Genomic DNA, 57,380 nt, shown 5'->3' on the forward strand with positions numbered 1-57,380 from the left:
CTTGCGTCTTTCACTTCATAGAAAGCCAGACTTGCCGTTGCACCAATCACATTTTTCGCTTGTGCTGGGTCTTGAACACCAGGTAGCTCAATACGAATGCTCTCTTTACCCTGACGCTGAACAAGTGCTTCCGTAATACCCAGCTCTTCAATTCGACCACGCATGATCTTCAGGTTCTGCTGTAACGTCGTGGACTGGAATTCCTGGATATTTTGCTCACTAGGCTCCAGCACGAATCCTCTTACTGAGCTTTTTGCTACCCAGCCTGGGTAATTTTGCTGCAAGAACTGGTTTACATCAGCGAGTGCCTTTTCACTCTCACTGTTGACGGCAATACGATTACCACTTTCAGCGCGAACCTGAACGCCACGTGTTCGATTGTCACGCAGGTCAGCTTTGATCTCATCGATCAGTGCGTCTCTTTGCTCTTCGAACGCTTTATTTACATCAACATTCAACAGGAACTGCACACCACCACGAAGATCAAGGCCTAGCTTAATCGGGTTAAAGCCCATCTCGCTCAACCATTCTGGCGCAACAGAGACATACGAGAAGGTGATACTGTCCTCTTTATCCAACTGTTTATTGAGTAGAGCACGAGCTTTACTTTGTGCGTCTTCACTGCCAAAAACGATGGTTGTTTTGCCATCCTTTTCGATGATTCTGTCGGTAGAAATATGGTTCGTTTTGAACAATTGATTGAGTTGTACCAGTGACATTTCACTCTGGTTTGGGTCAGCGAAGGTCACTTGGATCGATGGCTGCTCGCCAAACCAGGTCGGAATGGCACTCAGCGTTAGAATAATGATTGTCGCAATAAGCACGACATATTTCCAAGCAGAATAGTGGTTTAGTAATTTTCTACTTTTGGCTGGTTTTGGTGTTTTCTTCATATAAACATCATCCCCTCACCCTTAGGTGAAGATTTACTTTGATAGAGTCAAGACACGACAACCTACGCCCAGAAAATAATCCAGGATAAAGAATGCTCAGAACACAGATCTGTTCTGATGAATACCGTCGTCGTGTTGAGATTGCACAGAATGTGCAAAGTGATGGTGTTTAGGCAGAAAACTGACTATTGAGAGCAACATACATCGCGTTGGTTTCTTTCCAACCAGAAAGGCGATAGTCGCTTGTGAAATGATGAAAAATGGACTGGTTTTGACGCCAGTTAATATTGATCAGGCTGTAACTATAGCCAACATCCGCATAGAAAGGCGCATTGAGGTCGCCGACAAAATCGACATCTTCTTCATCAAGCCCTTCTCGGACATGAGAGAGCCAACGTTGCGAATTAAATATCGCCGACGAATCTGAATTTGCATGACCTTCAGATACCGGCGCGCGCGTGGACTCTTCTGACGCCTCAGAAAAATCATCGTCTGAAATTGGGGATGTGCTTGCTGCAACAAAAGGCTGCAGTTTACTGAAATGCGGTAAGTGAGCTTTCTGATCTGCTTGGGCAGCCGAAACATGCACTGGCAGTAATACCATTGCAAGCAGCAGAAAAAATAGCTTTCTAAGATAAATCAGAGGCATGAAATCTCACTAAAACAAAACACGGCCGAGTTTACTCACCCGGCCCGATGATAGTATGCCTATTGATCAAGCTGAACAACTAAAAAGATCTAAATCTCTGATTCCATCTTTGCCATTACGTAAACGCCTTGCATCTAACGATAGAATATTTCGCCACTATTGACGTCCAGATAGATTTTGTTTTCCTGCTCTAAACCACCACAGTATATGAAGTACACATTTCGCTGCTTGTAAGTCACAGAACGAACCCACCCGCCAAGTTCTGTGAAATCTTCTGGCTCACACGTATTGTCGTCCAACAGCAGTTGTGTCTTGTTGCGAAATATTTCTAGATTGTCTTTTAAATCGTCTGACTTCTGTAAATACCCATCGAGTATCTCTAAGCGCTCTTGCTCTTTAATCACTGGTTCAGCATCCGACAGCCCTTTTGCATCTAACCATTCCGCCGTTTCTTCACCGCCGTCCTCATAAACGAGATAATCGGAGATGCGATACCAACCGTTAGACTTTTCCAAAACGACGACCTTTTCCCCTTTGTAGATCGTATCAACAACTAACGCGTTATGGTCTGGTTTGTTGTACGCGCTAACCTGACGTTCAATCACGTAATACTCGGTCGTTTCAGGCGGTACAGATTCCAAATCCATGACAGGTTTTGACGCTTCTTCTTTTACTTTAGCTTCAGGAGAAGAGGCTTCTGTTGTCGGTTCTGGCTGATCCTTTTGCATAAAGAAGAAATAATAACCAAAACCAGCGCCTCCAAGCAGTAATACAGCCATCATCACGATAAGCGCTTTCTTCATATCTTTTCCCTTCTATTTTGGGCAAATATCCCAAAAGATACTTGATTATACTTCGCCAGCAATAAACTATAGTTAAAAGAGTCGCTTAACTAACGTGAATAATAATGATAAACAAGCTTAAATGGATACTTTTGCTTTTCGTCTTCCCATCGGTATGCTATTCAAATGTGCCATGCACCCCGTCTTCATGGAATGATAATCTGAATGAATTCAACAGGCTAGAGTCTAAGTACAATCAGCATGTCAAAGTCTTCAACGCACTTCTGATTGAACATAAACAACGACCACTCTTATCCAAGGAGTTTTCTCCCAACGAGCTAGTGATGCTTTGGCGCGTAAAGTCTCGTCGAGATATGCTCCAAACTCAGCTGGACGCATCTATACAATACCGTAAAGAATTAACTCAAAAAGCCAGTGAAATAACCAAACTCAGTACACAATCTCAGTGGTCCGCCAACGGTTGGGAGAAATTAGCTCAAAGTTGTAAGTTATCAGAAAAGATGTCAAACCAGATTACCGCGGAGTGGTATCAGACGAATGCGAATCAACTTGCTGAAGACTATACTAAATTATCCTCACTTTATCTTGGTTTAGCCTCAGTCTACGAGAGAGAAGCAAGCGCTTTAACATCTGCGAAACATCAAAGAAACATAAATTCGGCCACACCATAATCTGCCGCACCAATTTGAATCATTTGCATTCAATCTGGATAATTTTAAGAGACATAGGTCACAATAATGCTTTACTTGTGGCTAATAATTGGTTACTTTAGCCGTTAATAAAGTTTAACAAATAGTCACAACTGGCTGGGATGATGCTACAAAAATGGTTATCAATCGACTAAGTAACAGGCAAGACCCTAATACTACTAAAGCCAAGTTTTTGTCAGTAGTTAGGCACGTAAAACAATTCGGTTCAATCAGTGATCTGGACCTTTGTAAAATCTTCGGAGAAACAATTTGGAGCGATGGGAGGGAATACCATTCAGCTGCTTTCTCATTTAAAGTAGATAGACGGACCGGCAATTGTGAAATATCACAATACAAAAATAGCCAATAAATCGTAAAGAATTCGAAAGCGAAGTCAGTAAACGGACTTCGCTTTTTTGATCAAGCATAAACCGGAAGGCTCCCATTCCCCTTTACTTCTCGTATGGCTAAATGGGTATGAATGTCTTTGACGTTCTCCAACCTCTGTAGTTTTCTGGTGAAGTTTTCATAGCCTTCAAGATCCTTACTGACCACTTCCAACAAATAATCGTACGCGCCCGACACCACATGACATGAGATGACCTCGTCCATTTCAACGATCGAATATTCAAATTCATCAATCGAAGAGGCTTGGTGGTTATTCAAACTGACTTCGACAAATACCGTCATCGCGATGCCAACCTTACCGCGGGATAATATAGCCCGGTATCCATTCACAACCCCTTCTTGCTCAAGACGCTTTATTCGCCTTGCGCATGGAGAAGGTGAAAGCCCCACTTGATCAGCGAGATCAGCCGTCGTCAGAGTGGCATCTTTTTGAATCAGGTTAAGCAACTGCCTGTCTATTTTGTCCATTTCTCATTGTCTGCCAAATATCATCAACATTTATACGTTATACGCGTTTTTTCACTAACATTAAAATAAATCACGTCATAACTTGCCACCACTGAGCGTCCTTTTTGTTCGACAATGAACAAATCGATAACAAATTGGATATGTTAAGCATGATTCTGGGATACGCAGCAATATTAGTGACCTTACTTCTCTGGTCCGGTTTTTTCATTTCTCTCAAAGCAGGCGCAATCTCAGCACTTCAACCAGCCGATATCGCATTAGTCAGATTCTTGATTCCCAGCTTGGTTTTGCTCCCTTTTGTCCTAAAGAACAGAAAAACCATTAGCGTTATTCCCAATAAATATTTAACAGGCATTGTAGTGGGGAGTGGGCTGCCTTACTTACTGCTCGTTGGTAGCGCGATGCACCTCGCCCCAGTGTCTCATGCCAGTGCTCTGATACCCGGCACATTACCGTTATTTGTCTCCGCCATCGCTGTTCTCTTTTATCAACAAGCATTAAGTAAACACCGTTTATTTGGCCTAACGACGGTACTGTTGGGTATCTTTGTCTTCTTGTTTTCCAATACGGGCACTGATTACAACTGGTCACAATTACAAGGACATCTACTATTTCTTACTGGCAGTTTGATGTGGGCGGTCTTTACCATCAGCGCGCGTGTCGCCAACCTGAATGCTCATGTCTGTGCTGGCTTTGTAGCGATAATCTCGTTAGCACTGCTTATCATCGCGGTCGGTTTCGGCTGGATAGACAGCCATTTAGCCGTCACACCAATGAAGTACTGGCCATGGAAAGAACTGTTCGGGCACACCATGCTTCAAGGGGTAGGCGCTGGCTTAATCGCTTCCTATACTTTTATATACGCGATCCGAATCATTGGTGCGGAAGCCAGTGCAGCGTTTGGCTCTTTAACTCCAGTCATTGCTACGTTGCTGGCGATCCCAATCTTTGGTGAGCAACCCGATACACTCACATGGCTTGCCCTAACGCTAGTAACGTGTGGCAGTATAATCGCGAGCCAGATATTTATGAGAAATGACCTTAGCCAACCTTATCGCCCGCCAGTACATCGTTAGCATAAGTTAGCCTTTTAAACAGGTTGTTGTGACCACAAGTTTAATTTTTGCGAACATGGAATTATTAGACAAGTGGTCACTTTGCAATCACTTTTGGATTAAAACGAGGATAGCGTGGTGTTTGAAGAGATTAAAAAGCTATAATAGGCAGTTATTTACATAAAGTATGTTGCCTGAACAAATGGTGTTCTGATAGCCTCCCAAACAATAAGGGATTATATTATTTGACGACATGCCAGCAACGCACACGAAAGATGAACTGAGTCATTTCTTGAAACCAGGAACTAAGCTATCCATAGAGATGGAACTTGGTCCTCAAAAGAGCAGCTCATACGTTACAACTTATTTGGGCTTGAAAGAAAACGCCTATCTGATTATTGATATTCCAACAAAGCTGCTGGAAGATCATGCGATTAGAAGACTCAATAATGCAGACGTCGTTGTTCGTGGTGTATCAGACACGGAGCTCGGGCACGTAGTTGCATTCAAATCCAGTGTGTTAATGCACATTAGCCACCCATCCCCTCTTTTATTCGTCCGAATACCGACGACGTTTGCCACAAAACCCGTGCGCGAATTTGAACGTTACAAATTGAAAATGGACTGCACTATTGACCATGGCGGTCATGTCTACGACGGAAGCCTGATTGACTTTTCGATAGCTGGGATTGGCATCTCGACCTTATTTGAACCGGAATTCCAAGTGGGTGATAACGTCAGGGTTGATTCAGCACTTAGTGCTTATGTAGGCAGCGACAATCATTGCTTAATCGCAAACATCAAAAAGTTAGCCAAAGGCTGGATCATTGGCATTAAGTTTGAAAAGCCAATCGCAATGACTGACCAGCTGAAAGTAGCGTTGCTGGAACAGTATTTTCTGTCCAGCAACTAACGTTTAATGCTAAAAGCAACTTGAACGGCTATTGTTCGCCAAAGCGAGTTGCTTCGAAGCTGTTGAGGAATCGATGTATCAGATAGGTCACGAGTAGCGTTGCAACAATGGCAAACAGGATACTGCTCACCCGATACAACGCACTAAAGATCAAATCACCACCTGGGCTTAAGTATTGACCAAATAAAATGCCTAACGTGGTGAGTCCACCAAAGCCCGCTCCGGATCCACTGGATTCTTTAACGTGCATATAGCTGAAAATCATTGCGCCAATCCACAGCAGAGGTACGACAAATAACAAGGTATCTGACCAGTCATAAAGCACTAGCTGGCTGGTAATACCGAACGTCACCCCCAGTAACGTGCCCATCGCTCTTTTACGAGCATAACCTAGGGCACCATTCCAATGCATCGGAAACAACAGCAATATCGTCGTCGCCTGCGCCGACAGAGAGTCACTTAAGTCGAAAACCTGGAAAACCAGAAACGAAATGGTTACGATGCTTGCTCCCATCAAAGCTTCATGACGCATGCGGTGGCTTTTCTTCGGCCCCGAAGGTCTGGCTGGTGGCTGACGAGGCTCCGCATCTGGGATGAGAAACGTCACTAAATACGCAACAACAACTGAAAGAACATTCGCTTCCAGATTACTGAAGATAAGATCATTTAGGTCGGTACTGACATAACTGGAAAAGTGCAGCATGATGCTGAGGTTCAATACACTACTCGCACCAAATAGGAATAAGCTTCCCTTCGACATACAAGCAAATTTGTACAGAAATAATCCAAATGCAATCATCGTCATCATGAATGGATGACTGCCAAACAGTCCAGCAAGAATACCAACTTCCAGGCCACAAACTAAGGCGGCAAATATCATCTGCCTAGCCGCATGCAAACTCATCACAGGAACCATGCCGAGCAGCAGCATAGGCGTTACCGTGTAAAACACACCGTAGTTCCAGCCGAAAAGTTTACATACGGTAAAGCCTATCGTAGCGCCAGTGGCGATTCGAAGACACTGCCTGAGATCATTCTCAGACATGGGGTGGTCCCATAACTTCATACCACCTCCTGATTAATAGATGTAATGCAGAGCACTCAAGAAATGAATCTGTAGGTTACTAAACCACCCAGAGATCGTATTCTCAGGCAACAGTTGGACGGTTGCACGCGCTCCGGCAGGGAACGAGTGCTGCTCTTGATCGTCAATCGCTAAATGCAAACGCATGCGCTGTGCATCCCTAACCCAACGGTCCGTCTCTGTCGGTGTGGCAAGTCGTCCATCAGCATCGAACTGACCAGAACTTACGCCAGCATCAATACTTGTGATTCGAGCTTCAAAAACGTCACCCGGCAAGCTATCAAAAGCAACCAATGCTCGGCTGTCACGATTAAAGTGGCGCAGGCTCTTTTCTCGGAAATCCGCAATGATGTCAACGTCATCTGAAACTAATGCAACCAGAGGACTTGCCGCAGAGGCGTAAGCACCCACTTCCAACTGAAGGTTGGCAACGATACCATCATGCTCAGCAATAACTTTTGTGTAAGACAAATTGAGCTCAGCTTGCTTGAGTTGGTTCTGCGCAACACGCACGCTGACATTATCTTCACCTATTTCACCACGGCTTACTTCAAGCTCCTTCAGGCGCGCACGTGCTGCTAACAGGTTGGCTTTTTCAGCAGTAGCGCTACTCTGCGCATCATCTAGTTGCTGTTGAGAAGTACCGTTTCGGTGGAACAGCTTATTCAAACGCGCCGCTTCTCTCACCTTTTGCTCTGCAACAATCTTGCTCGCTTCCACATCCGCTTTAGCAGCGGCGATTGATGCATCCAGCTGGTCATTGTTTTGAATCACCTGATCCAGATTGAGCTGAGCACGTTCAACCGCCAGTTGGTAAGGCTGTGGATCGATCTGGAACAGTACTTCACCCTTATGGATTTCCTGATTGTTTGTGACGTAGATTTCTGTGATTTGCCCACTAACACGAGGCGCCACTTTGGTTACCACACGAGTTGCCATTGCTTGAGGCGTAAGAGGCATTGCCAGGTCGGCAATTAGAAAGTAAGCAAAGACAAGGACAAACGCTACGCATGAATATTTAATCCAGCGCGCGAACTTTTGGTCTGGAGTCATAGGATTCAACTTCTCTTTTTTAGGTTTTCTGACTTATTCGCTAAGTGTATCGAGTGCATTGCGAGCAATTTGCTCTAGGATTAATCCCATGGCCTTAAGCTCATCATCATTAATGTCCGACAGTAATTTTCTACGAACCTCATAGATTCGGCTCTCTAGTTGAGTAATAAGAGCTTTACCGTCATCAGTCAGGCTGACAATACGGGCGCGCTTGTCATATTCACAACAACGTCGTATTACCAGAGACTGCTCTTCGAGTAATTTTAAGGTTCGCATTAATGACGACAGTTCTATCTCTAGTGCTTCCGCGAGATGCTTCTGGCTGACGTTGTCCCCCATGCGATGTAACTTCCATAAGGCAGTCCAGCGCGGATACGTCAGGTTCAGTGGCTCAAGCTCTCGGTCTGCGACCATTTTCCATAAACGTGAGACGCGAGATAACTTTTCCGCAACGGAAAGCTCTCTCAAAATGTCGATGTCTTGAATCATTACAAACACCCAATTACTTAGCATGCTAAGTAATATAAATTAGTTAGCATGCTAAGTAAATAACTTTGTGACAAAAATCACATTAAGTTCAAGGAGAGAAGTTTGTTGCAGAGGGATCTTAGGTAATAAAAAAGGCACAACTTGCGTTGTGCCTGATAGGAGCTGATGTGTTTCTTATACCCAGTCGACTAAGAATCGCTGTTTGTAATCCAACAGCGCTTCATGGAATGCGTTTTCTTTAATCGGTTTGAGTAAGATGTAGTTCGCCCCCGCTTCCATAAACGCATCACCTGTTTCTTTTGCAGTATCTGCCGTACAAGCATAAATCGGCGTGCCTAGTTTGAGGTTTCGGCGAATCTCTTTTGTGGTTTCTATACCACCGAGATGCGGAAGTTGGTTATCCATTAAGATCAAGTCATAGCTATGGTGCTTTAACCGTTCGATGGCCTCGAGCCCGTCTTTTGCCCATTCAACCTGCATTTCATACTTATTACAAAAGGCTTTTAAAATAAACGCATTAGTATGATTGTCTTCAACAAGCAGGACTTTCAACGTTTGATTAAACATATCTTCAGGGTTGATATGTTGGTCGGGTTTATTTTCACTTGAAAGACGTTCACGGTCTCTAACTGGCAACGTTACAACAAATGTCGTTCCAACCCCTTTTTGACTGTAAACTTGGACATTACCGTCTAACATATCGACCAAACTTTTGACGATTGTCAGCCCTAAACCGCTACCACCGTATTCACGCGTTGTCGTTTCCTCTTCCTGCACAAACGGTTCAAACATTTGCTCGAGTTTGTTCGGGTCGATACCGATACCCGTATCGGACACTTCAACCACCAGCACACTGTTCTCAACCCCTTCAAACTGATCCAATACCGCGCTTAGCCGAACACTTCCTGATGGCGTAAATTTGACTGCATTACTGAGCAGGTTAAACATAATTTGGTTGAGGCGAACCTGATCGGTAAAGAGTGCGACTTGAGGATCCAACTGGTTTTCAATAACCAGTTCCACGCCTTTACTTTCACAAATCGGACGATAAATATTCTCTAAAGTGCGAACGGTATCGGTGAAGGAAAACGAGTGTTTTTGAATATTAAATTTCCCTTGCTCGATTTTCGAGAAATCTAGAATGTCATTCAAAACAGCAAGTAAGTGCTCACCACTATGACGAAGCACGTCTATCTGGTTACTCTGTTCTTGCGATTTAACGGCACCTTTCAATAACTGAGCGACACCTAAAATACCGTTAATTGGCGTTCGAATTTCGTGACTCATCTTAGCGAGGAAATCAGCGCGAGCTTGAGCGGATTTTTCTGCTTCTTTTCTGGCGACATTACTTTGCTTTTCAGCCTCGATAAGCGTTGTAATGTCTTGTCCTTGAACAATGATCCCACTGAGATCGCCATCCACCAGAATGGGAGACAAGTTCCAGCGATACACTTTTTCGCCAATTGGTACATTCACTCCGGTAAGAGTTGCGCCTTGCGATGCCATACGCAGGTGAGGAAGTAATTTTTCCTTAAAGCTCTTAAACACGGGAGGCATGGTTTTATTATCATTTTCGAGCACCAGCTCTTTTCTCGCCGCTGGGTTTATTTGTATCAGAACCCCAGCTTCAGACCACACCATGATCGGCGATAAAGCAAAGTTAAACAGGTCACGGAACGAGCGTTTTTGTGCTTCAAGTTCTTCAAAAGTGTTTTCTAGCGTCGTCCCGATATCATCAAACTCTTCGATATCTGACCCGCCAAATCGCTCAAACCCTTTTTCTTCGCGAGCTGAACGTGTGTACGACATTAAGGAGTCAAGCTGTTCTGCTACTTTATTCTCTATCCACTCTTTGGTCAGTAAGGCGATCAAGATCATCCCGATAACCGAAGCCATCATCGCCAAAAGATGCTGAACCTGCAGGGTAACGACACTTTGATTATCCTGAACCGTCAATAGAGATAAATCCGTATGAGCCGCATTCACCTCAATTGGTGTCTTAATAATCAATAGTTGGTCGAGCTTCTCTTGAGATTCTCTACGTTTCAGAACATCAAATATTTTGTAAGACTCATCACCAGCCAACGAGTTGGCTAGAGGTAAGTTATTGGAGATGAGTACAACATTATCGACGTTACCTTCGTTTTTCAGCCTTTCCATCAAGCCAAAGTTGTTGTCCAAAACGACAACATTGTAGGAGTAACCCATCACTTCGCCCGTTGTGGGTTCAAGTACGGGGACTCTTCTCACCAGCAAATGACGAGCGCCCATTGGCGTTAGTGACGTAATGTAGTACCAGTTATTGGTGAATGTGACGCTATTGGAAATAGTATCGAGTATCGAGTCATTAATACCATAAAAATGGGCGTTTCCGTCATCCCAGATAATGCCTTGATGGTTAGTGAGGAAGCGAATTTCAGGCGTGTGTGCAGGATCACTCTGGTCAATGCTCAGAAAAAAGAAATTTAAGGCTTCTTCATCCCGCTTAGTATAAAAATCAAGCACCACATCGCTTTTAGAATTGCTGTCGTGGTGGATCTGTATCGCAGCGAAATGACTGTCAAAAATATTCAGAATCAGGGCAGATGTTTGTTGCTTTGTCCTGTCGACTTCTTGCCAAATAATCTGTTTGGAGAAGTAATAACTCTGAACGAATATGCCTAAAATTATCGGAGCAAGAACGAGAATTATAATTTTAGTTATGAGCGTCGACAAAGAGCGACGCTTTCTGGTTGATGTGTTTGTCATCAATTATCTGAGTATCTAAATGCGCGCTTTCTTAAGGCTTCTATTCTTTCGGGAGAATCTGATGTGGTGACGACTTCATAGTCACCAGAATATACAGTTGGTACTGACTTCCCTTCCAGATCCCACTTTATGGCTTCTGCCATCGCAATACCAGTATCGTCGTTCATACGCATGACGGTTATATCCAACTCTCCATCTAAAATGGCGTCTAGCTCTGCAGAGCCTCCTCCCCAGCCATTAATCATAATATCATCGCGCCCGAGTTCTGCTAGCGCTTCAACGGCACCAAGAGCGACATCGGTTGAGCAAGCATAAATAAAGTCGACATCAGGGTACTTGTCCAGACTGGCTTTTGCCGCCTCATACCCAGACTGCTTTGTCGCCTTGGTGTAATATGCAGATTGTAGCTCAAAGTTGCTGTCACGGTTTACCTGGTTAATAAATGTGTTCCCTCTTACATCACTGATGTAGCCTTCTGAAAAGTAAAGCACACTGTAGTGAGTGTTTTGGGGGAAGCGTTGACTAAACTCTTTCGCCAGTTTTCTGCTGCCTTCAGCATGGTCAAAACCAACATAAAGAAACGGCTGATGTTTATCCCAATCTCTTACTGGTGTCGTAATGTTTTGTAAGATCAGTTTGGTTTTCTTCGAATCTAAGACATGCTCAATAAATTTGCGATGTCTGGTGGTATCGAGCGTAAAGATGAGATAGTCCGAGTTGCTTTTCAAAGCCTCCATTAAAGACAGACTTTGCTGTTTGATATCGGCGTTTGGACGGGTAAAAACCTGATTGAGCTGATAGTTAATATTTAGCTTATCTAACCGTTTTTCAAAAGCATCTATGTTTCTGATCCAGTAATCTGAGATTTGCTGCCCTGGGTAAACGACAGAAATCTTCAGTTCACGCTTTTTATCGCTAGTCACCGGAATCGGTTTTTCTCTGACAGCTTCAGCCAGTGCGTTGGTTAGTTGCTTTTGCTCCGGAAATTCTTTCAGAAACTCTTGATATTCCCAATATCCATTCAGGACTTGCGATGGATGTGCTGCTGGGGCAATACCAGCTACTAATACAAGGGAGAATATTAACTCTTTTTTCATCTGTTGCTCTATTAGTTTTATATCGAGTCTAATTCACTCTATTTATTATCTAGCCGAGTCATCCGTTACTTGGGCGCGTTGAACTATTGTAATCTACCTTCCACTAAGTACTGGTTTCAATAACATTTTCTTCGTTATGCATTATGCGTCAGATGAGTCTTACATAACAAACGAATATTGCATTATATTTCATAACATTATGAACGCATCTTTTAGATAAAAAGAAGCCGCCTTATAGGAATCGGCGGCTCTTCGTAAGTCGGTGTCATGCGTTTATTCGACCATTTATCGGCGTTTAACGACGAACGGTAAATATCAAGCTGTGGTGTTCATCTAGGCCAAGAGACGCTTTTGATTCAACTAATAGCTCTTTTTTCGTTTTAGCTAGCTGCTTAATAAAATACTCAGCTTTCATCGCCAGACTCTTGGAATCAAATTTCATGGTCCATTCCAGAACTAATGGCCCTTTACCTTTTAGTGCCTTAGCGCCTTTGCCATCTTGATGCTGTTTAAACCGGCGTTCAATATTGTTGGTTACACCACAATAGAGTGCATTCCGGTTATTTCGTATCAGATAAACACTCCAAACTTGTTCGACACAATCACTCATCAAAGCAGAGATTCTACCTGAGCTTTCAAAGCTTCGAGTTCTTCTCTAAGCATTGCCACTTCTTGTTCAAGCTGACTAACACGATCTGAGCTCGGTGACACAGTCGCTGTTGTCTCGATAGCAGAGACATCCACTTCACCGCAGAATAAATGCATGTAGCGAGATTCACGCTTACCAGCCTCTCGTGGCAGTTTTACGACTAATGGACCTTTTTCTTCGCTCGCTAAGTGTTCCAGAACGTTTTCCACCTCTTTAACATCGCGAAACGTCGTCAGGCGGTTAGTTCGGGTGCGAATCTCACCTGGCGTCTGAGCCCCGCGCAACAGCATGCAGCATACAATGCCTTTTTCTTGCTCAGTCAGTTTCAGGTCGCCAAACTCTGTATTGCAAAAACGGTGCTGATATTTGCTCACTCGGCTATTAAAAGCACTTTCGTCACTGACTAGTCGACGTTCAATCAGCGCATCTACCGCATCTAATACATCAGACTCGGACAACGACATTACTGGCTCACGATTGCTTTTTTGATTACATGCGTTGGTAAGTGCATTCAGACTAAGGGGATAAAGATCGGGAGTCGTCACTTCTTTCTCGATCAGGCAACCAATTACTCGTGCTTCTATTGCCGTTAGCTCAACTTTCATAATGCATTCCTTATTATTTTTTGCATTTGAATTTTATACTCAAGCCGCTCTAGAGGGTCAGGCTGAAACCTGAACAGGTTAGAAAGCGCTTGAATATAAGGTAGTCAGGCTAAAGCATAGACTAAGACCTGACCCCTTTTGTGAATCGGGATAGGACTTAGTGCTCGGAGAGAATAGGTACTTTTCTCAGATTACCATCTTCATCAATCATCATTATTTTCGAACGATTGAGTTCAACTTCTGTAAGTTCAAGTTGATCGCGTGCATTGATGTATGCTGTTTTTAACTTCTCAGCCAAAGAACTCGTGACTTGTTCACTATCTTGACTGTCGACTTGCTCCGCAGTGTTACGAGAGTCCATATCAAGTGTCATCATTTTGTATTTAATGATGCTGATAATATAGTGAAGGCTCAATCATGACAACGCATCGATTTACTCAAACCCCGTATCAAACACATATTTATCCAAACTAAGTCGCACAAAGACACGTTTTGTTTCGCGGTGGCTGCCAATTCAAACACGAGAATTGTAATGCATGAATCATTTCAAGCGTGAAATCACCATTGCTCTGAGGTGCGCCAAATCAGGCTCAACAGGCATAAAACTGAGATGGTTTCTTGTTGTAAGGCAAGTCACACAATGATTGGTCGAGAAGTGTTCAACTCATCGTCGTGATTGATCTAAAGACTGTTATGCTACGGGATGTTGTGCTTTAATCGAGAAAGATATTCACAAATTAGGAAAGGGAACTATGAGTAGCGTATTTGAAATCGTTAACCAAGCTCGTCGCAAGAATAAATTGAAACGAGAGCTTCTTGATAACGAGAAAAAAGTTCGTGATAACCGCAAACGTGTAGACCTGCTAGAAAACCTTCTAGACTACATCAAGCCAGAGATGACTCACGACGACATCTTAGCGATCATCAAAAACATGAAAGCAGATTACGAAGATCGTGTTGATGACCACATCATCAAGAGCGCAGAAATCTCTAAAGCACGTCGTGACATCAGCCGTCGCATTCGTGAACTGACGGAAGAAGACAAGCAAACTAGCGGCAAGAAATAAACACCAATAGTTCTGTTATAATTTGAACCCCGAGTAAGACAACTTGCTCGGGGTTTGTTTTTGTCACGGATTAAAGTGGTGTGTACAATTGCACCAACGTTATCCCAAACCTAATAACTGAATAAGCTTTCTATGTCCTCAACTACGATCAGTCCTCAACCTACATTAGCCAAGCAATTGTTCTCGATGACATGGCCCATGCTCTTTGGTGTTTTATCACTGATGAGTTTTCAGCTTGTGGACAGTGCTTTTATCGGCCAACTTGGCGTCTTACCTTTGGCGGTACAAGGATTCACACTGCCACTGCAAATGGTCGTGATCGGTATTCAGGTTGGCTTAGGCATCGCAACAACAGCGGTTATCTCTAAAGCACTAGGAGCCAATGAAACACGCTATGCTAAACAACTTGGCGGTTTAGTCCTGATGATAGGCTCGGTAGGAGTTGCGATAATCAGTGTGTTAATTTGGTTGCTTCGTTACCCGATATTATCCATGCTCAGCGCACCGGATACGGTTATGCCTATCATCGATAGTTACTGGCCATGGTGGTTACTGAGCTCCTGGACTGGTGCCCTCCTCTACTTTTACTACAGCATCTGTCGAGCCCACGGAAATACCATGTTGCCAGGCACCATGATGATGATCACCAGCGGTGTGAACCTAGTTCTCGATCCGATCTTCATATTTACCTTCGATCTCGGCATTAATGGCGCAGCGCTTGCGACAATTGTCGCGTTCAGTTTTGGTATTTTGGTCGTGGCTCCACGAGTCAAAAAGAGCCATTGGGCCACAACGCAATGGCAAGATCTAAACGTAGTGAAGAGTGTCCGTTCCATCGGCAATATCATGGGGCCTGCGATGATAAGCCAACTCTTACCTCCTTTGTCTTCCATGCTCGCAACTAAGCTACTGGCTGGATTTGGTACGGCTGCCGTCGCGGCATGGGCGCTGGGATCGCGTTTTGAGTTTTTCGCCATTGTCTCTGTACTCGCATTAACTATGTCTCTACCGCCAATGGTAGGGCGATTACTTGGCGCAAAAAACTATGATGATATTCAATCGCTGGTGAGTATTGCGGTTAAGTTTATTCTGATCTTCCAGCTCTTAATTGCCGTTATTACCTTTGCTGTCGCGAATCCTCTGGCATTATTAATGACCAGCGATATTCAGGTTGAGCAAGTGTTAGAAATGCATTTGATGATCGTCCCGATTAGCTTAGGCTCTCTGGGCGTATGTATGCTTATGGTTTCTATCTGTAATGCATTAGGTAAGTCATACACGGCGCTAACCGTTTCGGCGTTACGTCTGTTCGTCTTTTTCCTGCCGTGTTTATGGGTTGGTTCTCAGCTTGGGGGAATCAGAGGTCTTCTGCTTGGTGCTTGTCTGGGTAATATCTGCGCAGGCATCGCTGCTTATCTCACTTATCGTCGCACTATCGCATCGCTGTCCGAAAGGCATAACGCGTACTAAGTCTATAAACCAATAAGATCACATATCACAATAATGAAGCCCTCTATATTGAGGGCTTCATTCGTTGAGTTAAATACAGCCTTCTAATACATCAAGCTATTTTGTCCGCTGGAAAAACAACGCCAGTTTGTCTTCTGACTTCAGTCAGGACTTTTGCTACCGTCAATGAACGTTGTTTGGTGCTCTCATCAATCACACCTAACTTAAGTTGCTTGGCAAAAGCTTTAGCTTCATAAAACATGTGGTTTTCGGTTTGTGGCAGGGTCAGTACTTCTTTCTCTTTACCACGAAGAATGCGTTCGACGCCACGACCCGTGGAGATCATATCGACTAGGACACTACCTTGCTCACCCTGAAATTCACTTGGAATAAGCGAGTCGCTTACTTTTGAATGCAGAAGGTTGACGTTAAAATCGTCGTAGGCAAGGGTCACACTCCCGCATCCATCCACACCGGATGGCAAGACAACCGCACTGGCCTGAACCTGATTTGGCTCGCCAAACAACTCAATTGCCGACCCCAGACAGTAATAGCCGATGTCCATAATCGAACCATTGGAAAAATCCGGATTGAACGTATTCGGGTTCTCACCGTTTAAATACTTTTGATAGCGAGAGGAATACTGGCAATAACTGATCGTAGCGTGTCTTAACGGAGCTATGGTAGGCAGGCTTTCTTTCAACACAGTAAAGTTGGGAGTATAAGGCGACATAAATGCCTCAAAAAGCACGACTTCATTTTCTTCAGCGCACTTAAACATTTCTTGTACAAGGGCGTAATTTGAGGCCATCGGCTTTTCACAAATGACATGCTTACCCGCTTTTAGCATTTGCAGCGCTTGAGGTGCATGAAGCGAGTTTGGACTAGCAATGTAAACCGCATCAATATCCGGATCATTGCCCAAAGCGTCTAAACTGTCGTAGCAAGTCTCCGCATGGTATGGCGCACCAAATGAACGCGCCTTGTCAAACTCTCTCGAATATACGGCTTTGAGACGAAACTCCCCCGTTTGTATCGCTGCTTCAACAAAATGTTGAGATATCCAGTTCGTCCCAATAATCGCGAGATTAAACATGTCATTTCCTTCTAATTTTGATCGTAAACGCCAAGTGACTTCAGCTTATCTAATCGATTTAAACAAGGTTTATCTGAATAAACAACGCCAGATAGCGAAAGAATAGCTGCGCTACGTGTTCCACAATTTATGACTCATAATTGTGACAGCGTCACTTAAGGTATAGTATTTATCGCAGCTAATCGTCGATTTATTGATAAACCTCAACAACCTCTCCTCACAGGGCTGGTAATTTGAACCCGTTTTGTGGCTCCCTAGCTCGAATGATCATTATGATTTTGCTCTTCTCGCGAACAATAAACCTAATCTTTATATGGTTAATGGTATTTTTGGCGCTATAAATCCCAGTTCATATTGTGATTTGATGCAAATTTTTGATATTAAATCTGAACCTCAGAAGCACATTTCATCCCATCCATTAGTCTCAGTTGATAAAGAACATAATTAAGACTTTTATGTTTACCTCCAGAGTTGTGTTATCGATTCACATCACATATTTATGTAAATGAGATCTTATATTTCAATCAAAACCCATGATAGTAAGCATTATCATCGCAAAATAAGTTTGCATTTTTAAAAATGTCAACACCTTAAATACGACGCCTTAGTCACATTAATCCTCCACAGATAAGCCATAAAACAGTGATTTTCACTAGGTTTATTTTTCCTAGCAGAATAAGCCCTTCAGCCGTAGAATCCGCCCCATAATTATTACAACCCGATTACATTACCACCAGACTCCTACGCTCTACCGTAGAGGTACTAGCGGCGAGTATGGTTAGCCCCCAAAACGTGAAAGGTCCAATACAACAATGAGTCCAGAGAAATATCTCCAAGACTGGCAAACTAGCCAAACGATTGCTGAATCTATCTCCCCTCTAATCGGTAAGCTGTATCGTGAAAAAGGAATTGAAGTGGTTCTGTTCGGTAAGACGCTTATCAACGCCACAACTATCGACATTCTCAAAACTCACCGCGTAGCAAGACGATACACTGGAAGCCCTCTTTCTCTAGAGCAAACAATGCCTATCATTGAAGCACTATGTGAAATGAGCATTTCGTCTAGCCGCGTTGATATTGGTCATCTGGCAACTAAGTATTGGAATGAGCACGAAGACACTTCTTCACTAAATGATTTCCTACAAACAGCACTTCAAGGTGCTCGTGATGCAGATTCTTCTCTGAAAGCTCGCGATGTGGTTCTTTACGGTTTTGGTCGCATCGGGCGTCTACTAACTCGTCTTCTTATTGAAAAGAGCGGCCCTGGTTACCCACTAAGACTTCGTGCAATCGTTGTACGTGGTGGTAAAAAAGGCGACTTAGAGAAGCGTGCTAGCCTACTTCGTCGTGACTCAGTACACGGCCAATTCAATGGTAGCATCATCATTGATGAAGAGCGTAAAGCACTGATTGTGAACGGTAACTTCATTCAAATCATCTACGCAAACAACCCAAGCGAAGTTGACTACACCGCTTACGGCATTAACAACGCACTTGTTGTAGACAACACAGGCGTTTGGCGTGATGCAGAAGGTCTAAGCCAGCACCTAGCATGTAACGGCGCACAGAAAGTACTTCTGACTGCACCAGGTAAAGGCGATATCAAGAACGTTGTATTTGGTGTAAACGAATCTGTGATTCAAGAAGAAGACACCATCATCTCAGCAGCAAGCTGTACAACAAACGCGATTACACCAGTACTGAAAGCGTTGAACGATAAGTACGGTGTACTTTCAGGCCACATCGAAACGGTTCACTCTTACACTAACGACCAAAACCTGATCGATAACTTCCACTCAGGCGATCGCCGTGGACGTAGTGCATCTCTGAACATGGTTCTGACTTCAACTGGCGCAGCAAAAGCAGTAGCAAAAGCACTGCCAGAGCTAGCTGGTAAGCTAACAGGTAACGCGATTCGCGTACCTACGCCAAACGTTTCAATGGCAGTTGCAAACCTAAACCTAGGTGAAGACGTGGATCGTGATTCACTTAACGACTACCTACGTGAAATGGCTCTGAATTCTGAGCTATCAGCACAGATTGATTACACAGACTCAACTGAAATCGTTTCAACAGACTTAGTTGGTTCTCGTCACCCTGGCGTAGTTGATGGTCAAGCGACTATCGCACAAGACAAGCGTTGTGTACTGTACATCTGGTACGACAACGAATTCGGTTACAGCTGCCAAGTTGTGCACTGTATGGAACAAATGATGGGTGTTCGTTACCAAACATTCCCTCGATAGGTGAACATTGCTCCACAACGTTAACCACATGGTGTAGCGAACTATACCTCAACATTTGTTCTTTATAATAAGCGCGAAAGCGCACTACTAATCTTAACTCCCCATTTATACGCCTGAGCTTCCCCTCAGGCGTTTTTTATTCATACGATTTAACTTTCTTCAGTCTTTGACATTCCTCAGACATAGTGAGCCCGATTGTTCATGTTTCGTTCATATTCACAGGGGTAATCTGAACACATAGACGAATAGAGAGGTCAAGTTTATGAATCGGATCATCGTTACAGCACTAGCACTGATTACAGGCCTTTTTGCTTTAGTATTTAGCCTTATCATGGCGATCCCATTGACCATCGCGGCACTGATTACCGGAAAACGTATTGAGAAGCGCGTCAAGTACATGCAGAAAGAGATGCAGCAAGAATATGAATTTAATTCTGGAAAAGCAGACGCGATAGAAGGCGAATTTGAAGAAGTTCGCCGATAAGAGAATTAAAGTGTTTCTCAACCCCCTCGTCCCCAAAAGCTAACAAAGCTCCTGAGAAACTCCTTGCTTACACCCAGCCTTGAACAAGCTGGGTGCTTTTTTTATGTTCTGGAAATCAAATTTATATCGTTACAACCACACGCAGAGCCAACAACATAAGCACGACGCCAGACAAGCGATCGATCAACACCGCTTTTGAGCGAATACGATCAACCACTCGCGAGCTCGAGAGTACGATAGTAATGAACGTGTACCACAAACCGTCAACGATAAACGGCGTAGCAACAATGATCATTTGGTTGCTCAGATCATTACCCAGAGCAACGAACTGGCTAAATAAGGCGATAAAGAACAGTGCAATTTTAGGACTGAGAATAGAGATAAAAAAGCCTTCTCTTGCCGACTGTGCAACGGTGGTTTCCTGCCCAGATTCAAGCTTAGCCGCTACACCGCCTTTCGAACGCAGAGCATTAAACCCCAAATAGGCCAAGTACACTGCCCCCGCCAAGCTGATCGCTTTAAACAGTAGCGGGCTTTGCTGTAAAACCACAGCCAAACCGATCAGAGTAATAAATGCATATATCCCGATACCAAATGCGTGTGCCCACGCTGTCGCCAACCCATTAAGACGGCCACCAGCCAAAGCATGTTTAGCGACAATCGCCAAACTAGGCCCTGGAGACATAGCGCCCAACAAACATACGGTAAAAAGTGATAGCCAAACTGTTAGTGTCATAAAATCCTCTCCTCATTTGGTATCAATCTATCAAGTGAAGGGATATAAATAGAAATCAAAGTTTTTCATAAAGGTTATGACTTGAAATCATAACTTAATGAATAGAGTATTCCGATAGCTTCATCACTGTCCGAATTTGTTCTCTAACCCAACGATGGGCAGGATCGGTGTCGTATTTTGGATGCCACATCAACCAATATTCATGTGTCTGGGTTGCAAAAGGCAGTGGCTTATTGACTAAACGCCAATGCTTGGCAAGGTTCAGCGCAATATGTTCCGGCACGACCATAAGGTTGTCACTTGTTACCAGTCTGTTTACGGCTGCAGAGAAGAAAGGCACTTTAAATGCGATATGACGCTCCAGACCCATCTCTTTTAACGCCAGATCAGCACTGGAGTCCTTGTCACCACCTCCCGTCACCTTAATGTGCGAATAGCTGACGAGTTGCTTCGCGCTGATACTTCTACACTTAGCCAGCGGATGAGAATCTTTCATCAGACAAACCGAATTATCCGAGCCGATATTGATGCTCGATACGCCTTCTGGTTTGGAGGGGTACATAGAAGAAGCGATGTGAATGCCGAGCTCATGCAGTTTGTCCAGAAAGTCTGGCTGCCAAAGCCGATAAGCCATATCAAGTTGTGGCGCGAACTCACTGAGGTGCGACGCTATATCCGGTAGAACATATTGGGCAACGTAATCACTCGACGCAATCACGAGTTCTCCCTGCCAGTCTTTGGGCTCAAATGGCTTGTCATCCAAAAGATGGTCAAATTCCGCAAGTAACGCATCCAGTTTTTCTTTTAGCGCTATCGCTCTTGGTGTAGGAATCAGCTGATTACCCTGGCGAATAAGAAGTGGATCACCACACAGCTCGCGGAGTTGAGCCAACTGACGACTCACCGCAGACTGCGTGATGTTCAGTCGCTGGGCAGTGCGGCTTACATGACACTCTTCGAGCAAAACATGTAAGGATCTCAGCAAGTTTAAATTGATGTGGTTTAGCATTGTTTATCCGATTGAATGGTACTTACGTCTGGCTTTGCCGATCACTTAACGAACTTATTCCCAGTGGTATTAAAAAACTCGGTTAATACAGTATGAGTCATGAGATGGCGAAGCTCGGGAAAGCGTTGAATTTGGTCTCTGACCTCATTCAGTCGGTTCATGTTGGGAACCTCGACAAAGACCATCATATCGGTTTCTCCGCTAATGGCATGACACCATTTCACCCCATCAATTTTATATAACTCATTTGCGTAAGATTCGCAGTAGTACGTTGAGGTGGAAGTATCGAACTTCAGAGCAAAATAAGCGCAGATTGAATCCCCTTCATTAGAGGCGATTTCTGCATGATAACCCAAGATAACTTTGTCATTTTCGAGCTTACGAATTCGAGCCGTCACCGCCGAGCGAGAGAGGTTCACTTTTTCTGCGATTTCAGTGACTGACAGCCGAGCATTGTGCCGGAGAATATCAATGATCTTGTGATCAAACTTGTCCATAAACTTACCGCTTCTTCCTTATTTTCTTCATTTTATAACGATTTTAAATGCATAAGAAACCAACATTTTGTTGGAATTATTTGAAACAACCGTCATATTGGCGGTGCAGTAACGCATTTTGTATTTGAGAACTCATTTATTCTTAGACTTCCCTTAGTTCGACACCGTCAGAGACCAGCATGGAACAGCTCAAAAAAGACATCTCACTTATATCCGGCATCGCCCAACTTTCCACCACATTGATGGGCACAGGTCTATTTATGATACCGGCGATTGCGGCAGGTATTGCAGGGCATTTTTCACTCTGGGCATGGATATTACTGTTCGCGGCAATTTGCCCGATTGCTCTGACGTTTGCTCAATTAGGTAAGCGATATCCCAACGCTGGCGGCACCGCTTTCTTTGTCCGAAAAGCGTTTAATGCAAAATTAGAAAGTAGCGTTGCCTGGCTGTTTGTCAGTGTGATCCCGGTGGGGATCCCAGCAGCTATCGCACTTGCCGCTGGTTTTCTCAAACAACTTCTGCCTGAGCCACTAAACAATGACTTATTCGCTCAAGTACTCACCATCGCGCTGCTGATATTGGTTAACTTGCTAGGAACAAAGTCATCAGGGCGTTTGCAAACAGTGATCGCACTGAGTGTATTTGCGCTGGTTGGTGCATTTCTATGGAAAGGAGAAATCAGCAGTGTTGACCTAACCATGCCTGCCGTCACAACCGACTCGATTTGGCCTATTACTTCAGCGCTTGCTGTGATGTTTTGGTGTTTTGTCGGCATAGAAGCATTTGCACACATGGGCGAAGAGTTTAAGAACCCACAACGCGACTTTCCTATCGCGATTATTGTCGGATGTTTCGTTGCTGGCGCAACCTATTGGGCATGTTCGGTTGTGATATTAAAGTTTGGCGCTTATGGCACCCCTCAGTTTGATAATGCCTCCATACCTTGGCTAAGTGCGCAGCTACTGGGAGACAGTGCCAAATGGATCATCAGCGTGATCGGCTTTTCTGCTTGTTTTGCCAGTGTCAATTTATACACTCAAAGCTTGTCCCGAATGGTCTGGAGTCAAGCTCGTGAATATCGTCCAGACAGCAAACTGGCGAAAGTCTCGCATCGGGGCGTTCCTTCCTCTGCAACATTGCTGGTTGGCTTCATCCTGTTTGTGTCCTGTGTGGCAGGTACACTATCTCAACTTGATTTAGAGTTTTTCCTTAAACTCGCGAACAGCATTTTTGTGCTGGTTTATCTGCTTGCCATGCTCGCGGCATACAAGCTGCTGCAAGGCGTTGGCAAAGCTCTGGCTGGAATTTCTCTGATTCTTTGCACTGGCGTCTTTGTCTGCTTAGGTTGGTCCATGCTGTATGCGCTAACGATTTTTGTCCTGCTGTCATTGCCATGGAAGCAATTAAGATCAAAACGCGAATCAAAAGTGATTGAATAACCCCTTAAAACAGCTCAGACAAACGTTGTACAAGCGGATCAATTTCTTTTAAAGCCACGTTGCCATAACCGAGCACCACGCCATTCCAATCACGATCTTGGTAGCTTGGGTGCTCGTAGTAACTTAATGGACGTAATACGATGCCGTCATTTTCGGCGCGTTTCGTCCATGTCAGCTCATCAATGCCCGTTCGCCATTTTAATGTTATATGCAGTCCGGCAGCCTGACTTATGATGCTTACTTTGCTTCCAAAATGTGCTTGGATTGAGAGGCACATCTGCTCATGTTTCGCTTTGTAAACCCGTCGCATTTTTCGGATATGGCGCAGCAAACTCCCTTCAGCAATAAAATCAGCCATTGCCTCTTGGACGTGGCTGGGAGAATCGCCACTTAACGCATCTTTCACCATCAAACATTTATCTACCTGCGCTTCTGGAACCACAAGATATCCGAGCCTTAAACCGTTAAACATAACTTTGCTGAAAGAGCCAACGTAGAGAACGCGATCATCCCTACCCATTTGTGCGGCTAACCCTTGTAGACTGGTATACGGGCGATGGGCGAACTGAAATTCACTGTCGTAGTCGTCTTCTAAAATCCAGGACGAATTCTGAACAGCCCAATCGATTATCTTCCCTCTCTGTTCGGTATTCAAAGTGGTGCCCATTGGGTACTGATTACTTGGTGTGATGTAGAGAGCATCCGCATCACTGCTCGTTACCACATCAATATCGAATCCATACTTTTCCTTCACCAACAGCGGTTCGAATTGATACTGCTGAAACTGAATTAACTTGCGCATTTGAGCGTAGCCAGGTTGCTCCATCAATACCTTGTCGCCTCGATTCAGAGTTGCCATTGTTGCAATACTCAGCGCTTGCTGAGCTCCAGAAGTAATGATGATTCGTTCAGGGGTACAATTAACCGAACGGCTTGAAGCTAAATAAGCCGATAAAGCACAACGAAGTGACCAGCTTCCTTGGATATGTTGATTACCAAGCAAAGACGTCCGCGTCAGATGACGATTCAGATACTTCTGCCATCGGGCGCTAGGAAACGCGGCCAAGTCCGGAACTCCAGGGGCAAATGGCGCGTTAATGTCATATTTTATTAAAGGAGCTTTGGCGGACTGAACCGACACCTTTTCCGGCAAATACTGTTCGGGTAATTCTACTGCGACATAAAATCCCGAGCCCTGCTGGCTAATCAGATACCCTTCCGCAACTAATTGCTCGTATGCCGATATAACCGTATTTCTGCTCAGACTGAGTTCTTGAGATAATTTACGTGTAGAAGGCAACTTTCCATTTTTAGGCCAAAGACCTTTGACGATCTTTTCCCGAATCGCAAAAAACACCGATTGCTGCAGCGTTCCATTGGCTGAACTTACACATAAATCACCCACATCAATCAAAGACAAACCGGATCCATCCATTGTTTAAAACTGGCTCTCTTTAAACTACCAGTTAGACGGTACATTGCAACTCGACACTGATAAAAAAATATTGAGGTCCCAACTATGGGATGACGCCAAGGAGAGCAGTAATGTTATCAAGTACGAAAAGAACACAAATAAAGAAAGGCGCACATAAAGCGGTCTCCGAAGTTGAAAAACTGCATGCGATTATCGATGAGAGTTTGATTGCCCATATAGCGATCACCAATGAGTCTGGGCCGGTGGTGATTCCGATGCTGGCCTGGCGTGTGGGAGAGTTTGTCTATATTCATGGCGCGAACAACAGCAGGCTGCTACGTACACTCAAACAAGGCGATCAAACCTGTCTCACTTTTACACTGTTCGATGGATGGGTACTGGCTCGCTCTGCGTTTCACCATAGTGCGCACTACCGCAGTGCCGTTGTATTTGGCCAATTTGAAATCGTGCCAGATAACCAAGAAAAAAATGATTTGTTGAACCATTTCATTGAGCAAATCGCACCAGGCAGAACCGAACAGATCAGGCTGAGCAATGAAAAAGAGCTGAGCGCAACCATGCTGCTGCGTATCTCACTTAAAGAAGCGTCTGTGAAAATAAGTAATTTTGGGGTGAATGATGATGCTGAGGATATGGATATTCCGGTTTGGGCTGGCGTACTGCCTTACCGAACTGTCGTTGGCCCTCTGGAAACCAGCCCAGATCTGTACGAGGAAATTACTACGCCGGATTACAGCAGTGCGTATTCAAATCGTTGGCATAGTTCTGAAACCGAAAACTAAGCAATAAGCATATTGCTTATCTAAACAGCTCCCCTCAACCGCTGGCACCACCAGCGGTTTTGTTTTCAAATGTATCCAATAACACTGTTTTCCCGTATAACAAAAGGTTAAAACTGAAAGCGCTATTCTTTAGTGGTTGGGATGTAGAAAACGGGAGGCTCTCAATGTCAGACAAGGAAAAAAACTTACCTACGCATCGCATCTCCAGATTCGGTAAATTTGCTTCTCTTGCTACAAGAGTCGCCGGAAATGTGCTTGCAGAAGGTACTAAACAACTCGCCAAGGGCAACAAACCTAAAGCGAAAGACCTCCTGTTGACGCCTCAAAACATCACCAGACTGACCGATCAGCTTGCTCATTTACGCGGTGCCGCGATGAAACTCGGACAAATGTTGTCGATGGATGCGGGTGATATCCTCGAACCCGAGTTAGCCGATATTCTCTCAAGGTTGCGCTCTAATGCCGACCCAATGCCAGCCAAGCAGTTAAACGGCGTCATGGAAAACGCGCTTGGTCCGAATTGGAAATCAGAGTTTCTTGCTTTCAACTTCAAGCCGATCGCCAGCGCTTCCATAGGACAAGTGCATCAGGCATACAGTGATGCGGGCGACAAGCTTGCGGTGAAAGTCCAATACCCTGGTATTCGCAAAAGCATCAACAGTGACGTCGACAACGTTGGCACACTGCTTAAAGTCGTGGGTCTGATACCAGAATCTGTAGACTATAAAGGGCTGTTAGAAGAAGCGAAAAAACAGCTTCACGACGAAGCCAATTATTTACGTGAAGCACAGTTCGCCATACGTTATTACGAGGCACTAAAAGCACATCCTCACTTTGTTGTGCCAAAAATTCACCCAGAAAGCTCTTCACAATCAGTATTAGCGATGGAATATATCGAAGGGGTTCCAGTGGATACCATCGTAAACGCTGACCAAAATACCCGTGATGCCGTCATGCACAACCTGCTCGAACTGCTTTTCCGCGAGCTATTCGACTTCAAAATGGTTCAGACCGACCCAAACTTTGCCAACTATTTATATCTTGAAGAAACCAAGCAAATCGGTCTGTTAGATTTTGGTGCCACTCGCGAATACAGTGAAAAATTCAGTTCTGGATATCGTCAGGCGTTCTCCGCGGTTATTAACCATGACGAACAAAGCCTGAACGAAGCTCTGGAGAAGATTGGCTTTTTCAGTCAAGACATCCTGCCAGAACAGAGAAAAGCAATTTGGGAACTGGTCAAGATGGCATGTGAACCCATGTTAGTTGATCAAGACTATGACTTTAAAGCCAGCGGCCTTGCTCAGAGGTTACGTGACGCAGGTAAGATCCTCAGCATGGAGCAGGATTACTGGCACACGCCACCAGCGGATGCCATTTTCCTTCACCGAAAAATAGCGGGGATGTATCTGCTGGCGGCACGAATTGGTGCCAAAGTGAACATTCGCAAATTAGTACAGCCTTATCTCAATATCAAAGTCGAGTAGCCTATTGTTTTTCTGTTACTTTCGCGTACTTTAGTTTTGTCGAACGTTTAACGCCATTCTTCGCTATTGTTATTAGTGAAGGTTCGAACACTATCTCTATTCTTTAAACGAACAAACTATCGGGGTGCTCGGTGAGCAAGTTTCAAGATCTCTCCATTCTCATACAACAAATTGGGCAAGCTGAAGAAGCGGATCAAGTCGCAACACTCAATGCGTCAATCGAAGAGGGTTTAGACCCCGGTTCCATCGCCCTGATTCTGGAAGCTTTCACCATCAATGATCGTGTTCGGTTATGGAGAGCGCTACCGCTAGAACTACATATTGATGTACTGACTGAAATGCGTGCTGACGTGCGTTTTTCGATCATCAACGCACTATCCGAAGTCGAACTTAAACTGACACTCGCCAAGCTAGACAACCTTTCTCTGATCGAGTGGGCAGATTCACTGCCAGAAGAAATCATTAATGAAGCACTGGCATTAATCGAGAAAGACGAGTTAGAGCTTTACGATCAAGCCAATGCTTATGAAGATGAAGAGATTGGCCGTTGGGCAGATCGAAAAATCGTTACCTTACCTTTTAACATCACGGTTGGCACTGCCAAGCAACTGATGGATCGTTACAGCTACGACATGCCGCAGCAGGTCTATTTGATTAACCGTAATAAGCAGTTTCGTGGCACGGTTAACTATTTCGAAATTTTGCGTAGTGACTCCGATGTACGCTTGAAAAGCCTTTCGATAGAAGCTGTGACGGTCCTCGATAGTAAAATGTCGCTACCTGAAGCGGTAGAGGCGCTGGAGCATAGTACCCTTTCCGCTTTACCAGTGACCGATGCCGACCAAACATTGATCGGCGAAGTGGACTGGCAATTTGCCCTGAGTACTCAACGTGAAATCTACGAAGCCCGCTTGATGGCAGGTACCGGTATGGATGAAGGCGACGACTTATTTGCTCCGGTGATTAAAAGCTCCCAGAAACGCGGCGTGTGGTTAGGGATTAACTTAATGACGGCCATATTAGCCTCCGTCACGATTGGGCTATTTGAAGACGTGATCGCCCAAGTAGTGGCGCTGGCGGTATTAATGCCGATTGTCGCATCAATGGGTGGTATTGCGGGTAGCCAGACACTTACGCTAATGGTTCGCGCGATGGCACTGAATCAGATCACGCCCGGAAACCGTTTCAAGCTACTTAAAAACGAGTTGGGTATTGGCTCTCTAAACGGCATAGCGTGGGCAGTGATCATTGGTGGTTTGGCAGGATTATGGTTCCAATCCGCGATTCTTGGCGGAACCATTGCTCTGGCTATCGTCGTCAATATCATCACCGCAGCTGTGTTCGGTGTGTTGATTCCAATAATCTTGGACAAGTTAGAATTAGACCCAGCACTTGCGGGGTCGGTGATTTTGACTACCGTAACTGACGTTGTTGGCTTTTTTGCCTTTCTAGGCACCGCTAGCCTGGTTTTGTTGTAGGAAATTAGTACTAATTTATTAATCAATCATTAGCATAATAAAGAAAAATTGCATATCGCAGTTGCAAATTGCGAATATTATCCGAGTTTAGGCAACGTCACTCACAGAAACCACGCTTTTTAGTGGATTTAAAAGTTGGCACGCTAGATGCATTGTTTAAAGTGACCCTTCTTAAGCCGAGGGTCACCTAGCCAACTGACGTTGTTAGTGAACTCAACTTTGTTCATATATATAAGCCAATCGCACTGTTTGCGGTTGGCTCTTTTTTTATCTGTCTTCGCTAAATCCAATTACCCTCTGGTTTCACCGTTTCACACACCGATAAAACGGACAAAATGACATTTTCGTTATTTGGTCATAAGTCTCATTAAATTCATCGTGTTTGGAAATTCGTTATTGGGTTGGGCATACTTTCCTCACCCCCAAGTATGAAGTATTACCCATGACGTCATTAAGCCAAGTAGAACCCCTATTTCTAGAATTCATGCAGCAAGAGATGCAAATCGATGCCGCTCACGATCTCAGCCACGTAAAGCGTGTCGCCAAAACAGCTAAAAAGCTCGCTGAGCAAGAGGGAGCTCAATTGGAAGTCGTATTGCCCGCTGCCTATTTGCATGACTGCTTTACTTACCCAAAAGATCACCCTAACCGTAAGCAAAGCTCCGCGATTGCGGCTAAAAAGGCCATCGCATTTTTGGAAAGTATCGACTACCCACGTCATTTCCACGACGATATCGCCCACGCGATAGAAGCACACAGTTTCAGCGCTAACATTCGTCCCAACACATTAGAAGCCAAGATTGTGCAGGATGCTGACCGTCTGGATGCACTGGGTGCAATTGGCGTAACACGCTGCATTCAGGTCAGTACTCAGTTCGAGGCCAAACTGTATGATCATCAAGACATGTTTGCGGAAGAACGCGAACTGGATGATCAACAATTTACTCTGGATCATTTTCAGACCAAGCTATTTAGAATCGTCGATACCATGAACACCACCTCCGCTAAAGAGGAGGCACAAAGACGCAAAGCATTTATGCAAAGCTATCTAGGTCAATTACGCGAAGAGGTCGCAGAGTAAATGTCAGAAAGTTATGCCCTGATTAAGGAGCTGAAACGTCAACTGAGACTCTCTGGTTTGCACTACGCAGACGTCGCACAGCATTTAGAGTTAAGCGAAGGAAGCGTAAAAAGGCTGCTTGCGGAAGGGCATCACATTAGTCTCGAGCGGCTTGAGCGCATCTGCCAACTGATTGGATTAGACATGGCCGAGCTGTTTAAGCTTGCCGCTTCACACAATAAAGGGCTGGAATCACTCACTCTGGTTCAAGAAAAACAACTCGTTGAAGACAAAGCATTACTGCTGGTCGCTATATGTGTTGTGAATGGCTATCAATTTGAGCAAATTATTGAACAATATACGTTTAATGAACCAGAGCTAATACAAAAGTTGGCCCAGCTCGATCGGCTTAAGATTATCGACTTACTCCCGGGCAACAAAATCCGTTTACGTATCTCCCCGACGTTTAACTGGCAGATTGGTGGCCCAATCCAGCGCTTCTTTCAACAGCAAGTTCAGGAAGCCTTCTTCCAAAGTTACTTTTCTGCAGAAGGTGAAAAGCTGGCAATGGCCACTGGGTTGATGAGTATACCGACCAACAAGAAGCTTCAACAGAAGCTACAAAAAGTGATCGATGAATTTTATCAGGCTTGTCAGAGTGACAATTCATTAGAGATGGATGAAAAACACGGTACCTCTCTGGTTATCGCGATGCGTCGCTGGACGTTTCCTTTGTTTAAACCCTGGGAACGCACACCGAATCAATAGTAATAAAAATGGTAACCTTAGTGAGTAAAGTTACATAAATAGCCACTATAGGTAACACATTACGTTACTACATCTAAACAACTGGCTTATCTATCGGGAAGACATAAAGTGCATCCATCTAGTTTGATGATGTGCATATGGAGCCAGCATGTTTTTGTCTAAACGCTTTTTCCCATTTTTCGTCACGCAGTGTCTTGGGGCATTGAATGACAACGTTTATAAAAATGTTCTTTTATTAATGGTCACCTACAGTCTGATTGATTCATTACCCGTTTCCGTCAACCTGTTTGTCAATCTTGCTGCGGGTCTGTTTATCCTGCCCTTCTTTTTATTTTCAGCGCATGCTGGTGCAGTCGCGGATAGTATGGACAAAGCCAAGTTGATACGCCGTCTGAAGCTTATCGAAGTGCTGATCATGGCCTGTGCCGCCACTGCCATCATGACTGAAAATGCCCTGTTAATGTTAGTGTTGTTATTTTTAACCGGAACACAATCCGCCTACTTCGGTCCAGTGAAATACGCTTTACTGCCTCAAGCCTTAAAAGCCAGTGAACTTGTCAAAGGTAATGCCTGGGTTGAAATGGGGACCTTTTTATCCATTCTGGTTGGTACGTTAACCGCCGGACTTTTACTCGCGATGCCAAACGGCACACTTATCGCCTCGTGCCTTGTTTTGTTCCTTTCGATAATGGGTTTCATCAGTAGCGTGAATATTCCTGCGTTGCCAAGCCACTCCAATCAGAAAGTAAAGTTCGAGCCAATTTCTGGCCTGAAAAAGACGCTAAACCTTGCACAAAAACAGCGTGGAATCTGGATGTCGATATTAGCTATAAGTTGGTTTTGGTTTATGGGTGCGACCTATCTTACGCAATTCCCAAACTTCGCCCGCGAGCATCTCTTTGCCGATAGTACCGTCGTATCTTTGTTACTTGCGCTATTTTCTATTGGCATCGCGATGGGATCTTGGTTGTGTCAAAAGCTCTCTTTTGATCATGTTGAGCTCGGCATTCTGCCATTTGGAATTCTGGGACTAACGTTATTTGGACTCGATTTTTTGTGGGCAGTACCCTCATACAACCTATCACCTGCCCAGTATTACAGTGTCGAAAGTTTCATTTCAGAATCTAAACACATTCGCGTGATGATGGATTTATTCTTCGTCGGAGTCAGTGGTGGTGTATTTATCGTTCCGCTCTACTCGTTCATCCAGTCTCGTTCTAACCAAGGCGAGTGCGCGCGCTCAATCGCCGCGAACAACATCATGAACGCCTTATTCATGGTCGGGTCAGCGTTAGTGTCCATATTCGTACTTAGCGTTTTATCCCTGTCCGTTGTAGAGCTCTTCGCTATCATGGCGGTTGGTAATTTCTTAGTCGCTATTTATGTCTATCGCCAAGTGCCTGAATTTACGCAGCGTTTTATCAGCTATTTACTTAGCCACTGTATGTACCGCGTTTCTGTAGAGGGGCGTCAGCATATCCCAGAAACAGGAGCGGCATTAATCGTAGCCAATCATGTCAGTTATGTGGATGCGCTGATTCTGATGGGAACTTCGACCCGCCCTGTACGTTTTGTGATGGATAAATCCATCAGTGAAATGCCTGTTCTTAAATACGTGTTCCGTCATGCGGGCGTTATTCCAATTTGCTCTCCTCGCAAGTGCACCGAAACCTACAAGCAAGCCTTTGAGCAAATCGAGCAGGCATTACATAACGAAGAAGTCGTTTGTATTTTCCCCGAAGGTCGTTTGACCTCAGATGGTGAACTCGGCGAGTTTCGACCTGGAGTGGAAAAAATCCTCAAGCGTTCACCAGTCCCTGTGATACCAATGGCGTTGAAAGGACTGTGGGGGTCATTTTTCAGCCATAAAGGTGGACACGCACTCACTAAAAGACCAAAACGTTTCTGGTCCAAAATTGAAGTCAAAATTGGTCAAGTACTGGGCCCTGTTCAGCTCGATCGCCACAAGTTACAGCAAGAAGTTCAGGAATTGCTGATAAATCAGAAGTAGTTATACCTAATTTAGAGTAGGATACCTAAAGCAGATTGACCTTGCCGATGTCCTAACGCTAGTCGGTCAATATGCGGAGTCGTCATTGGAGATATTATGAAAATCATCATACTACATGGTCTTTATATGCACGGGCTGGTGATGCAGCCTCTTAGCCAAAAACTGCGTAAATTGGGTTACGAAACCCAAGTGCTAAGTTACAACACGGTATCGATTAATGAAGATGCACTGTTTAATACTATTGACCATGCACTCAATCCACTGACGACCAATGTACTGGTTGGGCACAGCTTGGGTGGCTTGATGATTAAGCGTTATTTGGCAAATAGAAAACCAACCACCAGTTTGATTTCTCACGTTATCGCCATTGGCTCGCCTTTAAAAGGAGCGTCGATTGTTTCGCGTATCCAAGACCTTGGCTTGGGCGCACTTTTAGGTAACTCGCCTCATCACGGTTTAAACAAACACGACGACGTCTGGGACTTTCCCCAAAAGCTTGGAAGTATCGCTGGCACGGTCCCTATCGGGGCTCGTCCTCTGCTTATTCGCGGTGATAATACCATGTCAGACGGCACGGTAACGGTGGACGAAACCCGTTTGGAAGGCATGCAAGATCATATTGAGGCAAAACAAACACATACTAGCCTGATCTACAACACCTTCGTCCCAGCTCAGATTGACCACTTTATTCGCACCGACTTTTTTCGTCGATAGCACATTTTTATGTAATAAAAGCGCAATCTGCTTCCCAAAATATCGTTAAATCAGTACTATCCCTTGGTCAGTCTTAGTTAAAAAAGACTTGGCTAAATTTTAATTGTTCTCAGGGCGGGGCGAAATTCCCCACCGGCGGTATACTCTTTTGAGTGAGCCCGCGAGCGCTCGATTCGTCGAGGTCAGCAGATCTGGTGAGATGCCAGAGCCGACGGTTATAGTCCGGATGAAAGAGAATAAGAATACACCAGTACGCTTGCTCGATTCGTTGAGAGGAACTGGTGCACTTCTTTTTGATCGCATTTTACAGCGAGCTCTCATACCGCCCTGATTCTGGTCATATTTAGGAGTTAACCATGAATCAGTCATCGCTACTTGCCGAATTCGGCGACCCAATTACTCGCGTTGAAAACGCACTTACCGCACTACAGGAAGGCCGTGGTGTGCTTCTGCTTGATGATGAAGACCGTGAAAATGAAGGCGACATCATCTACTCAGTGGAACACCTGACTAACGAACAAATGGCACTAATGATCCGTGAGTGCAGTGGTATCGTGTGTCTGTGTCTGACCGATGCTCAAGCAGACAAGCTGGAACTGCCACCAATGGTTGTGAACAACAACAGCGCAAACCAAACCGCATTTACCGTTTCGATTGAAGCGAAAGTTGGCGTAACGACAGGTGTCTCTGCTGCAGACCGTGTTACCACTATCAAGACAGCGGCAAATCCACATGCGAAGCCTGAAGATCTTGCCCGTCCTGGCCACGTCTTTCCTTTGCGCGCTCGCCCAGGTGGCGTGATGACTCGCCGCGGACATACCGAAGGTACGATTGATCTGATGCAAATGGCAGGGTTACAGCCTGCGGGCGTATTGTGCGAAGTGACCAATCCAGATGGCACGATGGCGAAAACACCGGAACTTGTTGCCTTTGGTCGTCTTCACAATATGCCGGTTCTTACCATTGAAGATATGGTCGCATACCGTAACCAGTTCGATTTGAAGCTGGCATAACGCCCACCCCATTTTATTTGAAAGCCGTGCAATTGCGCGGCTTTTTTGATCGATATCTAATCTACAGAGTAACACTATACTGACTAAGGTGAACAAATAAGGATATCGGAGCATGAAAGGAAGAATAAAGAACTTGGTCTTACTCGGGCTACTCAGTCTGAGTTCTACAGCCTTTGCTGCTAGCTGCCCAGATATTCTTCAGGGCAAACAAAGGTTACTCAACTCCACTGATGAAATTGATTTGTGTGAGCAATTTAAAGGGAAGACATTGCTCGTCGTCAACACCGCCAGTCAATGCGGATTTACGCCACAGTTCGAACAGTTAGAATCGCTTTACCAAACGTACAAAGATAAAAATTTCGCGGTTATAGGCTTTCCAAGCAATGACTTTAACCAAGATAAAGGCAGCGAAGAGAATTCCGCAAAAATTTGCTACCTCGATTACGGGGTTACCTTTCCGATGATGGCTCGAAGCTCAGTGATGGGCAGCGATGCAAATCCAGTATTCAGCGAAATCAGCCAACAAGCCGGCGTCACGCCAAGGTGGAACTTTTACAAGTTTCTGATTAATAAGGATGGCAAAGTCATTGCCACATTCCCAAGTTCGACATCGCCTACAAGTACTACGCTTACTAATATGATTGAACAACAACTGTAGGACAGCAATCATGACCACCACACGCTCTACCATGTTACGGCTGGGCTATTTAGGACTCATTCCATTCTTACTTAGTTTGCTGCTCATTATTACTGACACCACTTTATTTAATTTAAGTGGTCATCAATTCTTTATTGCCTACAGTGCGGTTATCTTAAGCTTCTTGTCGGGCGTGTTATGGGGTAATGGAATCGACCATTACTACCACCGATTGAGTCGCAATATTTTGGTGCTGAGTAACCTGTTTGTTTTACTCGCATGGGGTGCCCTGCTGCAGGGACACACTCACTACGTCACCGCCATTCTTCTCCTGGCCGCAGGCTACATTGCCGTTTGGTTCTCTGAAAAATTGATTAGGAAGGTAGAACAGGAAATCGATCCAAAAGGTTATCAGGGAATGCGTGGAAAGCTCACCTGCGGGGTCTTGTTGATGCATGGCATCGTGCTGTTTGCTTGACGGTTAAGAAAAATGGCGACCATTAAGTCGCCATTTTTGCGTTTTATATTTAAAGGGTCAGTAAGTAGTTAACTAGCTGGTTATACTCATCGTAAGAACTGATTTCATTGGGAATAACAATGTACTTGTTGTTCACAATCACACCCGGCACCCCTGTCAACGTGCTTGCTTTGAACTCTTGGTCGAAACGCTTTTGCATCGAGTTCACAGCAAAGCTGTTGTACGCTGCGTCAAACTTTTTACCGTCTACACCATAATCAGTAAAGACTTGTTTTAGTTCAGCTTCGTCTTTAGGAGCCGCACGCTTTTGGTGGATCTGAGCAAACATCACCGGAATCATCTTATCTTCGACTCCGAGAGATACCATCGTTGCGTAAGACTTCGCCATAGGAACTGCCATGTTCCCACCCATAAATGAAACATGGACTTTCTCAAATCGCGCGTCTTCAGGTAAGGCTGGTTTCAAGTTCTCAACCAAGCTTTCAAATTTATAACAGTGCGGGCAGTAAAAAGAGAAAAACTCTGTCACTGTCGGTTTCGCCGCCTTCTCTGCATCCAGCACTTTGTAGTGTTTTCCCTCTTCAAACTGGGCTGCATGAGCCGTAAACGCAAGTAAAAGGGTGCTGCATAGCGCAAGTAATTTCTTCATTGTTTGTTTCCTTTAGACAGCAGTCTGCCGTCTTACTTAAATCAATTAGTCGTTGTATTTAGATTAGAAGAAAATCAAACAATGGGAGGTCGATACGGCTGGTAGATCACCGATACCGCTTTTACGGCAGGAGATTTACCAATAAGCGCAAGCCGGTGAGGAAAGCGCATCAGACTATTGTGCGGCAAGGTTACAGGCACCTTCACAATACATGAAGAACTGCAACTGGTGTGTTGGTCTTTCCCTGACGTGAGCACTCGTTCATTCTCTGAGGACTCAATACAGTCAGTATTAACCCCAAGCTGAGCCTGAAGCTCTTTCAATGGAACCTGATTACTGTGATTCTGACTTGGTATGGTCTCTGCTTGTACATTAGGCGCAAGGCTCGTTAGCAGCATGGCTACCAAGCAAGTTAATGTCATCATCAATGTACGGTTAAAGGTACGCATACCAACATCTTCAAAAGTAGGATGATTTTCATCATACAGAAACGTTCTGTTCATACAAGCGTCAACACTAACCCACCACTTATACAACTGATTATTTTTCCTTTTTTACCGTCTTGTAGCTGATAAAACTTGAATTCAGTATGAAACCTTAGTAATAGTTAGGGTAGTTTTTGTACAAACAAGGAAAAAATTAATGCTTAAAAAAAGATTTTTTAAAACCAAAGATGAAGTTGAAGTCACCTTTGAGCTTGATAAAGAGCAGCGTGAATCCGTAAAAATTGCGGGCGACTTTAACAACTGGCAGCCAGAACCAATGAAACTGGTTAAAACCAGCGGCCAGTTTAAGTTTAAAACTCGCTTACCAAAGGAACAAAACATTCAATTCCGCTACCTGCTGAATGAAGCTGAATGGGAAAACGACCCTCAAGCCGATGCCTACGTTCCGAATGGTTTTGGCAGTGACAACAGCGTCGTTTGCACCAGCGAGCAAACCGCTTAACGTTAACATCAATCATCATTTTTCAGGCGCACTTATTGCGCCTTTTTTATTTGAAACTCAATTGTCACTGGTTATCGCCACAAAAGATCATACTCGCCCATCTAAATTCTGTTCTTGCTATTCACAAATGTTTCACGCCTGACCTATTAATCTCGCCACTAGCTTGGGGCACGTCGAAACCAGGCATGCATTTATCAATAAGCAGTATTGGAACTCTATTTTGAAACCAGGAAAAACAGGTATTCGCCGAGTCATGGACGCGACCGGATATTCATTACAAGGATTGAAAGCCGCTTGGATTAATGAAGCTGCGTTTAGACAAGAATTACTCCTTTCCGTCATTCTCTCGATCAGCGCATTCTTCTTGCCCGTCACAACATTAGAACGAGTGCTGATGATCGGCAGTTTATTTTTGGTCTTAATCGTCGAATTAATTAATTCCGCCGTAGAAGCGGTTGTTGACCGTGTCAGCGACGAATGGCACGTCCTAAGTGGCCGTGCCAAAGACATTGGCTCTGCCGCCGTATTTGTTGCACTACTACTCGTCCTGTTTGTCTGGGCGTCATTTTTGCTTTAGTTTTTTGTAAGGCAGTTATTTATGAAGACAGTTGATTTACAACGAGAAGGGATCTCTTACGTTACCTTTTCTTTTTTATTAGCGTTTTATTTTGCGCTTGTTGTCAATATCCCGATTTACAAAGAGCTCATTGGGATTCTATCTAGCCTCGATAACGTTAAAGTCGGGTTTGTTGTTACCATCCCAATTTTCTTTATCGCTGCACTTAACTTCCTTTTCAATTTGTTCAGCTGGCCGTGGATAGGGAAACCGTTTTTTATCCTACTGCTCATTCTATCGAGCATGGTGAGCTACGCGAGTTACAACTATGGCACACTGTTCGACTACGGCATGATCGCCAATATTGTTGAAACAGATACCAGCGAAGCCAGCTCCTACTTCAGTGCGTATTCCGCTTTGTGGGTGCTATTAATGGGTATCGTACCTGCGCTGGTAGTAGCCAATACCAAGTTGCGTCCGTTGAGCGGCCAATGTTTGCACTTTTCTATCACCAAGTTGGTGTCTATGATCGCCTCTCTTGCTGTTATTGCGGGCATTGCAGCGTTGTATTATCAAGACTATGCATCGGTAGGCAGAAACAACAGTTATCTGAAAAAGATGATCATCCCGACTCAGTTCGTCTATAGCGCAGCCGGATACGTGAAAAAAACTTACCTTACCGAACCAGAGCCTTATCGCGAGATTGGTACCGAGGCCAAACAGTCCGCAGCAGCCTTAACACAAGCTCAGAAAAAGCCAACGCTGTTAGTCTTTGTTGTCGGTGAGACTGCTCGCTCTCAAAATTATCAACTCAATGGGTATGAGCGAAAAACTAACCCCTACACCAGCAAGCTAGACGTGATTTCCTTTCAGGATTTTGCTTCCTGCGGCACCGCAACAGCGGTATCGCTTCCGTGTATGTTTTCCCAACTGACACACCACAACTTCGACCGCAGCAAAGCAGACAACCAAGACAATGTGTTAGATATTATGCAACGAGCGGGCATAGACGTGATGTGGAAAGAAAACGATGGCGGTGATAAGCACGTTGCCCATAAAGTCAAAAAGATCGCGGTAGACAGAGCGAAGACCGATCAATGGTGTAATGGCACTACTTGCTATGATATGGCGCTTCTCGACAACTTTGAGCAAGAAATAGATAGTATGGAGGGTAACCGAGTCGTCACGCTGCACCTTATCGGCAGCCATGGTCCAACCTACTTTCAGCGATATCCGAAAGACAAAGCGTTCTTCCAACCAGATTGCCCTCGCGCCGATATCGAAAACTGTAGTGTCGAACAAATAGTCAATAGCTATGACAACACCATCCGCTACACAGACTATGTACTAGAACAGACCATCGATAAACTCACGACATTGGAAGACAAATACAACACGGCTTTGGTTTACATCTCTGACCATGGCGAATCTCTGGGTGAAAGCGGTATGTTCCTGCATGGCATGCCTTACAGCCTTGCACCAGACACCCAAAAGCGTGTGCCTTTTATGATGTGGATGTCACCAAACTTTAAGCAGGCAAAGCAGATTAATACAGACTGTTTGAGCCAAGAAGCGCAAAGCGTGGGTAAATACTCTCAGGATAATGTCTTCCACTCGTTGTTAGGCATTATGGATGTTAAAACCAGCGCGTACGACGGTGCACTGGACATTTTCAAAACATGTCGCACGCCAAATGCCTGAGAGATAAGTCATTACCGCTGGGTAATTAAGCCAGAACCTTAAGCCTGACCACAAATTGTGAGTCAGGCTTTTTTATGACATAGCACTCCAGCAAATTAACCCTCACCCTTGCTATACTCGGCGGCTAGTCACTACAAAGAGAAGAATCCAGATGAAAATTGGCATCATCGGCTTAGGAGATATTGCGCAAAAAGCTTATCTTCCTGTTATCACTCAGCTCCCCAATATTGACTTGGTATTTTGTACCAGAAATACCACAACTCTGAGCGCTCTGGCTCAACAGTATAGAATCGCAGAAACCTGTCAGGACTATCAGCAACTTATGAACTTCGGCGTCGATGCCGTCATGATACACGCCGCTACCAGTGTCCACTTTCAAATCGCTGAATACTTTTTAAAACAGGGTATTCCGACCTTTGTAGATAAACCTCTGGCTGACAATGCCGCAGAGGTCGAAAAACTGTATGAGATTTCGGCTCAGACGAATCAGCCTCTTTATGTTGGCTTCAATCGCCGCCATATCCCGCTCTACAATCAACACATGCATGGCGTCCAAAAGGGCGAACTCACCGGATTGAAGTCACTTCGCTGGGAAAAGAATCGACATAACTTGCCAGGTGACGTTCGCACTTTTATTTTTGACGATTTCATTCATCCGTTAGACAGTGTGAACATTGTGGCTAAAGCCAATCTGCAGGACGTTTACGTCACCCATCAGTTTGATGGAGCTGAGTTAGCCCGGCTGGATGTGCAATGGCAACATGGTGAGGCACTTCTGCACGCTTCTATGAATCGCCATTTTGGCATCACAACCGAACGAGTACAGGCGTGTTACGCCAACCAAGCGGTCGAGTTCGACTCTTTTGTCGAGGGCAAACGTTGGCAAGAAAACCAAGAGCAAAAATTAAGCTTAAAAGATTGGACGCCAATGCTAACCAGTAAAGGCTTCCATGGGATGCTATTAGACTGGTTTAGCGTCATAGAAAGCGGAAAGCTGGTGAATACGATTGTCGATCGCAATATCGCCAGCCACCAATTAGCAGAAGCAATATGCCAACAAATTGAGAAAGCCATTTTACGTTAAGCGCCGTCAATACGGTATCCACGTTCGTTTGCTTTAGCTTAAGTGAAGAAGCATCGTGTGCGTGGATATTCTTCCCGCCTTACAACTAGTTACTTCCAAACCCTAGCTCAGATTAATGTTATTCATACTCTGTTAAGATTCCTGTGACATACTTATAATCATGTCCAAATTGGATTCAATGACGTCACTTTACATCAGTGGCATGAACTCGATTTAAAATCGACGATTAGAAATAGGAAATAGAATGAGAACTCTTGGCAACATCATCTGGTTTGTGTTGGGTGGCGTATTTATGGGACTGCTGTGGTGGTTTTTCGGCATCCTGGCCTTTATCAGCATAATAGGTATCCCGTGGGGGCGCGCCTGTTTCGTCATGGGTAACTTTTCATTTTTCCCATTCGGAAAAGAAGCCATTTCACGTGATGAGCTGACCAACGAGATGGACATAGGCACCAGTCCACTTGGCGTTATCGGTAATATAGTGTGGTTTGTGTTTGCAGGTATCTGGCTGGCAATCGGTCATGTCGCTTCCGCGGTTGCGTGTTTTGTTACCATTATCGGTATTCCGTTTGCACTTCAGCACCTCAAACTGGCGGTTATTTCCCTTGCGCCAATTGGTAAAACTGTCGTATCGAAAGAAGAAGCTGCAATGGCTCGCTTCAATATTAATCGATAAAACTTGCTATCCTCTGGGAGACGGTTCTCAGAGGGTAACCCCTGTCAAAAGTAAGCCGATGATTGCTAAAGCGTACTCGATTATGGTTGGTTGTGTGTTCATAGCGTCGCCTAATAATATAAATTAATACCTAGACCACTACTGACTTTTAATTATTTATTATATAAATCAATGATATCTACCAACCTAACTATCAAAGAAACGGTTGTTATATATCGTATCTACCCTATGGTTTCGCCGCCCACCTTCCCTGATAATTTTCTGCAAGCCGAACTATAAGCATAGACAAGATCCACCTAGATGGTGGAGATTTTGCCAGCAATAAAGAGATATAACGTGTTAGTTTCGATTAAAATCAGCGAAGAGAAGAACTTAAAAAGTAAATTTTGCACGGGGAATAGACAAAAACAATGGCTCAAACCAGCAACAGAGTGGTGTCTCGCAGGCTAGATAAAAAAGCAGAGGCTAATACGCACTCTGCTTTATCGATAATATAGGCGTTTAGACAGGCTAGAACTCGCGGTTCATCCTTTCCAGACAGGTCAGAAATACGGCTTGTTGCTCAGGCTCGATATGTCGGGTCAAATCTCGGACTAAATCCAAATGCAGCTGATTATGATGACGATGGATGAGCTCCCCTTCTGGTGTCAACTTGACCACAATCGCACGACGATCTTCAGGGTGTGGGCAACGCTCAATCAAATTTGCATTGACGAGTTTATCAACCTGAACGGTTAACGTTCCCGTTGTGATGCCCAGCTTTTCAGCCAGCTCTTTCATGCGTAGAGCACCATGGCCGCCGAGAACTTCAATAGTATGGACCTGAGCCAGTGAATAACCCGTTTCTTTCACAACTGACTGCTCCCACGACGACATTTTATCGTAGAACTCAGTCAACATTTGATTCAATCTTTCTAATTCGCTCATCGTTTAGTCATTTTGCAATTCGAGAGTAAGGTGATGAATCTTATCAAACTTACTCAACATTTGTTTAAATTCACCGAGTGATTTGTTACTCCGATTCTTTAGCGCGATAGCCGCTGAATAATGGTGTCCACTCACTTTCCATACATGAAGATCGACTACATCAGCGTAAGGGGCAAGCTCTGCACGAATATCTTGTCGATAATGCTCATCAATACTTTCATCTAATAAAACCGGGGCCGTTTGCCGAATTAAACCAAGCGTCCATTTACCAATGACCAGCGCACCGACAATCCCCATAGTCGCGTCTAACCAAACCCAACCATAAAATTTACCGATGATGAGGGCGACAATCGCAAGTAGTGACGTTAACGTGTCCGCAAGAACATGGAAATACGCCGCCGCTAAGTTGTGATCATGATGATGTTCATGGTGTTGATCGTGATGATGCTCATGCCCATGATGGTGGTGATCCTTTAAAAGCAACATACTCGCCAGGTTTACCACCAAGCCAATAACCGCCACCATTATCGCTTCGTTAAACTTAATCGTTTCTGGGTTGAATAACCGATGTACAGACTCAACCATCATCATCAATGCGACGATACCAAGTGCTATTGCGCTAGTGAACCCGCCCAAAACACTTACTTTGCCTGTACCAAAAGAAAATCGCTCACTGTTCGCGTGCTGCTTTGCGTAACGATAGGCAAACAAAGTAATGCAAAATGCCGCGGCATGAGTCCCCATATGCCAGCCATCAGCCAGTAACGCCATGGAACCAAACAACGTACCCGCACTAATCTCTACTATCATAGTGACCAGCGTAAGAAGCAGTACGTAAAAAGTTCGTCTTTCACCTTGATGGTTATGTGACACAAAATCATGTGAATGCTGCGAGACTGTCATTGCGTGACCTTTCATCCTGAATGCTCATTTGTTTGATGATCAAAATACTTGATATAAATTTAGTTTGACAATCAAACATTGTCAACGACTAATGCTACCCCGTGCCTGGTTGTGCTTTGGTTATATCACTCAATACGTTAAGCTAATGGTCATCCAATCTGACCCAAACGTGATGGAAAATACCGATGGAACAAGTAGGTACTCGCGCATTGATTGTGGAGGGAGGCGCTATGCGGGGCGTCTTTTCGTGCGGCATACTCGACCACTTTTTAGAGCAAAATTTCTCACCCTTTGACAGCTTTTGGGGAGTGTCAGCAGGAGCAAGTAACTTAGCGGCTTACCTAGCGAACATGCCGGGAAGAAATCTGAAAATCTATCTCGATTACAGCCTACGTAAAGAATTTATTAACCCGAGTCGGTTGGTTCTTGGCGGAGATATGATGGATCTCGACTGGATGTGGAATCTCACACTCGAAGAGCTTGGCATCGACAAAGCCGTTCTGGCTGCAGACCCACGCCCTTTCTTCTTAGGGGTTACTCGTCAGGACACGGGGGAAGCGGAATACCTGACTCCAGACGTCGATGCACTGGCAGAAACAATGAAAGCCAGTAGTGCACTGCCTATCCTTTATCGCAACGGCGTATTACTCAATGGTACACGATATGTTGATGGTGGCGTCTCTGATGCGATTCCTATTGCAGAAGCCATTAAACGAGGTGCAACGAAAATCATGGTATTGCGCAGTCGTCCCGCAAGCTACCGAAAATCAAAATCAAGGTTTGGGGCCGCAACTAAACGTATGTTGAAAGCTACACCTGCTTTGATTGATCCGATGCTGACTCGTGACATTCGCTACAATCAAGCCCTATCACTTATTGAGAATCCGCCAGAAGGCATAGAGATTATTCAGGTTTGTCCGCCAGAGACATTTAAATTGAAGCGCTTGAGCCGTTCTCCGGAGCCATTACGGGCAGCGTATGATCTCGGTTTAGAGGCTGGGAAAGAAGCCATTATGCGTTGGGAGCAGATTTAAAATTATCGGTTTCGTAAAGAAAAAAGCCACACCCTAAGGCGTGGCTAATGCAAATTCGATGGCAGTGGATTATCGTATTTGCTTTTCAGTAAGCCCAACAATCAGGCTCCAATTCTCTTATTTCTTGTTCCCGGTAAACCACCAAAAACTAATAAGTTTCAAACAGTCCCGCATTGTAGTCTTGGATCGCTTGTTCGATTTCTTCAATGCTGTTCATAACAAATGGACCATAGTGAACCACTGGCTCGTTAATCGGCTCGCCGATGAAAACTAGTACTCCACTTGCGTCGTTTGCCGTCAACTCTACCCACTCTCCTTGAGACAAGAGCGCCATTTCGCCTTGTTTTATGACTCGTTGCTGAGTTTCAACGTTACCTTGGTAGACATAAAGCATCATGTTGTGGTTCGACTCGGTGACAAGCTGGAGCGTTGCGCCTGCATGTGGTCGCCAATCAGCAACCGTTGCATCAACGCCCGTTTTCGTTAGTGGTCCGCTAGTTCGGTTCCCATTGATATTAAGTTCCCCGGCAATAATACGGACCAAGCCGACATTTTTGTCATTCACTTCGGTGATGGTTTCAGGCTGGAAATCATGATACTGAGCAGGTTGCATTTTGTTTTTTGCTGGCTGATTAATCCAAATCTGAAAACCATGCAGTTCGCCATCTTGCATAATTGGCATTTCACTATGAATAACACCACGGCCAGCAGCCATCCATTGAGCGCCACCAGAACGAAGTTCACCGACATTATCCATGTGATCACGATGTTGAAAGTGCCCTTTCAACATATAGGTCAGGGTTTCAATACCTCGGTGAGGGTGCGGAGGAAAACCGCCGATATAGTCAGCGCGGTTATCAGATTTCAACTCATCCACCATCAAAAATGGTGAAAAACTGGCATTATTGAATCCAGCTACTCGGCGAATTTTAACGCCATCACCATCCGCAGTAGGCTGGGAAGGAATTATCTGACGGACTTCTCTTGTTTTACTCATAATCTTTCTCCTCAAAAGCCTCGCTCACTTTTCTCTGTCAAGTTCGCATCACTTGGCTATCGGTATGCTGTTATTGTAGTGTGGAGAAAAATAATCATGACCATATGCAGTTGAGCTAATTGTTCAATATTTTCGAATGACAACAATTCTTCCCTCCGCTGTTGTGTAAATAGAGGCAAATTATCTGCTCGCTCACTGTTGGAACATTGGCTAACATCAACCAAAAAATAAATGTGGCTATTTTCTAAACTCGGTGTATAGTGGGCGTTGGCTCTTAAAGAAGAGCTGTTAATGCAACATTTAGTTTAAGTTCCTTCTCAGTAAAATCTTGAATCACCCATTCAGACACCTGCGTACAACTTCCTCTTGATTGAACATTCAATAGCTTAAAAAAGATCCACACGAAAATTCGTAATTAAAATGTTTATTTCAAAGGTGTTTTTATGTCTAAAGTAACTGGTTCAGTAAAATGGTTCAACGAAACAAAAGGTTTCGGTTTCCTATCTCAAGACAACGGCGGCCAAGATGTATTCGTACACTTCAACGCGATTGTTGCTGACGGTTTCAAAACACTGACTGAAGGTCAGAAAGTAAGCTTTAACGTAGAGCAAGGTAAAAAAGGTCCTCAAGCGACTGAAGTTACTCCTCTATAAGACTGCTTTTCTTGGTGTAGCATATTCATGCTGCACCAAACTTCTCCCCTTCAAAAATCCCATTTTAATTTTTAGCCATTTAATGGCTTAGCTTAGTGCTGTCTAAAATAAATTTGGCAGTGCGATTTTATATTTTTTTAATAAAAGGAAAGTAATATGTCCTCTAGAAGAACTAGCCGTCAAAGGCATTGGTACCAACTACTTAACAAAGACAAAACGGTAAAGAAACAGGAGAATAAATGTTAGAAATTGAGTTTAATTTAAAACAACCACAAACCACTTGGAATGCCAGAATACATCAACTTAATAGCGATATATTAATGCGACATGTATTGCCAAAACTTCAAACCAACAGTGTTTCTATTGACTTCCAATATAATGAAAAAAACGGTGAAGGTGCAATTCTGTGTGACGAAGGTTCAAAGATAGGAAGTTTTATTGTCAAATAAAACATTTTTCAGGCATTGATAGTATTCACGTTCAAGTTGGAGGCCTTTTTATGGCTAAGAAAAGTAACAAACAATTAGAAAAAGAAAAGAAAGAATCTGAGCAAAATAATGCAGCGATTAAGCAAAAAACTCGACGCCGTATTGAAGACATTATGGAACAAAGAGAGTTTGATAAATTGTTTGATCTCTAACAGAGTAACATCATCTTCTTTCTTCATGTTAAGTGTAAGGTAACGCCGCCTGCCTTTCACTCACATGAACAGTGCCTTTTCTATCCAAATCCTCTTCTATACAGCCTAACTGAATATCCTCCGATTATTTCACTCGTTCAGTGACACCAATAAACCCCTAGTCAAATTGATAATTTTGCGTATAATCGCAACCGTTTGCTTCGTATAACCCCAATGATATGGTTTGGGGGTCTCTACCAGCTCCCGCAAAGTGCTGATTACGAAGAGTTGAGATCACGATGTATCTTACTCTTTGTAATAGCGTTCGACTTATTTCTATCAATACCTATTCTTAGAGTAACTGCATCCACAATACACAAAAGGTGGAATATGAACGCATTTATTCAAGGTCTTCCAAAAGTAGAGTTACACTTACATATCGAAGGTTCACTTGAGCCAGAGTTGCTGTTCAAGCTTGCTAAACGCAACGGTATTGAAATCCCGTACTCGACCCCTAGTGAATTACGCGAAGCATACCAGTTCGAAGATTTACAGTCTTTCCTCGACCTTTACTACCAAGGCGCTAATGCTTTACGTACAGAGCAAGACTTTTATGATCTGACCTGGGATTATCTAGAACGCTGCAAAGCCGATAACGTCATTCATACGGAAATCTTTTTTGATCCTCAAACTCATACCGAACGCGGTATTGATTTTGATACCGTGATAAACGGAATCAGTCGCGCGTTAAAAGATGGTCAGGAACAACTTGGCATTACTTCTCAAATCATTGCCTGCTTCCTACGTCACCTGTCTGAAGAGAGCGCTATCGAAACGCTACAATCTGTTCTCAAACATCGCGATAAAATTATTGGTGTCGGCTTAGATTCATCTGAGAAGGGACACCCACCAGCAAAATTTGAGCGCGTATTCCAACAAGCAAAAGCGGCGGGTCTATTAACGGTTGCTCACGCTGGTGAAGAAGGCCCAGCTCAGAATATCTCTGACGCAATTGAAATGTTGGAAGTCAGCCGCGTTGACCACGGCGTTCGCTGCGTAGAAGACAAAACCTTGGTTGCCTCACTTATCGAAAGCAAAATGCCTCTTACGGTCTGTCCACTCTCGAACATTAAACTGTGTGTCTTTGATGACATGAAGCAGCACAACATTGTCGATCTTCTCCGTCAAGGCGTAGCGGTCACGATTAATTCCGATGACCCGGCTTACTTTGGTGGCTACATGACCGACAATTTCCTCGCCGTGAGTCAGGCACATCCAATGAGCAACGCTGAAATCGCGCAGTTCACGCTTAACGCCATAGAAGCGAGTTTTATTGATGACGAAATGAAAGCTAACTATCGTTCTCAAGTAAAAAACTACGTTGAAAGTCATTCTTCTTTATAGAAATTGAGACTCGTTAAATCGTTATCAATTGACATGAATACTCAAATGACTTTCCGATTTAATTCAGAATGTTAATAATACTTGGGTATACCCTTACAAACCCTCAGTGGTTAATGTTCAACTTAAGCGCTAGACTGACTGAGACAAATAACGAATATCAAAAGGAAGACAATTATGATTCAACAAGGCCAAGCACTACCTTCTGCAACTGTCAGTGAACTAACAGCCGATGGCATGGCAAATCACGACGTAACTGAGCTGTTTGCGAATAAAAAAGTGGTGTTGTTTGCTGTCCCGGGCGCGTTCACTCCAACTTGTTCAGAAGCTCACTTGCCAGGCTATGTTGTTCTAGCAGACCAGCTAAAAGCAAAAGGTGTTGATCTTATCGCATGTATCGCAACAAATGACGCATTTGTTATGCACGCTTGGGGTGAAGCTCAAAATGCCTCTGAGATTATGATGCTGGGTGATGGTGATGCAAGCTTCACCAAAGCACTTGGTCTGGAAATGGATACTGGCGGTTTTGGTGGTGTTCGTTCGCAACGCTATGCGATGATTGTTGATAATGGTGTCGTGACCAAACTTAATGTTGAAGAACCACAGAAGTTTGAAGTGAGTAACGCAGAAACAATTCTTGCAGCGCTTTAATTAAAAAAGAACGCCCCGACTTAACTCGGGGCGTTCTTTTATGTTTATTAGTACTAGCGCTTAATAACTTTTCTTCTGCTTGCCGCTAAAAGTAACATCAACGATAAGTACATGTAGCCCAACGATCCGCCACTACTGTCATCATCTTCATCGTCATCACAAAAAACAACGTATTGACCTTCAATCGAGGCGTTACACTCTTCATCTTCTATGACTTCTTCGTCCTCTGTAACCGTTTCACCTTCTTCTCCTTCCGTCACCGTATCTTCGCCATCTTCGGTTTCCTCTGGAACAATCAGAAAATCAGGTTTGGTGATAACAACTTCAGGCGGTTCGTTGCTATCAATGTACGAGTCAATCCACTCTCTGTAATACGACACGTTGGTATACCAAGTTGGTAAGGTAACAGAGCTACAGACGCTATTAATAATTGGTCCAGCACTGATAATACCAACTTGGGTAAAGGCAGAACCATCTATGTTAGGCAATAATAGCGGTCCCCCCGTATCCCCGACACAAGCGCCGTTACCGTATATATTGTCACCAAGAGGTAAACTTTGAGTAGGCAACGTACATAGCTTCGTAGGGTCTACTGGAGATTCGAGGTAGATTGGCATTTCTTCAGCAGATTCAAGACGCTCGTAACACAGAGGCATCGGATAAAAGGATACGTCCGTTTCTCTCATGATCGTGTCATCTTCACCAGTCCCCCAACCCGCAACTTTAACATTTGGCTTTGGATCTGAAGAGTCCCACATATCTTCTAGGTCGGATAAGGCCGTGTCACTCACACTATCACCTAAGCTTACGATGTCCACAACACTAGAAGGGAAAGCTCGTTCAACATAGAGTAAAGCAAGGTCATTCTGGTATGCGGTTGATTCTAAGACCATTACCTCAGTCTCACCGGTATTATCTGTGCTCTCGATTATTTCTACACTAACAGACTGCTCTGGATAATAGTCTGGATGTATCACAACGTGAGTGACTTTATAGATGTCTGAGATATCAACATTAGATAAGTCATACTTCTCACTAGATTGGTAATACTTACCTACAGTTATCGCTATTTCTTTGGGCTTGGCGACATCGTATAGCGTAAAAACATCGGCGTTTTCACTGCTATCTTCTAAGCTAGCGCTAGACGCGACCAAACAATGAGCAGCAGTTAGAACCCAGCGTTCACCAACAATAGTCCCTCCACAAGAATGATCCTCGGCTAAAATACTGGCTCGTACTGATACCAAAAAAGAGAAATTATTCCCTTTTTCTAGCTCTTCGATCTCAACGTCCTCTCCACCAACAATCGCATATGTTGGTGCACTGATCAAAAGTGAGGCAAACAGCGGTGCCCATTTGTTTCTCATACACTTCCCTCCTTGGATAAACAAAGTTGACTGAGTATGAACGGACAACGTGCATTACACACATGCATACTTGGGCAACTACATGCACAAAAGTATAGGCATTTAGTTCACTACTAACTGCAACTTAAGTTGCAAAACATAATCCGGACCACATAATTCTAAAGCATGAGAATTAGTTTCAAAGATTACACCCATTTATGATACATAGCTCATACCATGTTTAGTTAATGGGTAAATAGCGTTAACCAGAAAAATGATGAGAGAATTGCCCGAGACTGCACTAGCAGCCATTAATACTGTAGTGAGTGAAGATAAAAAATCGTCCGCACTCAGGCGGGTTATAAAAAACACGTGTGCGGACATAACAACAACACAGTTCATGCTGGCGAACTGGAAAATAGGGGGCAATGAAAATCAACGAAATATGACTTTCAATAGCGATAGTATTGCGTCTCTTTGATTTTATATTGTTAGCTAAGGGTCAATAATATGGCTGGAAAAATAAATAAGAGTAGACAAGAAAAACAACTAATTAATCGATTTAAAAAGCAAAATCAGAAGTATAGAAATGAAATATAAATGTCACTTATGTCAGATATTAATGACGTTTATGTTTTCAAACTAGATTTAAATAGAAAAGTCTTTTCCGGTGTGGATACTAATATTGCTAAGCGTAACGCTTCGTTAATCCTTTTCAGTATTGACTAATAAATTCATCATTGATGGATTCAAGTATGCGAGTTGATCGTAGAACAGAATAGAAAACTGCGCACCAATTTCGTGAATGGTACGCAGGATAATAGGATTGAGCCTAAAGTTTTAGCTTTAACACGTCATCAATATCTTGTGCACTATGTCGCTCCTCAAGATACTCGCCTTCTTCACCCCAAGTTCGGTTAACAATACGACCGCGTTTGACTGCTTCACGTTGATCGATGGCTTTTGCCCAACGAACTACGTGCTCGTAGCTGTTTACGTCTAAAAACTCAGCCGCATCGTACGCTCGTCCCAAAACTAGGTTGCCATACCAAGGCCAAGTGGCGATATCCGCGATACTGTATTCGTCGCCACCTAAAAACTCATTGTTCGCTAAGCGTTTGTCCAGAACATCTAATTGACGTTTCGCTTCCATGGTAAATCGGTTGATCGGATATTCAAACTTCTCTGGTGCATAGGCGTAGAAATGCCCGAAGCCACCACCAAGATATGGCGCAGACCCTTGTAGCCAAAACAACCAGTTCATTACTTCCGCTCGCTTTGCCCCTTCTTTAGGCAAGAACAGGCCAAATTTTTCCGCTAAGTAGAAAAGAATATTGCCAGATTCAAAAACATTGACCGGCTCTTCGCCAGAGCGATCGACTAACGCAGGAATTTTTGAATTTGGGTTAACCGCAACAAACCCGGAACCAAACTGGTCACTATCACCGATTTTAATCAAATGTGCGTCGTATTCCGCTTCTTTCACACCAGAAGCCAGCAGCTCTTCAAACATGATGGTGACTTTCTGACCATTTGGTGTCCCCATGGAATATAGCTGGAATGGATGCTCACCAACGGGTAACTCTTGCTCATGACGTGCGCCTGAGTCCGGACGGTTGATGCTTGCCCATTGGCCGCCATTTTCACTGTCGTTTGTCCAAACTTTTGGTGGTATGTACTCGTTTGACATTGTTATTCCTTATCGTGTTTGAATGCGCCTTTGGCTGATAGGATCAGTAGTGTGTTACTCAATCCCATGTCTTGAATTCATTTGGTCATAAACAGAATATTAGGTCGCAACCATAAATTTAAAGCCCTCAAGACGAGTTTGATTAGAACCTTTGGTTATGGTTTTTTCTTTAGCGCTATAAGATAAATCAAGCAGATATGGCTAGGGGCAGGAGATAGCCGCCCCATGAAGGGACGGCGCGAAGAGACTATAAGACTAAGCCACCATCGATTTTTAACACTTGTCCTGTAATAAACTCACTCTTATCTGATGCTAAGAAGGCAACACCATTTGCGATATCTCGAACGGACCCCATCCGTCCTAGTGGAGTTTTACCTTCCATCATTTTGATCACTTTCTCTGGTAGGTCTTTGGTCATATCAGTAACAATGAATCCGGGAGCCACACAATTCACACGTATTTGTGCACCTTTTCGAGCAAGCTCTTTCGCCCACCCTTTGCTCATAGAGATAACACCGCCTTTGCTGGCAGCATAATTACTCTGACCAATATTTCCATCAGTACCCACGATGGAAGAGATATTCACAATACTGCCAGTACCTTGGTTTAACATTACCGGAGCGACACTTTGCGTTAATAAAAATACCGCTTTTAGGTTTACATCAATGACACTGTCCCAATCTTTCTCCAGCATATCCTGGAGTAGAGCATCTCGAGTAATACCTGCATTATTAACTAATACATCAATGCGATGATGTTGCTGAATGATGCTCTCTACGACTTCATTGACCCCTTTGGAGTCACATAGGTTAACTTGATAGCTGGTGAGCTGTGATGACTGGCTCCATTCGACCGGAGAGATATCTAACCCGATGACATAAAAGCCATCTTCTAATAGTTGCTCACAAATCGCTCGTCCAATACCGCGAGCGGCACCAGTGACAATGGCTACTTTGTCATGTTTCATCTTGGTGTTCCTATATTTTTGAGAATACACCCTGCGCTTCAGCACTTGTTCCTGTATTCTCTTTTGCTTCTCGTTCTAGCACGCCTTTGCGTCGCTAGTAAAACTATAGATAAATTCTAAGAGCGAGTTGTGAGCGATCCGATACAATTGGTCAGTATTTTTCAGTACATCCGTCAGTCGGAGCTTTGGATTCGTCCTTTTCCAACAAGTTTTCATACACTCTTGCTGTAGGTTTTAAGTCGGTTTAGGGTGTGATACGTATAGAATGAATATGGACTGCTAAAAATAGGTCTCGGAATTTCAGCATGTTGAATATGAATTTCACTCAGAGAGTTGTGATTAACACAACTCAGCAAGAATGGATTGCCAGCCCGGCCAAAGGCGTTTGGCGTAAACCATTAGAGCGTGAAGCGAAAGAATCAGGGCACACCACCAGTATTGTAAAATATGAAGCTGGATCACGCTTTGCGACGCACTATCACCCGTTCGGTGAGGAAATTTTAGTGCTTGAAGGCGTGTTTTCTGATGAAAATGGCGATTACCCTGCTGGTACTTACATTCGCAACCCTCCAGGTAGCCATCATGCTCCGTTAAGTAACGAAGGATGTTTCATTTTGGTAAAACTGAACCAATTTGATCCGCAAGATCTTTCGGAAGTACGCATCAATACCAATAAGGCAAAGTGGCTCCCCGGAATTGGCGGTCTGCAAGTGATGCCTTTGCATGAATTTGGTCATGAACGTGTTGCGCTAGTGAAATGGCCGAAAGGAGAACAGTTTCATGCACACCAACACTTTGGTGGCGAAGAAATATTAGTTTTATCTGGCGAGTTTCAAGATGAGTTCGGCATCTATCCCAAGCATACCTGGATGCGAAATCCGCACTTGAGTGAACACACGCCATTTGTCGAAAAAGAAACGGTGATTTGGGTCAAGACTGGGCATCTGCCAGTTCAAAAATAAAAAAGGCTCGTATGCCTAGATACGAGCCGATACTCATTAGCTGGCTATGCACCCATGATCCTGGAATGTAACCAATCTTTCAGTTCAGCACGATTATGTTTCAGTATATTCATCTCGTGATCATCAATGGGGTTACCTTGCAGTTCCAAAACACGTATTTCTTTATCCAAAGCGTTGTAGTTTCTCACGTTTTCAGCAAAGGATGCATCATTTGCTGACAGATGGGAGATGGTATCCAAATGTTCTGGAAATTCATGAGTTAATGAGTGATTTTCACCTAACATATAGACCTCTTGATGGATGGTTGATGTATATGTTTGCTCATATTTTAAGCAGTGCATTAATAAACATAGCATTACATCGGGCAATATATCGTCGAATTGCCCACACTTTTACTTAACTAACGCCAACAACTGAAACGTTAGGACATCTAAAACGTTCACTACTTTTTCGACTACATTTAATAGAATTCCAGCGAGAAGGTACATCCAATGAAAACCGTAAAATTCAGCTTAGTCGGTGTCGCAGTGGCGATGGCACTATTTGGCTGTAATTCAGACAGCGATTCCGTTAGCGCGACAACACCTGTAACACTTTCTGTATCCGATGCTCCCATTGATGATGTCTCCGAAGTGGTCGTTACATTCAGCAAAGTCGCTTTCTTATCCATTGACGATGAAACACCCCAAATTTTTGAAGTATACAAAACGGATGAAGAAGGGAACTATATTGACGAAGATGGTGAACTGCTTCTTGAAGGCGAAGATCCTATTCCACTCAGTGTGAACTTGTTGGACGTACAAGGCAGTGATGTGGAAGATCTTTTAGATGGTGAACTTCTTCCTGTCGGTAATTATAAGCTTTGTGTTTTTGCCAACGATGGAGACCATCCCGATTACCCTTCCTATGTCATCGATGAATTGACAGGCAACAAAATTCCACTCACGGTAAAAGGGGACGGAGCCTGCCCACAAGGTGTGGGTAAAGAAGAGAACTCCGGAGTTCTGTTCTTCAATAACACATTCGCAGTGAATCCCGACAACAATGAGTACGTTGTCGAATTTGACCTGCGTCGAGGCCTGAAAGATGGTACAGGTCAAAACGAAGGTTATAGCATTCAACGAACTTCAGTATCACTGATTAACACGGTCACCACTGGTGATATCCAAGGCGTTGTATTATCTGCAACGTATGGAGGCTGTGTGAACGATACCGATACTGGAAACGGATATGTTCAAGCGGTTTATTTATATGAAGGTAACGTTGCCGAAGTAGACATGGGGCCATTTGCTGGCGTTGAAGGAAAAGTCGACCCAATCGCAGCAGCAGCCGTTTCACTAGCCGACAACAATACAGACTACACGTATGAATTCGGCTTTGTCGAGCCAGGTACCTATTCTGTCGGTTACACATGTACTGCGAACGATGATTCGGAAGATGGACTTGTAGAAGGTGAGGCATTCAGTATCTTTGATTCCGTCAGTGGGCTGAGCGTTTCAGTGGGTACAGATACCGAAGCGAACTTCTAGCGCCTCATCTAAGAATGTTGTACAACCAATTCCAAAGTGACCTCAAAATACCGCTAATCAAAGCAGGTGTTTTGAGGCCATAATTCATCAGAGGTAACGAGTGGGTAAATAAAAACCAGCTCAAACCGCTCTCCAACTCAACGTTACCAACGTGCCAGCTCAAGAATTTTCGCTTACCTTAACTTGCTTAGCTGACGCATTAAACAAACGATAAGCATAGATTTACTTACCCAACGAAGAACACTTACTGTTGATGTTTTTTAATTTATTAAACACCAACTTCGTGCCACAAAAAGTTCCCTTCAAAAAAATATATTTTTCCTTCAAATCAACTTTCTACAGTAAGTAACTGTTTTTTCTTGCGCCTCTATATGTGACACACTTCACGCTCTCAACCGCATATTGATGGTTAGAAAAGTAACGTCTATCTTTCAGAAAAAGGCATCAACTTTGTAGCATTAATGCGCTCTAAATCAGGCACTTTTGAACGTACGGATTCAAAGAGTTTCAAAGTGACGAAGACGCAATATAACAAGGTAACCTGCTACTAGGAGTTGATTACAACCATTCTGAAAGCGCGAACCAATTAGGCTGACTGGGGGCAATACGTCAGTCTATCGCGCTAAGAGACAGAGGGGTTATCAGAATGAAAACTCGAATAACAAAAGTACTCGTCGTTACGGGCTTAGCTGTCCTAATTTCCTATTTTCCCGTTTACTACTCATACGCGGCAACATCGCCAAACTGCAACAACATACTTGCAACCAACCGAACGTCAGTCTCTCAAAAAATGGTAATGTTACTCGGTCAGGATATAACGAAATCTAACCACGTCACTACCGTCATTCCGACAGCAAAAAATCCGTTTGTAACGGAAGAACTGATAGCGGTTTCTAATGATGTTTCGCCCAATGGCCGCTATCCCAAACGTACTCTCAATGACATTCAAAGGATGAGATCAAATTTAAATCTGGCCGCGAAGGAAGCAGAGCGATTGAAAGGCACCTATGAGCTGGCATTGATCAGCCTTATCGATGGTTATTGCCAGTTTCCAAATAATAAACTGACCCAGCATGCGAAAATAGATTTTGACCATTTAGAAGGTCTTACCCTTTACTCCATCCCTGCACTCATCGCGATGGCAGATCAGTCTTACGCTATGTTCAAAAAGCAAAGCAATAAACAACCGAGCGAATCGAACGAACGTAATAACGACGAGCAAAACAACGAAGAAGAGGCAAGCGCAGTTGCCGCTGCTAGCTATCAAAATGATAACGTGCTAGTTAAAGTAGAAGACTTTGACGGTTCCAACGTAACTTTCTCCGTCACGAACATCGGTGCTCAGGGCGAGTTAGAGCCTCAATTCAATACGTTTAGCGCTTATCGTAATGAAAGCGGAAACCTTCTATACAGACCTGAATCTCTGCTCAGTATTGAAGATAATGATGGTAACAGCATACCAACTATAGGCATTGCAGAACTCTCTTCTCACGGGAGTAAACATTTATCTATTTCACCTGGAGAAACTCGCACGTTCGTCACGCAACTTGTGCAAAGAGCTCCCGAACATGCCCAATTAAGCATAGAGTTTCCGGCCAAGGCGTTGAACACAGAACAGCCTTTTTCATTGTCATTTACCGACTTAATCGCTATCGCGACGGCTGACATAAACTAGTCGAAGATAGAGATGAAACAAACTAAAGAGAACAAAGCAGGCTTAACCAGCCTGCTTTGACACTTCTTCTATGAGATAAACAACCCAAACAATGAGATGCTAACTAGTATTCTTTTTGTATCTGCGATAAAACAAGTGGTAGTAATAAGTGAGGGATAATATTTGGCTGCAAAGAATAAACTGATCCGTTATGTCGCAACGGAAGTCTCTGATGTTTTTGATAAAGAAGATGAGCTAATCGCCCAGGTTCAATCTAATCAGCTTTCGCAAGTATTGCTTCTTTGGCAAGTCAAAAGCCCGACCTTAGTATTACCAGCAGGTAGGAAATGGCCAGTATCGGAAGAATTAAAAAACGCTCTGGACAACACCGGCTGGAAGTTATTCTCCCGCAAAACTGGTGGTGCTCCAGTTCCTCAAGTTCCGGGGATCATCAACCTATCTCACATCTATCATTGGCCAGAAGATCAACCCTACGACATAAAAAAAGCCTACCTCGATTTGTGCTCAATTTTAACGGTCTTTTTTGAACAACTTGGCGTTAAGGTCGAGGTGCACGCGACGCCATACTCGTACTGTGATGGTGAGTACAATTTGAATATTGGAGGGCAAAAAGTCGTCGGAACCGCACAACGTGTGTTACTTAAAAAAGGCGGAGGAAAAGTCGTCTTGTCCCAGGCTTGCATCCTGATCGATGCCAATGTCGACGAAATTGTTGAGCCAGTGCGACTGTGTAACCAACTCTGCGGTGACAACGATAATATTCGTGGTGATGTACACATACCATTATTCGATCACATCACAGATAGGCCAGCTGTTGACGCGCTATTTCAGCAACTAACCAGTGCTTTTTTAGCACAAGCCAAACGCACGTAACTTAAAAAGGAGCAAGATGTGAATCCTGCTCCAGACGTCTTAAATCA

The 57,380-nt window shown here is 44.0% G+C and carries 59 protein-coding genes and 2 riboswitches (1 of these 61 only partly in view); of the genes, 33 read left to right on the forward strand and 26 right to left on the reverse strand.

The features are described 5' to 3' along the window. The 3 genes from secD to DBX26_RS19315 all read right to left on the reverse strand — a co-directional run. Positions 1-893 carry the 5' end (the start) of a protein translocase subunit SecD gene (gene secD, locus DBX26_RS19305; protein WP_065300817.1) on the reverse strand. Its footprint begins 946 nt before the window's first position, so the window shows 893 of its 1,839 coding nt (coding positions 1-893); its start codon is at positions 891-893; the stop codon falls past the left edge of the window. A 169-nt stretch (positions 894-1,062) separates the two neighbouring features. Next, positions 1,063-1,542 carry a hypothetical protein gene (locus DBX26_RS19310; protein WP_020334158.1) on the reverse strand — a complete coding sequence of 160 codons (480 nt, stop codon included), beginning with the start codon at positions 1,540-1,542 and terminating at the stop codon, positions 1,063-1,065. Between the two features lie 134 nt (positions 1,543-1,676). Next, complete coding sequence (locus tag DBX26_RS19315) at positions 1,677-2,345, reverse strand: SH3 domain-containing protein (RefSeq protein ID WP_118120631.1); 669 nt, start codon at positions 2,343-2,345, stop codon at positions 1,677-1,679. A gap of 825 nt (positions 2,346-3,170) precedes the next feature. Here DBX26_RS19315 and DBX26_RS25830 point away from each other — a divergent pair. After that, positions 3,171-3,404 carry a hypothetical protein gene (locus DBX26_RS25830; protein ID WP_076633452.1) on the forward strand — a complete coding sequence of 78 codons (234 nt, stop codon included), beginning with the start codon at positions 3,171-3,173 and terminating at the stop codon, positions 3,402-3,404. A 50-nt stretch (positions 3,405-3,454) separates the two neighbouring features. On the opposite strand, the gene DBX26_RS19330 is transcribed toward DBX26_RS25830, so the two are convergent. Beyond that, positions 3,455-3,910 (reverse strand): Lrp/AsnC family transcriptional regulator, encoded by a 456-nt coding sequence (locus DBX26_RS19330; RefSeq protein WP_014233778.1) that lies wholly within the window; start codon positions 3,908-3,910, stop codon positions 3,455-3,457. A 149-nt stretch (positions 3,911-4,059) separates the two neighbouring features. Here DBX26_RS19330 and DBX26_RS19335 point away from each other — a divergent pair, with 149 nt between their 5' ends. Both DBX26_RS19335 and DBX26_RS19340 read left to right on the forward strand, forming a co-directional pair. Continuing rightward, complete coding sequence (locus DBX26_RS19335) at positions 4,060-4,986, forward strand: DMT family transporter (RefSeq protein ID WP_162889775.1); 927 nt, start codon at positions 4,060-4,062, stop codon at positions 4,984-4,986. A gap of 232 nt (positions 4,987-5,218) precedes the next feature. Then, the gene (locus DBX26_RS19340; protein ID WP_118120632.1) at positions 5,219-5,878 is read left to right on the forward strand and encodes a flagellar brake protein; all 660 of its coding nucleotides are present in this window, start codon (positions 5,219-5,221) and stop codon (positions 5,876-5,878) included. Positions 5,879-5,906: 28 nt separating this feature from the next. Here the strand turns inward: DBX26_RS19340 and DBX26_RS19345 are convergent, their stop codons facing one another. From DBX26_RS19345 to DBX26_RS19380, 8 genes are all read right to left on the reverse strand, one after another. Next, positions 5,907-6,944, reverse strand: coding sequence for a DUF2955 domain-containing protein (locus tag DBX26_RS19345; protein ID WP_118120633.1), 1,038 nt, complete (start codon positions 6,942-6,944; stop codon positions 5,907-5,909). Positions 6,945-6,956: 12 nt separating this feature from the next. After that, entirely contained in the window at positions 6,957-8,015 is a 1,059-nt protein-coding gene (locus DBX26_RS19350; protein WP_014233774.1) for an HlyD family secretion protein, read from the reverse strand. A 33-nt stretch (positions 8,016-8,048) separates the two neighbouring features. Continuing rightward, positions 8,049-8,504 (reverse strand): MarR family transcriptional regulator, encoded by a 456-nt coding sequence (locus DBX26_RS19355; RefSeq protein ID WP_014233773.1) that lies wholly within the window; start codon positions 8,502-8,504, stop codon positions 8,049-8,051. Positions 8,505-8,678: 174 nt separating this feature from the next. After that, positions 8,679-11,252, reverse strand: coding sequence for a quorum-sensing autoinducer 2 sensor kinase/phosphatase LuxQ (gene luxQ, locus DBX26_RS19360; protein WP_118120634.1), 2,574 nt, complete (start codon positions 11,250-11,252; stop codon positions 8,679-8,681). Continuing rightward, positions 11,252-12,349 carry an autoinducer 2-binding periplasmic protein LuxP gene (locus tag DBX26_RS19365; protein ID WP_065300812.1) on the reverse strand — a complete coding sequence of 366 codons (1,098 nt, stop codon included), beginning with the start codon at positions 12,347-12,349 and terminating at the stop codon, positions 11,252-11,254. Before DBX26_RS19365 ends, luxQ begins: the two co-directional genes overlap by 1 nt. Positions 12,350-12,644: 295 nt before the next feature. After that, positions 12,645-12,959, reverse strand: coding sequence for a GIY-YIG nuclease family protein (locus DBX26_RS19370; protein ID WP_014233770.1), 315 nt, complete (start codon positions 12,957-12,959; stop codon positions 12,645-12,647). After that, complete coding sequence (locus tag DBX26_RS19375; RefSeq protein ID WP_014233769.1) at positions 12,959-13,603, reverse strand: YceH family protein; 645 nt, start codon at positions 13,601-13,603, stop codon at positions 12,959-12,961. The genes DBX26_RS19370 and DBX26_RS19375 overlap by 1 nt, the downstream gene beginning before the upstream one ends. Positions 13,604-13,760: 157 nt before the next feature. Continuing rightward, the gene (locus DBX26_RS19380; RefSeq protein WP_024373000.1) at positions 13,761-13,976 is read right to left on the reverse strand and encodes a hypothetical protein; all 216 of its coding nucleotides are present in this window, start codon (positions 13,974-13,976) and stop codon (positions 13,761-13,763) included. Positions 13,977-14,355: 379 nt separating this feature from the next. On the opposite strand from DBX26_RS19380, the gene DBX26_RS19385 reads away from it, so the two are divergent. Next, positions 14,356-14,670, forward strand: coding sequence for a DUF496 family protein (locus DBX26_RS19385; RefSeq protein WP_014233767.1), 315 nt, complete (start codon positions 14,356-14,358; stop codon positions 14,668-14,670). A gap of 132 nt (positions 14,671-14,802) precedes the next feature. Beyond that, entirely contained in the window at positions 14,803-16,140 is a 1,338-nt protein-coding gene (locus DBX26_RS19390) for an MATE family efflux transporter (RefSeq protein WP_118120635.1), read from the forward strand. Between the two features lie 91 nt (positions 16,141-16,231). Here the strand turns inward: DBX26_RS19390 and DBX26_RS19395 are convergent, their stop codons facing one another. Continuing rightward, positions 16,232-17,215: a Gfo/Idh/MocA family protein gene (locus DBX26_RS19395; RefSeq protein ID WP_118120636.1), complete on the reverse strand. Its 984-nt coding sequence runs from the start codon at positions 17,213-17,215 to the stop codon at positions 16,232-16,234. A gap of 812 nt (positions 17,216-18,027) precedes the next feature. Between DBX26_RS19395 and DBX26_RS19400 the strand changes: the two genes are divergently transcribed. Then, a complete protein-coding gene (locus DBX26_RS19400) occupies positions 18,028-19,461 on the forward strand; it encodes a glyceraldehyde-3-phosphate dehydrogenase (protein WP_020334141.1) in 1,434 nt (477 codons plus the stop codon). Positions 19,462-19,723: 262 nt separating this feature from the next. Further along, a complete protein-coding gene (locus DBX26_RS19405; protein WP_118120637.1) occupies positions 19,724-19,945 on the forward strand; it encodes a hypothetical protein in 222 nt (73 codons plus the stop codon). 121 nt (positions 19,946-20,066) lie between these two features. Here the strand turns inward: DBX26_RS19405 and DBX26_RS19410 are convergent, their stop codons facing one another. The 3 genes from DBX26_RS19410 to DBX26_RS19420 all read right to left on the reverse strand — a co-directional run bounded on the left by DBX26_RS19410 (position 20,067) and on the right by DBX26_RS19420 (position 22,187). Then, positions 20,067-20,681, reverse strand: coding sequence for a LysE family translocator (locus DBX26_RS19410; RefSeq protein ID WP_118120638.1), 615 nt, complete (start codon positions 20,679-20,681; stop codon positions 20,067-20,069). Between the two features lie 94 nt (positions 20,682-20,775). Then, positions 20,776-21,690 (reverse strand): LysR family transcriptional regulator, encoded by a 915-nt coding sequence (locus tag DBX26_RS19415; RefSeq protein ID WP_065297796.1) that lies wholly within the window; start codon positions 21,688-21,690, stop codon positions 20,776-20,778. 41 nt (positions 21,691-21,731) lie between these two features. Further along, on the reverse strand, positions 21,732-22,187 hold the full coding sequence (locus DBX26_RS19420; protein WP_014233760.1) for an Lrp/AsnC family transcriptional regulator: 456 nt from the start codon (positions 22,185-22,187) through the stop codon (positions 21,732-21,734). A gap of 179 nt (positions 22,188-22,366) precedes the next feature. Between DBX26_RS19420 and yjeH the strand changes: the two genes are divergently transcribed. Continuing rightward, positions 22,367-23,629 carry an L-methionine/branched-chain amino acid transporter gene (gene yjeH, locus DBX26_RS19425; RefSeq protein ID WP_118120639.1) on the forward strand — a complete coding sequence of 421 codons (1,263 nt, stop codon included), beginning with the start codon at positions 22,367-22,369 and terminating at the stop codon, positions 23,627-23,629. Between the two features lie 4 nt (positions 23,630-23,633). On the opposite strand, the gene DBX26_RS19430 is transcribed toward yjeH, so the two are convergent. Next, positions 23,634-25,064: a PLP-dependent aminotransferase family protein gene (locus DBX26_RS19430; protein WP_118120640.1), complete on the reverse strand. Its 1,431-nt coding sequence runs from the start codon at positions 25,062-25,064 to the stop codon at positions 23,634-23,636. A gap of 110 nt (positions 25,065-25,174) precedes the next feature. On the opposite strand from DBX26_RS19430, the gene DBX26_RS19435 reads away from it, so the two are divergent. The 10 genes from DBX26_RS19435 (at position 25,175) to DBX26_RS19480 (ending at position 35,492) form a co-directional block, all read left to right on the forward strand. Beyond that, on the forward strand, positions 25,175-25,846 hold the full coding sequence (locus DBX26_RS19435) for a pyridoxamine 5'-phosphate oxidase family protein (RefSeq protein ID WP_118120641.1): 672 nt from the start codon (positions 25,175-25,177) through the stop codon (positions 25,844-25,846). Positions 25,847-26,010: 164 nt separating this feature from the next. Then, positions 26,011-27,333: an AarF/ABC1/UbiB kinase family protein gene (locus DBX26_RS19440; RefSeq protein ID WP_118120642.1), complete on the forward strand. Its 1,323-nt coding sequence runs from the start codon at positions 26,011-26,013 to the stop codon at positions 27,331-27,333. 131 nt (positions 27,334-27,464) lie between these two features. Continuing rightward, positions 27,465-28,811, forward strand: a complete 1,347-nt coding sequence (locus DBX26_RS19445; protein WP_014233755.1) for a magnesium transporter — start codon at positions 27,465-27,467, stop codon at positions 28,809-28,811. Positions 28,812-29,253: 442 nt separating this feature from the next. Further along, a complete protein-coding gene (locus DBX26_RS19450) occupies positions 29,254-29,892 on the forward strand; it encodes an HD domain-containing protein (RefSeq protein WP_020334136.1) in 639 nt (212 codons plus the stop codon). After that, positions 29,893-30,639, forward strand: a complete 747-nt coding sequence (locus DBX26_RS19455; protein WP_014233753.1) for a helix-turn-helix transcriptional regulator — start codon at positions 29,893-29,895, stop codon at positions 30,637-30,639. A 148-nt stretch (positions 30,640-30,787) separates the two neighbouring features. After that, a complete protein-coding gene (locus DBX26_RS19460) occupies positions 30,788-32,650 on the forward strand; it encodes an MFS transporter (protein WP_118120643.1) in 1,863 nt (620 codons plus the stop codon). Between the two features lie 96 nt (positions 32,651-32,746). After that, positions 32,747-33,364 carry a triacylglycerol lipase gene (locus DBX26_RS19465; protein ID WP_118120644.1) on the forward strand — a complete coding sequence of 206 codons (618 nt, stop codon included), beginning with the start codon at positions 32,747-32,749 and terminating at the stop codon, positions 33,362-33,364. 101 nt (positions 33,365-33,465) lie between these two features. After that, positions 33,466-33,606: riboswitch (FMN riboswitch) on the forward strand. Between the two features lie 114 nt (positions 33,607-33,720). Then, complete coding sequence (gene ribB / locus DBX26_RS19470) at positions 33,721-34,377, forward strand: 3,4-dihydroxy-2-butanone-4-phosphate synthase (protein ID WP_118120645.1); 657 nt, start codon at positions 33,721-33,723, stop codon at positions 34,375-34,377. A gap of 112 nt (positions 34,378-34,489) precedes the next feature. Next, positions 34,490-35,035 carry a glutathione peroxidase gene (locus tag DBX26_RS19475; RefSeq protein ID WP_014233749.1) on the forward strand — a complete coding sequence of 182 codons (546 nt, stop codon included), beginning with the start codon at positions 34,490-34,492 and terminating at the stop codon, positions 35,033-35,035. Between the two features lie 10 nt (positions 35,036-35,045). Further along, positions 35,046-35,492, forward strand: coding sequence for a DUF3429 domain-containing protein (locus DBX26_RS19480; RefSeq protein WP_014233748.1), 447 nt, complete (start codon positions 35,046-35,048; stop codon positions 35,490-35,492). Between the two features lie 49 nt (positions 35,493-35,541). On the opposite strand, the gene DBX26_RS19485 is transcribed toward DBX26_RS19480, so the two are convergent. Together DBX26_RS19485 and DBX26_RS19490 are read right to left on the reverse strand one after the other, a co-directional pair. After that, positions 35,542-36,141, reverse strand: a complete 600-nt coding sequence (locus DBX26_RS19485; RefSeq protein ID WP_118120646.1) for a thiol:disulfide interchange protein DsbA/DsbL — start codon at positions 36,139-36,141, stop codon at positions 35,542-35,544. 74 nt (positions 36,142-36,215) lie between these two features. Beyond that, positions 36,216-36,644: a hypothetical protein gene (locus tag DBX26_RS19490; protein WP_118121236.1), complete on the reverse strand. Its 429-nt coding sequence runs from the start codon at positions 36,642-36,644 to the stop codon at positions 36,216-36,218. Positions 36,645-36,783: 139 nt separating this feature from the next. Here DBX26_RS19490 and DBX26_RS19495 point away from each other — a divergent pair, with 139 nt between their 5' ends. The 5 genes from DBX26_RS19495 (at position 36,784) to DBX26_RS19515 (ending at position 41,106) form a co-directional block, all read left to right on the forward strand. Continuing rightward, entirely contained in the window at positions 36,784-37,089 is a 306-nt protein-coding gene (locus tag DBX26_RS19495) for an isoamylase early set domain-containing protein (protein ID WP_014233745.1), read from the forward strand. 220 nt (positions 37,090-37,309) lie between these two features. Further along, positions 37,310-37,666: a diacylglycerol kinase gene (locus DBX26_RS19500; RefSeq protein WP_014233744.1), complete on the forward strand. Its 357-nt coding sequence runs from the start codon at positions 37,310-37,312 to the stop codon at positions 37,664-37,666. Between the two features lie 21 nt (positions 37,667-37,687). Continuing rightward, the gene (locus DBX26_RS19505; protein WP_118120647.1) at positions 37,688-39,346 is read left to right on the forward strand and encodes a phosphoethanolamine transferase; all 1,659 of its coding nucleotides are present in this window, start codon (positions 37,688-37,690) and stop codon (positions 39,344-39,346) included. A gap of 151 nt (positions 39,347-39,497) precedes the next feature. Next, positions 39,498-40,430, forward strand: a complete 933-nt coding sequence (locus DBX26_RS19510) for a Gfo/Idh/MocA family protein (RefSeq protein WP_118120648.1) — start codon at positions 39,498-39,500, stop codon at positions 40,428-40,430. Positions 40,431-40,674: 244 nt separating this feature from the next. After that, positions 40,675-41,106, forward strand: coding sequence for a YccF domain-containing protein (locus tag DBX26_RS19515; protein ID WP_014233741.1), 432 nt, complete (start codon positions 40,675-40,677; stop codon positions 41,104-41,106). 510 nt (positions 41,107-41,616) lie between these two features. On the opposite strand, the gene DBX26_RS19520 is transcribed toward DBX26_RS19515, so the two are convergent. Continuing rightward, entirely contained in the window at positions 41,617-42,033 is a 417-nt protein-coding gene (locus tag DBX26_RS19520) for a MarR family winged helix-turn-helix transcriptional regulator (RefSeq protein WP_020334125.1), read from the reverse strand. A 3-nt stretch (positions 42,034-42,036) separates the two neighbouring features. Then, complete coding sequence (dmeF, locus tag DBX26_RS19525; RefSeq protein ID WP_118121237.1) at positions 42,037-42,936, reverse strand: CDF family Co(II)/Ni(II) efflux transporter DmeF; 900 nt, start codon at positions 42,934-42,936, stop codon at positions 42,037-42,039. Between the two features lie 185 nt (positions 42,937-43,121). Between dmeF and DBX26_RS19530 the strand changes: the two genes are divergently transcribed. Continuing rightward, positions 43,122-43,970 carry a patatin family protein gene (locus DBX26_RS19530; protein WP_118120649.1) on the forward strand — a complete coding sequence of 283 codons (849 nt, stop codon included), beginning with the start codon at positions 43,122-43,124 and terminating at the stop codon, positions 43,968-43,970. Between the two features lie 148 nt (positions 43,971-44,118). On the opposite strand, the gene DBX26_RS19535 is transcribed toward DBX26_RS19530, so the two are convergent. Next, positions 44,119-44,967, reverse strand: coding sequence for a pirin family protein (locus DBX26_RS19535; RefSeq protein WP_118120650.1), 849 nt, complete (start codon positions 44,965-44,967; stop codon positions 44,119-44,121). 443 nt (positions 44,968-45,410) lie between these two features. Here DBX26_RS19535 and DBX26_RS19540 point away from each other — a divergent pair, with 443 nt between their 5' ends. The 5 genes from DBX26_RS19540 to DBX26_RS19560 all read left to right on the forward strand — a co-directional run bounded on the left by DBX26_RS19540 (position 45,411) and on the right by DBX26_RS19560 (position 48,291). Continuing rightward, positions 45,411-45,620, forward strand: a complete 210-nt coding sequence (locus DBX26_RS19540; RefSeq protein ID WP_014233736.1) for a cold-shock protein — start codon at positions 45,411-45,413, stop codon at positions 45,618-45,620. Positions 45,621-45,859: 239 nt separating this feature from the next. Continuing rightward, on the forward strand, positions 45,860-46,069 hold the full coding sequence (locus DBX26_RS19545; RefSeq protein ID WP_020334121.1) for a hypothetical protein: 210 nt from the start codon (positions 45,860-45,862) through the stop codon (positions 46,067-46,069). Between the two features lie 50 nt (positions 46,070-46,119). Then, positions 46,120-46,260: a PA3496 family putative envelope integrity protein gene (locus DBX26_RS19550; protein ID WP_014233734.1), complete on the forward strand. Its 141-nt coding sequence runs from the start codon at positions 46,120-46,122 to the stop codon at positions 46,258-46,260. A 180-nt stretch (positions 46,261-46,440) separates the two neighbouring features. Next, a riboswitch (purine riboswitch) is annotated at positions 46,441-46,540 on the forward strand. Positions 46,541-46,629: 89 nt separating this feature from the next. After that, positions 46,630-47,643 carry an adenosine deaminase gene (locus DBX26_RS19555; protein WP_118120651.1) on the forward strand — a complete coding sequence of 338 codons (1,014 nt, stop codon included), beginning with the start codon at positions 46,630-46,632 and terminating at the stop codon, positions 47,641-47,643. A gap of 174 nt (positions 47,644-47,817) precedes the next feature. Continuing rightward, positions 47,818-48,291, forward strand: a complete 474-nt coding sequence (locus tag DBX26_RS19560; RefSeq protein WP_118120652.1) for a peroxiredoxin — start codon at positions 47,818-47,820, stop codon at positions 48,289-48,291. A gap of 53 nt (positions 48,292-48,344) precedes the next feature. Here the strand turns inward: DBX26_RS19560 and DBX26_RS19565 are convergent, their stop codons facing one another. From DBX26_RS19565 to DBX26_RS19580, 3 genes are all read right to left on the reverse strand, one after another. Then, entirely contained in the window at positions 48,345-49,658 is a 1,314-nt protein-coding gene (locus tag DBX26_RS19565; RefSeq protein WP_118120653.1) for a trypsin-like serine protease, read from the reverse strand. An 811-nt stretch (positions 49,659-50,469) separates the two neighbouring features. Then, positions 50,470-51,327, reverse strand: coding sequence for a glutathione-dependent disulfide-bond oxidoreductase (gene yghU, locus DBX26_RS19575; RefSeq protein WP_118120655.1), 858 nt, complete (start codon positions 51,325-51,327; stop codon positions 50,470-50,472). Between the two features lie 247 nt (positions 51,328-51,574). Beyond that, positions 51,575-52,294, reverse strand: a complete 720-nt coding sequence (locus DBX26_RS19580; protein ID WP_014233729.1) for a beta-ketoacyl-ACP reductase — start codon at positions 52,292-52,294, stop codon at positions 51,575-51,577. A 305-nt stretch (positions 52,295-52,599) separates the two neighbouring features. Here DBX26_RS19580 and DBX26_RS19585 point away from each other — a divergent pair, with 305 nt between their 5' ends. Next, positions 52,600-53,256, forward strand: coding sequence for a cupin domain-containing protein (locus tag DBX26_RS19585; protein WP_162889752.1), 657 nt, complete (start codon positions 52,600-52,602; stop codon positions 53,254-53,256). A gap of 44 nt (positions 53,257-53,300) precedes the next feature. Here the strand turns inward: DBX26_RS19585 and DBX26_RS19590 are convergent, their stop codons facing one another. Next, the gene (locus DBX26_RS19590) at positions 53,301-53,540 is read right to left on the reverse strand and encodes a YdcH family protein (RefSeq protein WP_014233727.1); all 240 of its coding nucleotides are present in this window, start codon (positions 53,538-53,540) and stop codon (positions 53,301-53,303) included. Positions 53,541-53,747: 207 nt separating this feature from the next. On the opposite strand from DBX26_RS19590, the gene DBX26_RS19595 reads away from it, so the two are divergent. From DBX26_RS19595 to DBX26_RS19605, 3 genes are all read left to right on the forward strand, one after another. Continuing rightward, positions 53,748-54,785 (forward strand): DUF4382 domain-containing protein, encoded by a 1,038-nt coding sequence (locus tag DBX26_RS19595; protein ID WP_118120656.1) that lies wholly within the window; start codon positions 53,748-53,750, stop codon positions 54,783-54,785. A gap of 646 nt (positions 54,786-55,431) precedes the next feature. Beyond that, the gene (locus tag DBX26_RS19600; RefSeq protein ID WP_118120657.1) at positions 55,432-56,460 is read left to right on the forward strand and encodes a hypothetical protein; all 1,029 of its coding nucleotides are present in this window, start codon (positions 55,432-55,434) and stop codon (positions 56,458-56,460) included. A gap of 162 nt (positions 56,461-56,622) precedes the next feature. After that, positions 56,623-57,333, forward strand: a complete 711-nt coding sequence (locus tag DBX26_RS19605) for a lipoate--protein ligase (protein WP_118120658.1) — start codon at positions 56,623-56,625, stop codon at positions 57,331-57,333. Positions 57,334-57,380: the final 47 nt, after the last annotated feature.

Origin of the sequence: Vibrio sp. dhg (genome assembly GCF_003443775.1) — a bacterium.
Classification (GTDB): Bacteria; Pseudomonadota; Gammaproteobacteria; order Enterobacterales; family Vibrionaceae; genus Vibrio; species Vibrio natriegens.

Bases quoted from the DNA above. Each gene is read 5' to 3' on its own strand.
- DBX26_RS19310 (WP_020334158.1), bottom strand. From the start codon at position 1,542: ATGCCTCTGATTTATCTTAGAAAGCTATTTTTTCTGCTGCTTGCAATG.
- DBX26_RS19315 (WP_118120631.1), bottom strand. From the start codon at position 2,345: ATGAAGAAAGCGCTTATCGTGATGATGGCTGTATTACTGCTTGGAGGC.
- DBX26_RS25830 (WP_076633452.1), top strand. From the start codon at position 3,171: ATGGTTATCAATCGACTAAGTAACAGGCAAGACCCTAATACTACTAAA.
- DBX26_RS19330 (WP_014233778.1), bottom strand. From the start codon at position 3,910: ATGGACAAAATAGACAGGCAGTTGCTTAACCTGATTCAAAAAGATGCC.
- DBX26_RS19335 (WP_162889775.1), top strand. From the start codon at position 4,060: ATGATTCTGGGATACGCAGCAATATTAGTGACCTTACTTCTCTGGTCC.
- DBX26_RS19340 (WP_118120632.1), top strand. From the start codon at position 5,219: ATGCCAGCAACGCACACGAAAGATGAACTGAGTCATTTCTTGAAACCA.
- DBX26_RS19345 (WP_118120633.1), bottom strand. From the start codon at position 6,944: ATGAAGTTATGGGACCACCCCATGTCTGAGAATGATCTCAGGCAGTGT.
- DBX26_RS19350 (WP_014233774.1), bottom strand. From the start codon at position 8,015: ATGACTCCAGACCAAAAGTTCGCGCGCTGGATTAAATATTCATGCGTA.
- DBX26_RS19355 (WP_014233773.1), bottom strand. From the start codon at position 8,504: ATGATTCAAGACATCGACATTTTGAGAGAGCTTTCCGTTGCGGAAAAG.
- luxQ (WP_118120634.1), bottom strand. From the start codon at position 11,252: ATGACAAACACATCAACCAGAAAGCGTCGCTCTTTGTCGACGCTCATA.
- DBX26_RS19365 (WP_065300812.1), bottom strand. From the start codon at position 12,349: ATGAAAAAAGAGTTAATATTCTCCCTTGTATTAGTAGCTGGTATTGCC.
- DBX26_RS19370 (WP_014233770.1), bottom strand. From the start codon at position 12,959: ATGAGTGATTGTGTCGAACAAGTTTGGAGTGTTTATCTGATACGAAAT.
- DBX26_RS19375 (WP_014233769.1), bottom strand. From the start codon at position 13,603: ATGAAAGTTGAGCTAACGGCAATAGAAGCACGAGTAATTGGTTGCCTG.
- DBX26_RS19380 (WP_024373000.1), bottom strand. From the start codon at position 13,976: ATGACACTTGATATGGACTCTCGTAACACTGCGGAGCAAGTCGACAGT.
- DBX26_RS19385 (WP_014233767.1), top strand. From the start codon at position 14,356: ATGAGTAGCGTATTTGAAATCGTTAACCAAGCTCGTCGCAAGAATAAA.
- DBX26_RS19390 (WP_118120635.1), top strand. From the start codon at position 14,803: ATGTCCTCAACTACGATCAGTCCTCAACCTACATTAGCCAAGCAATTG.
- DBX26_RS19395 (WP_118120636.1), bottom strand. From the start codon at position 17,215: ATGTTTAATCTCGCGATTATTGGGACGAACTGGATATCTCAACATTTT.
- DBX26_RS19400 (WP_020334141.1), top strand. From the start codon at position 18,028: ATGAGTCCAGAGAAATATCTCCAAGACTGGCAAACTAGCCAAACGATT.
- DBX26_RS19405 (WP_118120637.1), top strand. From the start codon at position 19,724: ATGAATCGGATCATCGTTACAGCACTAGCACTGATTACAGGCCTTTTT.
- DBX26_RS19410 (WP_118120638.1), bottom strand. From the start codon at position 20,681: ATGACACTAACAGTTTGGCTATCACTTTTTACCGTATGTTTGTTGGGC.
- DBX26_RS19415 (WP_065297796.1), bottom strand. From the start codon at position 21,690: ATGCTAAACCACATCAATTTAAACTTGCTGAGATCCTTACATGTTTTG.
- DBX26_RS19420 (WP_014233760.1), bottom strand. From the start codon at position 22,187: ATGGACAAGTTTGATCACAAGATCATTGATATTCTCCGGCACAATGCT.
- yjeH (WP_118120639.1), top strand. From the start codon at position 22,367: ATGGAACAGCTCAAAAAAGACATCTCACTTATATCCGGCATCGCCCAA.
- DBX26_RS19430 (WP_118120640.1), bottom strand. From the start codon at position 25,064: ATGGATGGATCCGGTTTGTCTTTGATTGATGTGGGTGATTTATGTGTA.
- DBX26_RS19435 (WP_118120641.1), top strand. From the start codon at position 25,175: ATGTTATCAAGTACGAAAAGAACACAAATAAAGAAAGGCGCACATAAA.
- DBX26_RS19440 (WP_118120642.1), top strand. From the start codon at position 26,011: ATGTCAGACAAGGAAAAAAACTTACCTACGCATCGCATCTCCAGATTC.
- DBX26_RS19450 (WP_020334136.1), top strand. From the start codon at position 29,254: ATGACGTCATTAAGCCAAGTAGAACCCCTATTTCTAGAATTCATGCAG.
- DBX26_RS19455 (WP_014233753.1), top strand. From the start codon at position 29,893: ATGTCAGAAAGTTATGCCCTGATTAAGGAGCTGAAACGTCAACTGAGA.
- DBX26_RS19460 (WP_118120643.1), top strand. From the start codon at position 30,788: ATGTTTTTGTCTAAACGCTTTTTCCCATTTTTCGTCACGCAGTGTCTT.
- DBX26_RS19465 (WP_118120644.1), top strand. From the start codon at position 32,747: ATGAAAATCATCATACTACATGGTCTTTATATGCACGGGCTGGTGATG.
- ribB (WP_118120645.1), top strand. From the start codon at position 33,721: ATGAATCAGTCATCGCTACTTGCCGAATTCGGCGACCCAATTACTCGC.
- DBX26_RS19475 (WP_014233749.1), top strand. From the start codon at position 34,490: ATGAAAGGAAGAATAAAGAACTTGGTCTTACTCGGGCTACTCAGTCTG.
- DBX26_RS19480 (WP_014233748.1), top strand. From the start codon at position 35,046: ATGACCACCACACGCTCTACCATGTTACGGCTGGGCTATTTAGGACTC.
- DBX26_RS19485 (WP_118120646.1), bottom strand. From the start codon at position 36,141: ATGAAGAAATTACTTGCGCTATGCAGCACCCTTTTACTTGCGTTTACG.
- DBX26_RS19490 (WP_118121236.1), bottom strand. From the start codon at position 36,644: ATGAACAGAACGTTTCTGTATGATGAAAATCATCCTACTTTTGAAGAT.
- DBX26_RS19495 (WP_014233745.1), top strand. From the start codon at position 36,784: ATGCTTAAAAAAAGATTTTTTAAAACCAAAGATGAAGTTGAAGTCACC.
- DBX26_RS19505 (WP_118120647.1), top strand. From the start codon at position 37,688: ATGAAGACAGTTGATTTACAACGAGAAGGGATCTCTTACGTTACCTTT.
- DBX26_RS19510 (WP_118120648.1), top strand. From the start codon at position 39,498: ATGAAAATTGGCATCATCGGCTTAGGAGATATTGCGCAAAAAGCTTAT.
- DBX26_RS19515 (WP_014233741.1), top strand. From the start codon at position 40,675: ATGAGAACTCTTGGCAACATCATCTGGTTTGTGTTGGGTGGCGTATTT.
- DBX26_RS19520 (WP_020334125.1), bottom strand. From the start codon at position 42,033: ATGAGCGAATTAGAAAGATTGAATCAAATGTTGACTGAGTTCTACGAT.
- dmeF (WP_118121237.1), bottom strand. From the start codon at position 42,936: ATGACAGTCTCGCAGCATTCACATGATTTTGTGTCACATAACCATCAA.
- DBX26_RS19530 (WP_118120649.1), top strand. From the start codon at position 43,122: ATGGAACAAGTAGGTACTCGCGCATTGATTGTGGAGGGAGGCGCTATG.
- DBX26_RS19535 (WP_118120650.1), bottom strand. From the start codon at position 44,967: ATGAGTAAAACAAGAGAAGTCCGTCAGATAATTCCTTCCCAGCCTACT.
- DBX26_RS19540 (WP_014233736.1), top strand. From the start codon at position 45,411: ATGTCTAAAGTAACTGGTTCAGTAAAATGGTTCAACGAAACAAAAGGT.
- DBX26_RS19545 (WP_020334121.1), top strand. From the start codon at position 45,860: ATGTTAGAAATTGAGTTTAATTTAAAACAACCACAAACCACTTGGAAT.
- DBX26_RS19550 (WP_014233734.1), top strand. From the start codon at position 46,120: ATGGCTAAGAAAAGTAACAAACAATTAGAAAAAGAAAAGAAAGAATCT.
- DBX26_RS19555 (WP_118120651.1), top strand. From the start codon at position 46,630: ATGAACGCATTTATTCAAGGTCTTCCAAAAGTAGAGTTACACTTACAT.
- DBX26_RS19560 (WP_118120652.1), top strand. From the start codon at position 47,818: ATGATTCAACAAGGCCAAGCACTACCTTCTGCAACTGTCAGTGAACTA.
- DBX26_RS19565 (WP_118120653.1), bottom strand. From the start codon at position 49,658: ATGAGAAACAAATGGGCACCGCTGTTTGCCTCACTTTTGATCAGTGCA.
- yghU (WP_118120655.1), bottom strand. From the start codon at position 51,327: ATGTCAAACGAGTACATACCACCAAAAGTTTGGACAAACGACAGTGAA.
- DBX26_RS19580 (WP_014233729.1), bottom strand. From the start codon at position 52,294: ATGAAACATGACAAAGTAGCCATTGTCACTGGTGCCGCTCGCGGTATT.
- DBX26_RS19585 (WP_162889752.1), top strand. From the start codon at position 52,600: ATGTTGAATATGAATTTCACTCAGAGAGTTGTGATTAACACAACTCAG.
- DBX26_RS19590 (WP_014233727.1), bottom strand. From the start codon at position 53,540: ATGTTAGGTGAAAATCACTCATTAACTCATGAATTTCCAGAACATTTG.
- DBX26_RS19595 (WP_118120656.1), top strand. From the start codon at position 53,748: ATGAAAACCGTAAAATTCAGCTTAGTCGGTGTCGCAGTGGCGATGGCA.
- DBX26_RS19600 (WP_118120657.1), top strand. From the start codon at position 55,432: ATGAAAACTCGAATAACAAAAGTACTCGTCGTTACGGGCTTAGCTGTC.